General features: G+C 71.5%; 54 protein-coding genes and 1 tRNA gene (2 of these 55 only partly in view). 24 read left to right on the top strand and 31 right to left on the bottom strand.

Annotated features, from left to right (window positions below):
• The 8 genes from NOSIN_RS25360 to NOSIN_RS25325 all read right to left on the bottom strand — a co-directional run.
• A protein-coding gene (locus NOSIN_RS25360) for a TIGR02678 family protein (protein ID WP_077693773.1) crosses the window boundary here: on the bottom strand, positions 1 to 104 show its 5' portion. The gene continues 1,288 nt to the left of window position 1, outside the view; the window shows 104 of its 1,392 coding nt (coding positions 1-104); the start codon lies at positions 102 to 104; the stop codon falls past the left edge of the window.
• Positions 104 to 1,090 carry a DUF2397 family protein gene (locus tag NOSIN_RS25355; RefSeq protein WP_077693137.1) on the bottom strand — a complete coding sequence of 329 codons (987 nt, stop codon included), beginning with the start codon at positions 1,088 to 1,090 and terminating at the stop codon, positions 104 to 106. The genes NOSIN_RS25360 and NOSIN_RS25355 overlap by 1 nt, the downstream gene beginning before the upstream one ends.
• A 201-nt stretch (positions 1,091 to 1,291) precedes the next feature.
• Positions 1,292 to 1,876, bottom strand: coding sequence for a hypothetical protein (locus NOSIN_RS25350; protein ID WP_077693136.1), 585 nt, complete (start codon positions 1,874 to 1,876; stop codon positions 1,292 to 1,294).
• Between the two features lie 274 nt (positions 1,877 to 2,150).
• A complete protein-coding gene (locus NOSIN_RS25345) occupies positions 2,151 to 2,399 on the bottom strand; it encodes a hypothetical protein (protein ID WP_077693135.1) in 249 nt (82 codons plus the stop codon).
• An 8-nt stretch (positions 2,400 to 2,407) separates the two neighbouring features.
• Complete coding sequence (locus NOSIN_RS25340) at positions 2,408 to 2,659, bottom strand: hypothetical protein (protein ID WP_077693134.1); 252 nt, start codon at positions 2,657 to 2,659, stop codon at positions 2,408 to 2,410.
• Positions 2,660 to 2,670: 11 nt separating this feature from the next.
• Positions 2,671 to 2,934, bottom strand: a complete 264-nt coding sequence (locus NOSIN_RS25335) for a hypothetical protein (protein ID WP_077693133.1) — start codon at positions 2,932 to 2,934, stop codon at positions 2,671 to 2,673.
• A gap of 56 nt (positions 2,935 to 2,990) precedes the next feature.
• Positions 2,991 to 3,242 (bottom strand): hypothetical protein, encoded by a 252-nt coding sequence (locus tag NOSIN_RS25330; protein ID WP_077693132.1) that lies wholly within the window; start codon positions 3,240 to 3,242, stop codon positions 2,991 to 2,993.
• A gap of 609 nt (positions 3,243 to 3,851) precedes the next feature.
• Positions 3,852 to 3,933, bottom strand: a tRNA-Tyr gene (locus NOSIN_RS25325).
• A 233-nt stretch (positions 3,934 to 4,166) separates the two neighbouring features.
• On the opposite strand from NOSIN_RS25325, the gene NOSIN_RS25320 reads away from it, so the two are divergent.
• Positions 4,167 to 4,664, top strand: coding sequence for a YajQ family cyclic di-GMP-binding protein (locus tag NOSIN_RS25320; protein WP_077693131.1), 498 nt, complete (start codon positions 4,167 to 4,169; stop codon positions 4,662 to 4,664).
• A gap of 68 nt (positions 4,665 to 4,732) precedes the next feature.
• Here NOSIN_RS25320 and NOSIN_RS25315 read toward each other — a convergent pair whose 3' ends face one another.
• The gene (locus tag NOSIN_RS25315) at positions 4,733 to 5,596 is read right to left on the bottom strand and encodes a M48 family metalloprotease (protein WP_077693130.1); all 864 of its coding nucleotides are present in this window, start codon (positions 5,594 to 5,596) and stop codon (positions 4,733 to 4,735) included.
• A gap of 549 nt (positions 5,597 to 6,145) precedes the next feature.
• Here NOSIN_RS25315 and NOSIN_RS25310 point away from each other — a divergent pair.
• The 6 genes from NOSIN_RS25310 (at position 6,146) to NOSIN_RS25285 (ending at position 11,531) form a co-directional block, all read left to right on the top strand.
• Positions 6,146 to 7,996 carry a 2-oxoacid:acceptor oxidoreductase subunit alpha gene (locus NOSIN_RS25310; protein ID WP_077693129.1) on the top strand — a complete coding sequence of 617 codons (1,851 nt, stop codon included), beginning with the start codon at positions 6,146 to 6,148 and terminating at the stop codon, positions 7,994 to 7,996.
• Positions 7,989 to 9,098 (top strand): 2-oxoacid:ferredoxin oxidoreductase subunit beta, encoded by a 1,110-nt coding sequence (locus tag NOSIN_RS25305; RefSeq protein WP_171986637.1) that lies wholly within the window; start codon positions 7,989 to 7,991, stop codon positions 9,096 to 9,098. The genes NOSIN_RS25310 and NOSIN_RS25305 overlap by 8 nt, the downstream gene beginning before the upstream one ends.
• Before the next feature lie 114 nt (positions 9,099 to 9,212).
• Positions 9,213 to 9,881: an SDR family oxidoreductase gene (locus tag NOSIN_RS25300; protein ID WP_077693128.1), complete on the top strand. Its 669-nt coding sequence runs from the start codon at positions 9,213 to 9,215 to the stop codon at positions 9,879 to 9,881.
• 179 nt (positions 9,882 to 10,060) lie between these two features.
• Positions 10,061 to 10,609, top strand: a complete 549-nt coding sequence (locus NOSIN_RS25295; RefSeq protein WP_077693127.1) for a hypothetical protein — start codon at positions 10,061 to 10,063, stop codon at positions 10,607 to 10,609.
• Positions 10,610 to 11,009: 400 nt separating this feature from the next.
• Complete coding sequence (locus NOSIN_RS25290; protein WP_077693126.1) at positions 11,010 to 11,222, top strand: hypothetical protein; 213 nt, start codon at positions 11,010 to 11,012, stop codon at positions 11,220 to 11,222.
• Between the two features lie 96 nt (positions 11,223 to 11,318).
• Complete coding sequence (locus NOSIN_RS25285; RefSeq protein ID WP_077693125.1) at positions 11,319 to 11,531, top strand: hypothetical protein; 213 nt, start codon at positions 11,319 to 11,321, stop codon at positions 11,529 to 11,531.
• Between the two features lie 179 nt (positions 11,532 to 11,710).
• Here NOSIN_RS25285 and NOSIN_RS25280 read toward each other — a convergent pair whose 3' ends face one another.
• A complete protein-coding gene (locus NOSIN_RS25280; protein ID WP_077693124.1) occupies positions 11,711 to 12,247 on the bottom strand; it encodes a GNAT family N-acetyltransferase in 537 nt (178 codons plus the stop codon).
• Between the two features lie 207 nt (positions 12,248 to 12,454).
• Between NOSIN_RS25280 and sigJ the strand changes: the two genes are divergently transcribed.
• Positions 12,455 to 13,366 (top strand): RNA polymerase sigma factor SigJ, encoded by a 912-nt coding sequence (gene sigJ, locus NOSIN_RS25275; RefSeq protein WP_077693123.1) that lies wholly within the window; start codon positions 12,455 to 12,457, stop codon positions 13,364 to 13,366.
• Positions 13,367 to 13,370: 4 nt separating this feature from the next.
• Positions 13,371 to 14,516 carry an FAD-dependent oxidoreductase gene (locus NOSIN_RS25270; RefSeq protein WP_077693122.1) on the top strand — a complete coding sequence of 382 codons (1,146 nt, stop codon included), beginning with the start codon at positions 13,371 to 13,373 and terminating at the stop codon, positions 14,514 to 14,516.
• Positions 14,517 to 14,584: 68 nt separating this feature from the next.
• On the opposite strand, the gene NOSIN_RS25265 is transcribed toward NOSIN_RS25270, so the two are convergent.
• The 3 genes from NOSIN_RS25265 to NOSIN_RS25250 form a co-directional block, all read right to left on the bottom strand.
• Complete coding sequence (locus tag NOSIN_RS25265) at positions 14,585 to 14,953, bottom strand: VOC family protein (protein ID WP_077693771.1); 369 nt, start codon at positions 14,951 to 14,953, stop codon at positions 14,585 to 14,587.
• Positions 14,954 to 15,387: 434 nt separating this feature from the next.
• Entirely contained in the window at positions 15,388 to 16,074 is a 687-nt protein-coding gene (locus tag NOSIN_RS25255) for a response regulator (protein ID WP_077693120.1), read from the bottom strand.
• Positions 16,071 to 17,747: an ATP-binding protein gene (locus tag NOSIN_RS25250; protein ID WP_077693119.1), complete on the bottom strand. Its 1,677-nt coding sequence runs from the start codon at positions 17,745 to 17,747 to the stop codon at positions 16,071 to 16,073. Before NOSIN_RS25250 ends, NOSIN_RS25255 begins: the two co-directional genes overlap by 4 nt.
• Positions 17,748 to 17,965: 218 nt before the next feature.
• On the opposite strand from NOSIN_RS25250, the gene NOSIN_RS25245 reads away from it, so the two are divergent.
• The 10 genes from NOSIN_RS25245 (at position 17,966) to NOSIN_RS25200 (ending at position 30,607) form a co-directional block, all read left to right on the top strand.
• Positions 17,966 to 18,958, top strand: coding sequence for a Bug family tripartite tricarboxylate transporter substrate binding protein (locus NOSIN_RS25245; protein WP_077693118.1), 993 nt, complete (start codon positions 17,966 to 17,968; stop codon positions 18,956 to 18,958).
• Complete coding sequence (locus NOSIN_RS25240) at positions 18,958 to 19,548, top strand: tripartite tricarboxylate transporter TctB family protein (protein ID WP_077693117.1); 591 nt, start codon at positions 18,958 to 18,960, stop codon at positions 19,546 to 19,548. The genes NOSIN_RS25245 and NOSIN_RS25240 overlap by 1 nt, the downstream gene beginning before the upstream one ends.
• On the top strand, positions 19,548 to 21,101 hold the full coding sequence (locus tag NOSIN_RS25235; protein ID WP_077693116.1) for a tripartite tricarboxylate transporter permease: 1,554 nt from the start codon (positions 19,548 to 19,550) through the stop codon (positions 21,099 to 21,101). The genes NOSIN_RS25240 and NOSIN_RS25235 overlap by 1 nt, the downstream gene beginning before the upstream one ends.
• Positions 21,102 to 21,305: 204 nt before the next feature.
• Positions 21,306 to 23,177: an ATP-binding cassette domain-containing protein gene (locus NOSIN_RS25230; protein ID WP_077693115.1), complete on the top strand. Its 1,872-nt coding sequence runs from the start codon at positions 21,306 to 21,308 to the stop codon at positions 23,175 to 23,177.
• Positions 23,174 to 24,976, top strand: coding sequence for an ABC transporter ATP-binding protein (locus NOSIN_RS25225; protein WP_077693114.1), 1,803 nt, complete (start codon positions 23,174 to 23,176; stop codon positions 24,974 to 24,976). The genes NOSIN_RS25230 and NOSIN_RS25225 overlap by 4 nt, the downstream gene beginning before the upstream one ends.
• A 676-nt stretch (positions 24,977 to 25,652) precedes the next feature.
• Positions 25,653 to 25,997 carry a MerR family transcriptional regulator gene (locus tag NOSIN_RS25220; RefSeq protein ID WP_077693113.1) on the top strand — a complete coding sequence of 115 codons (345 nt, stop codon included), beginning with the start codon at positions 25,653 to 25,655 and terminating at the stop codon, positions 25,995 to 25,997.
• Between the two features lie 141 nt (positions 25,998 to 26,138).
• The gene (locus NOSIN_RS25215; protein ID WP_077693112.1) at positions 26,139 to 27,191 is read left to right on the top strand and encodes a LacI family DNA-binding transcriptional regulator; all 1,053 of its coding nucleotides are present in this window, start codon (positions 26,139 to 26,141) and stop codon (positions 27,189 to 27,191) included.
• A 212-nt stretch (positions 27,192 to 27,403) separates the two neighbouring features.
• The gene (locus NOSIN_RS25210; RefSeq protein ID WP_077693770.1) at positions 27,404 to 28,720 is read left to right on the top strand and encodes an extracellular solute-binding protein; all 1,317 of its coding nucleotides are present in this window, start codon (positions 27,404 to 27,406) and stop codon (positions 28,718 to 28,720) included.
• 62 nt (positions 28,721 to 28,782) lie between these two features.
• Positions 28,783 to 29,775: a carbohydrate ABC transporter permease gene (locus NOSIN_RS25205; protein WP_077693111.1), complete on the top strand. Its 993-nt coding sequence runs from the start codon at positions 28,783 to 28,785 to the stop codon at positions 29,773 to 29,775.
• Complete coding sequence (locus tag NOSIN_RS25200; protein WP_077693110.1) at positions 29,768 to 30,607, top strand: carbohydrate ABC transporter permease; 840 nt, start codon at positions 29,768 to 29,770, stop codon at positions 30,605 to 30,607. The genes NOSIN_RS25205 and NOSIN_RS25200 overlap by 8 nt, the downstream gene beginning before the upstream one ends.
• A 139-nt stretch (positions 30,608 to 30,746) precedes the next feature.
• Here the strand turns inward: NOSIN_RS25200 and msrA are convergent, their stop codons facing one another.
• Positions 30,747 to 31,409: a peptide-methionine (S)-S-oxide reductase MsrA gene (gene msrA / locus NOSIN_RS25195; RefSeq protein ID WP_077693109.1), complete on the bottom strand. Its 663-nt coding sequence runs from the start codon at positions 31,407 to 31,409 to the stop codon at positions 30,747 to 30,749.
• 153 nt (positions 31,410 to 31,562) lie between these two features.
• On the opposite strand from msrA, the gene rarD reads away from it, so the two are divergent.
• The 3 genes from rarD (at position 31,563) to NOSIN_RS25180 (ending at position 35,033) form a co-directional block, all read left to right on the top strand.
• Entirely contained in the window at positions 31,563 to 32,606 is a 1,044-nt protein-coding gene (gene rarD / locus NOSIN_RS25190) for an EamA family transporter RarD (RefSeq protein ID WP_077693108.1), read from the top strand.
• A gap of 119 nt (positions 32,607 to 32,725) precedes the next feature.
• Positions 32,726 to 33,739, top strand: a complete 1,014-nt coding sequence (locus NOSIN_RS25185) for a hypothetical protein (protein WP_077693107.1) — start codon at positions 32,726 to 32,728, stop codon at positions 33,737 to 33,739.
• A gap of 223 nt (positions 33,740 to 33,962) precedes the next feature.
• A complete protein-coding gene (locus NOSIN_RS25180) occupies positions 33,963 to 35,033 on the top strand; it encodes a hypothetical protein (RefSeq protein ID WP_077693106.1) in 1,071 nt (356 codons plus the stop codon).
• A gap of 164 nt (positions 35,034 to 35,197) precedes the next feature.
• Here NOSIN_RS25180 and NOSIN_RS25175 read toward each other — a convergent pair whose 3' ends face one another.
• The 17 genes from NOSIN_RS25175 to NOSIN_RS25095 all read right to left on the bottom strand — a co-directional run bounded on the left by NOSIN_RS25175 (position 35,198) and on the right by NOSIN_RS25095 (position 55,227).
• Positions 35,198 to 36,202 (bottom strand): polyprenyl synthetase family protein, encoded by a 1,005-nt coding sequence (locus NOSIN_RS25175; RefSeq protein ID WP_077693105.1) that lies wholly within the window; start codon positions 36,200 to 36,202, stop codon positions 35,198 to 35,200.
• Positions 36,203 to 36,380: 178 nt separating this feature from the next.
• Positions 36,381 to 38,018 (bottom strand): NADH-quinone oxidoreductase subunit NuoN, encoded by a 1,638-nt coding sequence (gene nuoN, locus NOSIN_RS25170; RefSeq protein WP_077693769.1) that lies wholly within the window; start codon positions 38,016 to 38,018, stop codon positions 36,381 to 36,383.
• An 8-nt stretch (positions 38,019 to 38,026) separates the two neighbouring features.
• Positions 38,027 to 39,712 carry an NADH-quinone oxidoreductase subunit M gene (locus NOSIN_RS25165; RefSeq protein WP_077693104.1) on the bottom strand — a complete coding sequence of 562 codons (1,686 nt, stop codon included), beginning with the start codon at positions 39,710 to 39,712 and terminating at the stop codon, positions 38,027 to 38,029.
• Between the two features lie 2 nt (positions 39,713 to 39,714).
• Positions 39,715 to 41,658, bottom strand: a complete 1,944-nt coding sequence (gene nuoL / locus NOSIN_RS25160) for an NADH-quinone oxidoreductase subunit L (protein WP_077693103.1) — start codon at positions 41,656 to 41,658, stop codon at positions 39,715 to 39,717.
• A gap of 14 nt (positions 41,659 to 41,672) precedes the next feature.
• Positions 41,673 to 41,972, bottom strand: coding sequence for an NADH-quinone oxidoreductase subunit NuoK (gene nuoK, locus NOSIN_RS25155; RefSeq protein WP_077693102.1), 300 nt, complete (start codon positions 41,970 to 41,972; stop codon positions 41,673 to 41,675).
• Positions 41,960 to 43,051, bottom strand: a complete 1,092-nt coding sequence (locus tag NOSIN_RS25150; protein WP_077693101.1) for an NADH-quinone oxidoreductase subunit J — start codon at positions 43,049 to 43,051, stop codon at positions 41,960 to 41,962. Before NOSIN_RS25150 ends, nuoK begins: the two co-directional genes overlap by 13 nt.
• Entirely contained in the window at positions 43,048 to 43,605 is a 558-nt protein-coding gene (nuoI, locus tag NOSIN_RS25145; protein ID WP_077693100.1) for an NADH-quinone oxidoreductase subunit NuoI, read from the bottom strand. Before nuoI ends, NOSIN_RS25150 begins: the two co-directional genes overlap by 4 nt.
• Positions 43,598 to 44,971: an NADH-quinone oxidoreductase subunit NuoH gene (gene nuoH, locus NOSIN_RS25140; RefSeq protein WP_077693099.1), complete on the bottom strand. Its 1,374-nt coding sequence runs from the start codon at positions 44,969 to 44,971 to the stop codon at positions 43,598 to 43,600. The genes nuoI and nuoH overlap by 8 nt, the downstream gene beginning before the upstream one ends.
• Positions 44,968 to 47,430, bottom strand: coding sequence for an NADH-quinone oxidoreductase subunit G (locus tag NOSIN_RS25135; RefSeq protein ID WP_077693098.1), 2,463 nt, complete (start codon positions 47,428 to 47,430; stop codon positions 44,968 to 44,970). The genes nuoH and NOSIN_RS25135 overlap by 4 nt, the downstream gene beginning before the upstream one ends.
• Positions 47,427 to 48,746, bottom strand: a complete 1,320-nt coding sequence (gene nuoF / locus NOSIN_RS25130; protein ID WP_077693097.1) for an NADH-quinone oxidoreductase subunit NuoF — start codon at positions 48,744 to 48,746, stop codon at positions 47,427 to 47,429. The genes NOSIN_RS25135 and nuoF overlap by 4 nt, the downstream gene beginning before the upstream one ends.
• Complete coding sequence (nuoE, locus tag NOSIN_RS25125; RefSeq protein ID WP_077693096.1) at positions 48,743 to 49,495, bottom strand: NADH-quinone oxidoreductase subunit NuoE; 753 nt, start codon at positions 49,493 to 49,495, stop codon at positions 48,743 to 48,745. The genes nuoF and nuoE overlap by 4 nt, the downstream gene beginning before the upstream one ends.
• Positions 49,492 to 50,787, bottom strand: a complete 1,296-nt coding sequence (locus NOSIN_RS25120; protein WP_077693095.1) for an NADH-quinone oxidoreductase subunit D — start codon at positions 50,785 to 50,787, stop codon at positions 49,492 to 49,494. The genes nuoE and NOSIN_RS25120 overlap by 4 nt, the downstream gene beginning before the upstream one ends.
• A gap of 49 nt (positions 50,788 to 50,836) precedes the next feature.
• A complete protein-coding gene (locus NOSIN_RS25115) occupies positions 50,837 to 51,595 on the bottom strand; it encodes an NADH-quinone oxidoreductase subunit C (RefSeq protein WP_077693094.1) in 759 nt (252 codons plus the stop codon).
• Between the two features lies 1 nt (position 51,596).
• Positions 51,597 to 52,142, bottom strand: a complete 546-nt coding sequence (locus tag NOSIN_RS25110) for a NuoB/complex I 20 kDa subunit family protein (RefSeq protein ID WP_077693093.1) — start codon at positions 52,140 to 52,142, stop codon at positions 51,597 to 51,599.
• Between the two features lie 106 nt (positions 52,143 to 52,248).
• Entirely contained in the window at positions 52,249 to 52,608 is a 360-nt protein-coding gene (locus tag NOSIN_RS25105; RefSeq protein WP_077693768.1) for an NADH-quinone oxidoreductase subunit A, read from the bottom strand.
• Positions 52,609 to 52,777: 169 nt separating this feature from the next.
• The gene (locus NOSIN_RS25100; RefSeq protein ID WP_077693092.1) at positions 52,778 to 54,082 is read right to left on the bottom strand and encodes a geranylgeranyl reductase family protein; all 1,305 of its coding nucleotides are present in this window, start codon (positions 54,080 to 54,082) and stop codon (positions 52,778 to 52,780) included.
• A 434-nt stretch (positions 54,083 to 54,516) separates the two neighbouring features.
• Positions 54,517 to 55,227, bottom strand: coding sequence for a demethylmenaquinone methyltransferase (locus tag NOSIN_RS25095; protein WP_077693091.1), 711 nt, complete (start codon positions 55,225 to 55,227; stop codon positions 54,517 to 54,519).
• Between the two features lie 233 nt (positions 55,228 to 55,460).
• Here NOSIN_RS25095 and NOSIN_RS25090 point away from each other — a divergent pair, with 233 nt between their 5' ends.
• Positions 55,461 to 55,745 carry a hypothetical protein gene (locus tag NOSIN_RS25090; RefSeq protein ID WP_077693090.1) on the top strand — a complete coding sequence of 95 codons (285 nt, stop codon included), beginning with the start codon at positions 55,461 to 55,463 and terminating at the stop codon, positions 55,743 to 55,745.
• 61 nt (positions 55,746 to 55,806) lie between these two features.
• Positions 55,807 to 55,950, top strand: partial view of a DUF6507 family protein gene (locus NOSIN_RS25085; RefSeq protein ID WP_077693089.1) — the 5' portion only. Its footprint extends 219 nt past the window's final position; the window shows 144 of its 363 coding nt (coding positions 1-144); the start codon lies at positions 55,807 to 55,809; its stop codon lies off the right edge, out of view.

Below are 55,950 nucleotides of genomic sequence, written 5' to 3'. Positions count from 1 at the left end.
GGGTGGGTGCGCTCGGTGAGCAGGGGGTGCGCCAGCAGGGCGCGGGCCGCGGCCTGGCGCTCCCCGATGAGCGCGGCGTCCTCGCTGTAGGCGTTCGTCTCCATCACCCCCACGACCGGGACCGGTTCCCGGACAGGTCGAGTGGACCCGTGGTCTCGGCGTCCGGGTCCGGTCCAGGGAGGTTACCGGTGGGTTCGGGGTCTTCGGCAGGGGTCTCGGGGAAACCTTCGGCGCCTGGTTCCCCGGTGTCCGTTCCGGAGGGTTCCTCCTGGTCAGCCGGATACACCCGGGCGGGTGGAGCCTCCGGGTCCTCCAGGGCCTGCGGGGGGAGCGGATCCGTGAGGGGGTCGAAGGGGGCCGGGGCCCGAGGCGTGGAGCCCTCCCCTGGGTCCTCCTCCCCGGGGGCGTCGTCCGAGGGGCCGTCGCCGGTGCTCCCGGCGGCCTCCTCGACGGTGTGCTGGTCGTAGGCGGTGACGCACAGGCGCAGCCCCTCCAGGGTCAGTTCGCCGCCCTCGCCCTGGATGGTGACCCCGGCGCCCGGGGCGGTGATGACGTGCAGGCGCAGTGAGAACTCCAGGTCTCCCGCCGACGTGGAGTGCCTGCTGGCGTCGCCGGAGCCGAGCGCCGCGGTGAGGAGTTCCATGAGGACCTCCATCCCGGCGCCGGACAGGTCCAGGCGGGCGCGGTCGCCGGTGGGCTCGGTGAGCAGGGCGCGGATCTGCGCGGCGCCGGCGCGGCGCCAGTGCGCGGAGGACTCGGCCGCGTCGCGCAGGCGGGCCTGCTGGGCGCGGTGGTCGCGGACCGGCTCGGGCAGCCGGGTGCCGGGACGCTCGATGACGGTGCTGCGGTCGGGGTCTGCCTGCCACCAGCTGGTGGTGGCGGCGACGCCCTCGTCCACGCGTCCCTCCAGGTGGAGGGCGGGGTGCAGGGCGTAGGCGGCGGTGGCGAGGGCGTCGGCCCCGTCGGGATCCGCCTCCTCGAACCAGGTGGCCAGGCGCAGCAGGGCGGCGCGGCCGTGCCGCGGCGCCGGTCGGCCTCCGGTGCCCTGTGCGTCGTCCGCGCGGTTGTCCGTCCGCTGGTTGAGTCCCACAACTCAGCAGACTAGAGACCTCCCGGGCGCGCCACGCCCGTTTCGGCACCGTCTGGCCCTGCTGAGAGGGCCGTGTCACCCGTTCTGATCAGGCGTTATGTTCTTTTGAGGAACTTTGGCATGATTCTGCGAAGCCGTGACGGAGGCGAACCTCACCTTCACCGGGCACGCACGCCCCCGGATCCGTCGCCGCGCCGGAGTTCACTCGGAGGGCGGTAGCGACAGGCGCCCGTCGTCGGCCTCCTGCATCGCCTGGCGCGTCTTCGCCGACATGTCGCCGTAGTCGGTGATCGTGTAGGTGGAGAAGAAGGTGCCGCCGCCGACCTCCACCGGGTCCCCCAGCTCGACCTCGACGTCGTAGGGGTCCTCCTGGCAGCCCGTCTCCAGGCACCAGGTCCCCGACACCCCGCCCTCGCCGTGCGCGACCTCGTCCGACCACTCGCTCCACTCCATGTCGGAGAAGGTGGTGAACTCCGTGGCGACGTAGTCGGTGGGACGCAGGTCGGGGAACCCGTCCTCGTCGCCGTAGCGGTTGAAGACGTAGGTCCCCTCCTCTCCGGTGGCCTCGTCCCCCGGACTGTCCTGCTCCCCCTCCACGGGTTCCTGGTTCTCCTCGACCGTGGGCTCCTCACCCGGGGTGCCGGTCGCCGACGGGTCGCCGCCCTCCTCCTGCCGGCTCTGCTCGGCCTCCGGACTGGGGGCGGGCAGGTCGGGCGGAGCCACCTGCTCGCCGCAGGCCGTGACCGCCAGCAGTAGTGCCGCCCCGGTCAGGATCGTGCGCCTCATCTGGCCTCTCTCCTCCTCTTTCGGTCCCTCTCGGGCCACCGGCCCCCTGTGGTCGCGGGCCCCGCGCCCGGACCCCGGATCCGCCTACCCGCGACCCGTCACCCCATGTGTCCGGCTGGGCGACGGGCGGTGGGCCCGGAGCCGCGACAAGGCCCCCCGGCAGGATGCCGGGGGGCCTACGGACCATGTGCTCCGTCACTGCGGGACCGGAGGCCCCACCACCCGGAGGTGGCCAGTGACCGTGGCCGTTGTCGTCCTCACCCTCGTGGCCGTCCTAGCCCGCGTTGGTCCATTGGGGACCGTTGACGCAGTCGCCGGCGGTCTGCGGCGACAGGATCGGCACGTTGACCGCTCCCAGGCCGACGGACAGCTCGGTGTTGCAGAGCTGGATCGGGACCAACTGCAGGTTCTGGTTGAACTGCTGGTCCCCACCGTGCGTACCGGCGGAGGCGGGCGAGGCGGCGAGCATCATGCCCAGGGCGGCACCGGCGATCGCGGTGGCCGCTGTGAACCTGCGCAGCATGCTGTCCCCTAGTCGATGTTGGTGCTGATCGGGCCGTTGACGCAGTCGCCGGTGGTCTGCGGCGACAGGACCGGCACGTTGACCGCGGCCAGGATGCCCACGACGATCTCCGAGTTGCAGAGCTGCACGGGAACGGCCTGCAGGTTCTGGTTGTACTGCTGGTCCCCGCCGTGCGTACCGGCGGAGGCCGGCGTGGCGGCCAGAACGGTGCCCAGGGCGATCCCGGCCACAGCCGCGGCCGTGGTGAGCTTGCGCAGCATGTCGGGATCTCCTAGTCGATGTTGGTGCTGATCGGGCCGTTGACGCAGTCGCCGGTGGTCTGCGGCGACAGGACCGGCACGTTGACCGCGATCAGGCCGACGACGGCCTCCGTGTTGCAGAGCTGCACGGGAATGGCCTGCAGGTTCTGGTTGTACTGCTGGTCGCCGCCGTGCGAACCGTGGTGGCCTCCACCGGCGAAGGCCGGGGAACCGGAGAGAACGACACCGAAAGCAGCACCAGCGACGAGGCCGGCAACACCGAGCTTACGCAGCATTGAATTACCCTTCGAAAAAGTTTGAGATATTGTCTCGGTCGGACGGATTGCCGGAACTAGCTGATGTTGGTGCCGACAGGGCCGTTCACGCAGTCACCGGTGGTCTGCGGCGACAGGATCGGGATGTTGACCGCGACCAGGCCGACGCTGGCCTCCAGGTTGCAGGACTGGATCGGAACCAGCTGCAGGTTCTGGTTGAACTGCTGGTCACCACCGTGCGAACCACTGGCGTGAGCGGGAGCTCCCATGAGGAGAGCGCCCATCGCGGCACCGGCGACCAGGCCAGCAGCGGCCATCTTCTTGATCATGTTTCCCCCGAGAATCGGATACGAGGATTGACAGAAAAAGACGCAGGCGCTTCTTGCACCTGTGTCGCGGTGGACTGGGGCAATCATCATCCGCCCCCCGGTTTTTGTCAACGCCGAAACTCGGAAAGCAATTTGTCCAGATTGTCGCGAGGATTCTTTTCGCGTCGGCCACAAATGGATATATTGGATCTCTTTTTGCACGACCCACGCAAAGGACTGACTTCCATCCAGACCGGGCCCTGAACGGCGAAGCGGACACACCACACGCCATCCACACAGTCGCGACCGCCACCCAGTCCGCGGATCGCCTGAGGGAAGGGCGAAACCGCAGTTCAGAGCCCTCTGGAGCGCACACCCCGCCCGCGGGCCGTCCGCCCCCGGACGGCAAAAACGTCGTTACCGGCCCGTGTCCCGAACGCGACAGACACGCGATCGGCCGAATCCCGGAAGCGGCCCGGCCCTGATCCGGAACACACGCGCCCTCCGCCGACCGGTGCGGATGTGACACACGTCTCCCCGGTCGGGAGCACGGCCGTGGCCCGGCCGGCGGGCACCCCGGACACGACGAGGCCCCGGCACCTGATGGTGCCGGGGCCTCGTTCCCCAGTGTGGCAGGTCAAGGATTCGAACCTTGGAAGGCTAAGCCGACGGATTTACAGTCCGCTCCCATTGGCCACTCGGGCAACCTGCCTGGGCTGCGGCGACGTGTTCGTCGCGGCGCACCACCGAGAATAGCGGATGATCCGCCCGAACCTGAAATCGGTTCTTCGGGGCGCGCCCCGAACAGGCGCTTCGGCAGCCTGAGCAGGGCGCGGCTAAGCTCTGAGGTCCTGCCCGCACCGGGGTCCGGAGCGGGCCGACAAGACCCACGCGGGTGCCCCCGGGCGCCCGCGACCCATGATGACTAGCGGGGTGTGAGCGAACGTGGCCGCCGAATCCAGTTTCGACGTCGTGTCCAAACTCGACCGTCAGGAGGTCGACAACGCCCTGAACCAGACCGGCAAGGAGTTGGCCCAGCGGTTCGACTTCAAGGGCACCGGTACCACCATCGCCTGGCAGGGCGATGACGGGATCGAGATCAAGGGCAACTCCGAGGAGCGGGTCAACGCCGCGATGGAGGTCTTCAAGGAGAAGCTGGTCAAGCGCAAGCTCTCCCTGAAGATCCTGGACCCCGCCGACGAGCCCCGCCCCTCCGGCAAGGAGTACCGCCTTCCCGTCAGCCTCAAGGAGGGCATCACCTCCGAGGACGCCAAGAAGATCTCCAAGCTGATCCGCGACGAGGGGCCCAAGGGCGTCAAGGCCCAGATCCAGGGCGACGAGCTGCGCGTCAGCGCCAAGAAGAAGGACGACCTCCAGTCGGTCCAGAACCTCATCAAGGAGAAGGACTTCGACCTGGCGCTCCAGTTCGTCAACTACCGGTAGCGACGACCGAACGGCCGCCCGCCTCCCCGGTGGGCGGCCGTCGCCGTGTCCGGCGGCCCTCGCCGTGCCTATCCGCCCAGGTCCCACTCACGCCGCAGCCGACGCAGCCGGCGGACGCGCTCGGTGGTGGGCGGGTGGGCGGCGAAGAGGCGGCCCACACCGCACGGGAACGGGTTGGTGGTCATCAGGTGGGCCGAGGCCAGCAGGCTGCGCTCCCGGGGCAGCGGGTACCGGTACGTGCCCGCCTCCAGCTTGCTCAGCGCGTCGGCCAGCCCCTCGGGGTCCCCCGTCATCCTCGCGGCCTGCTCGTCGGCCCGGAACTCGCGCCGGCGCCCCACCCCGAAGTGGACGACCAGCGCCGCGAGGGGCGCCAGCAGCACCAGCATCAGACCGCCCAGCAGGTTGGGCATGTCGGTCTCCTCCGACTCCCCGAGCGGGAGGAGGAACGCGACCGCCGACATGGCCGCGATGACCGCGGTCAGGGTGGCCGCCACCGAACTGATCAGGGTGTCGTGGGAGCGGATGTGCGCCAGCTCGTGGGCGATCACCCCGCGCAGCTCGCGCTCGTCCAGAGCGCTCAGCAGTCCCGTGGTGCAGCACAGGGCGGCGCGGCGCGGGCTGCCGCCGGTGGCGAAGGCGTTGGGCGAGCGCACGGGCGACAGGTACAGCTTCGGCATCGGCTGCCTCGCCGCGGTGGCCAGCTCACGGACGATCCGGTACAGCTCGGGCTGCTCGATCTCGCTGACCGGACGGGCCCGCATCGCACGCAGTGCCAGGGACTCGCCGAAGAGGTAGACCAGCACCCCGGCGCACACCACCAGGGTCGCGGAGAACTGGGCGCCCTTCTCGGCGCCGCACAGCCAGCCGACCGCGACGACGAGTACCGCGACACCGACGAACAGACCGATCGCACGGACCACGTTGACGTGCACGCCGCCACCTCCTCGCTCAGCCGACCACGGATGCGTATACATGGTGACAAACGTGCGGGTCGGCATCCCGCGTTCCCCGTGCGGCCGGCCACCGGTCACATCCCCGGCCCCGGCCTCCCCCGCGCCCCGCCGGTTCCTCCTCCGTCCCGCGGCGCTTCCGCCCCGGATCCCAGCGCATCCGCCCCTGTCGGCCCCATCGCACGTGTGAGAATCGCCACCCGGCCGCCGCCCCGGCACCCCCGACGACCTATAGTGCGAGCGTGGCTCTCATCACTCCGCTCACCAGGCCGTCGGGACTCCGCCCCCTCGGCCGGATGTGCGGATGGCCGTGTCGTTGAAGGCCGACTCCTTCGCGACCCGGCCGTCGCGGCACGACCACACCGCGCGAGACCGGGTTGGCGCATCCGGCGATCGCGAGGGCCGCGAACGCTGTCCCCAGGTCCCCGAACCAGACATCCGTCCCACGGCGGTACGGTCCGGTCGGGGGCTGACACCCGAGCGCCGCCGCCCTTCACGACCGGCGGCTCACCAAGGAGGTCGTCGATCTCAGTGGCCAAACAGATCGAACAACTCGACCGCGTCGTCATCCGCTTCGCCGGTGACTCCGGCGACGGCATGCAGCTGACCGGTGACCGCTTCACACAGGAGACGGCGTCGTTCGGCAACGACCTGTCGACCCTGCCGAACTTCCCCGCGGAGATCCGCGCGCCCTCCGGAACGCTTCCCGGAGTGTCCAGCTTCCAACTGCACTTCGCCGACCACGACATCATGACCCCGGGTGACGCCCCGGACGTGCTGGTGGCGATGAACCCGGCGGCGCTCAAGGTCAACCTGGGCGACCTGCCCAGGGGTGCCACCGTGATCGTCAACACCGACGAGTTCACCAAGCGCAGCCTGACCAAGGTGGGGTACACGGTCGACCCGCTCACGGACGGGACCCTGGACTCGTTCAAGGTGAGCGCGGTGCCCCTGACCTCCATGACGGTGGAGGCGCTGGCCGGCGTGGACATCTCCAAGAAGGACGCGCAACGGGCGAAGAACATGTTCGCCCTGGGCCTGCTGTCCTGGATGTACAACCGGCCGACCGAGGGGACGACCTCGTTCCTGAAGTCGAAGTTCTCCGCCAAGCCCGACATCCTCGCCGCGAACCTGACCGCGTTCCAGGCCGGGTGGAACTTCGGTGAGACCACCGAGGACTTCGCGGTCTCCTACGAGATCAAGCCCGCCAGGCTCCCGGCGGGCACCTACCGCAACATCACCGGCAACCTGGCCACCGCCTACGGCCTGATCGCCGGATCCAGGCGGTCGGGTCTGCCGCTGTTCCTGGGCTCGTACCCGATCACCCCGGCCTCGGACATCCTGCACGAGCTGTCCAGGCACAAGCAGTTCGGTGTGCGCACGTTCCAGGCCGAGGACGAGATCTCCGGTGTGGGCGCCGCCCTGGGCGCGTCCTTCGGCGGGTCCCTGGGGGTGACCACCACCTCCGGTCCGGGCATGGTGCTCAAGCAGGAGACCGTGGGGCTGGCGGTGATGACCGAGCTTCCGCTGGTGGTCATCGACGTGCAGCGCGCCGGGCCGAGCACCGGCATGCCGACCAAGACCGAGCAGACCGACCTGCTCATGGCCCTGTACGGGCGCAACGGCGAGTCCCCGGTACCGGTGGTGGCGCCCGCCTCGCCCGCCGACTGCTTCGACGCCGCGCTGGAGGCGGTCCGGATCGCGGTGCGCTACCGCACGCCGGTGGTCGTGCTCTCCGACGGGTACCTGGCCAACGGGTCGGAGCCCTGGCGGTTGCCGGAGGTGTCCGACCTGCCGGAGATCGATCCCGGGTTCGCGACCGAGCCGAACGGGGAGGAGGGGGACTTCCTGCCCTACCTGCGCGACGAGGAGACGCTCGCCCGCCCGTGGGCGGTGCCGGGCACGGCCGGCCTGGAGCACCGGATCGGCGGCATCGAGAAGCACGCGCGCAGCGGTGACATCTCCTACACGCCGTCCAACCACGACCTGATGGTGCGCACGCGCCAGGCCAAGATCGACGCGATCGCCCGGGACATCCCCGAGGTGGAGGTGGACGACCCCGGCGGGGAGGCCGACGTCCTGGTACTGGGCTGGGGCGGCACGTACGGCTCGATCACCGCGGCGGTGCGCCGTGTGCGCCGCGCGGGCGGCCGGGTGGCGCAGGCACACCTGCGGCACCTGAACCCGTTCCCGGCCAACCTCGGCGAGGTTCTGCGCCGCTACGAGCGGGTGGTGGTCCCCGAGATCAACCTGGGCCAGCTGTCGCTGCTGCTGCGGGGCAGGTTCCTGGTCGACGTCATCGGTTACAACAAGGTCCGCGGCCTGCCTTTCAAGGCCGAGGAACTCGCGGACGTGCTGCAGGAGGTCATCGACCGTGACTGAGAACGCGACGGGGCACGGCCCCGGCCCGGGCGGCCACGACCACGGCGGCCCGGAGGACGGGGCCGGCACCCTGGGGGGCCTGCGCCTGGTGCCCAAGGGCGACACCGCGTACAAGATGAAGGACTTCAAGTCCGACCAGGAGGTGCGCTGGTGCCCGGGGTGCGGCGACTACGCGATCCTGGCCGCCTTCCAGTCCTTCCTGCCCGAGCTGGGCGTGCCGCGCGAGAACATCGTCATGGTGTCGGGGATCGGCTGCTCCTCCCGCTTCCCCTACTACCTGAGCACGTACGGCATGCACTCGATCCACGGGCGCGCCCCGGCGATCGCGACCGGCCTGGCCACCAGCCGCCCGGACCTGTCGGTGTGGGTGGTGACCGGTGACGGCGACGGGCTGTCCATCGGCGGCAACCACCTCATCCACGCGCTGCGCCGCAACGTCAACATCAACGTCCTGCTGTTCAACAACCGGATCTACGGGCTGACCAAGGGCCAGTACTCCCCCACCTCCGAGGCCGGGAAGATCACGAAGTCCTCGCCGGTGGGCTCGCTGGACCACCCGTTCAACCCCGTGTCGCTGGCGCTGGGCGCGGAGGCCTCGTTCGTGGCCCGCACGGTCGACTCCGACCGCAAGCACCTCACCTCGGTGCTGCGTGCGGCGGCCGACCACCCGGGCGCCTCGTTCGTGGAGATCTACCAGAACTGCCCGATCTTCAACGACGACGCGTTCGAACCGCTGAAGGACCCGGCGGCGCGCGACACCCGCCTGCTGCGCATGGAGCACGGCGAGCCGCTGCGGCTGGGCTCCGACCGGGGCGTGGTCGCCGGGGAGTTCGGCGGCCTGGAGGTCGTGGACGTGGACTCGGTGGGCGAGGACCGGCTGATCCGGCACGACGCGCACCGCGAGGACCCGGGATACGCGTTCGCGCTGTCGCGTCTGGACCTCCCGGCGTTCGAGCACGTGCCGATCGGGGTGTTCCGGGACGTGCGCCGCCCCACCTACGACGACCTGCTGAACGAGCAGGTCGCCGACGCCCGCGCCGAGCGCGGCGACGGCGAGCTGGCCGCCCTGCTGGGCAGCGGGGACACCTGGACCGTCGAGTAGGACCGGAGCCGGGCTCCGCGCGGGGCCGAGAGGCCGTGCGCGGAGCCCGGAGCGCTCCTCCCGCCGCCGGGGTCGCGCCCCGGTTCCCGGCCGCCGAGGGCATACGCTTCTCCCATGCGTATCGTCATCGCCGGGGGACACGGGAAGATCGCGCTGCGGCTGGCCAGGCAGCTGGCCGACCGCGGTGACGAGCCCGTCGCCCTCATCCGCAACCCCGACCACTCCCAGGACGTGGTCGCCGCCGGCGCCGAGCCGGTCGTGATCGACCTGGAGAAGGCCACCGTCACCGAACTGGCCGAGAAGGTCATGAACGCCGACGGCGTCGTGTTCGCCGCGGGCGCGGGCCCGGGCAGCGACGCGGCCCGCAAGGAGACCGTGGACCACAAGGCGGCCGTGCTGACCGCCGACGCCGCCTCGCTGGCGGGTACGCGCCGCCTCGTGCAGGTGTCGGCCATCAACGTGGACGAGCCGGTGCCCGAGGGCACCGACCCCCGCGGAGCTTGGGCGGCCTACGTGGAGGCCAAGCGCGCCGCCGACGCCGACCTGCGCGAGCGCGGGCTGGAGCTGGACTGGACGATCCTGCGTCCGGGGCGGCTGACCGACGACCCGGGCACCGGGAGGGTGGCGCTGGGCTCCGACGTCGAGCGCGACTCCGTGACACGTGAGGACGTGGCCTCGGTGATCGTCGCCCTTCTGGACGAACCGGGGACGGTCGGGAAGGTTCTCAACCTGGTGAACGGAGAGACGCCCGTCGTCGAGGCCGTCCGCGCCGCCGCCTCCTGACCGCCCGCCGGGCGCCTCACGGGGAGGGCGGCCGTTCGGGCTCTGTGGCCAGACGCGCCCGCAGGGGGCATCATGGTTGCGGAGCCCGGCGGAGTCCCCGCCACTGTGGACGCGGATGACCGGGTAACGGCTCGACGGGTACGGCAAGCTCCACGCAGAGCAGATGGGTACGGTTATTCATGAGCGTCACGCAGGTCGTGAGGGACAGCACGGTCGTCGAGCATGCCAAGGTCGCCGCGCAGCAGAAGCGCCGGATGTTCATCATCCAGTTGGAGGTGAACGCCTACGACGAGCCCTCCAGCAAGCTGCGTCCCGGGCTGACCCGCATCCTGGAGGGGATCGAGGAGGCCGGCTGGCGCCTGGACCTGATCACCCCGGGCGAGGAGGGCGACAAGCCCGCACGCCTGTTCATCTTCCGCCCTGACCCGGACGGCAAGAAGGACGGGCCCGAGGCGCCCCCACAGGAGCCCTCGGGCCAACAGCAGCCCTACCAGCACCAGCCGACGGGGGCGCAGCAGCAGGACCCGTACGGGGGGTACGGCCAGCAGCCCGGGTACGGGCAGCAGGGCTATGGCCAGCAGGGTTACGGGCAGCAGTACCCGGGATACGACCAGCAGCAGTACCCCGGGTACGGACAGCAGCCCGGCTACGGTCAGCAGCCGGGGTACGGTCAGCAGCCCGGCTACGGGCAGCAGTACCCGGGGTACGGCCAGCAGCAGGGCTGGTAGACCCGGCACCGGCCCCCGTGGGTTGAGCGTCCGCCCGCCCCGGGGACGCCGTCCGGACACGGACACGGACACGGGGCGGGGCCTCCTCCCCCGCGGAAGTACCGTCGAGACACAGGGCCCGCATGGTTCATCACCATGCGGGCCCTTTTGTATGTCCGATGTCGGATAATCACCGGTTCCGATGCATTCGCCAGATACGGGTTATCGCCGTGCTTTCGGTTAAGTAACGCGGTGACGCTTCGAAGTGATGACATGTCCGTCATGTCCCCTACGAAGCCGAGGAAAACCCAAGGAAACTCTGGATCCTTCCTCGAAAGTACTCCAAGCACGCCCATCATTACGCTAAGTTATTTACGGCGGCTACAGCCAGCCCGTTTTGAACTTCCGAAAGGCAAGAAGAATGTCCCGTATCGCCAAGGTTTCCGGCTTCGTCCTCGCCACCGGCCTCGCCTTCGGTGCCATGACCGGCACCGCCGCGGCGGACAACAACGCCGAGATCCAGAACATCACGATCCCGATCTGCCTGGACGTCCTCAAGGCCTCCGGCGTCAGCGGCGGCGACTGCAACGTCGTGAACTGGGACTCCACGAGCGGCATCGCCGTCGACGACTAGGACCGGCTCCGCTCACGTATCCAGTCTGTCACCACGGGACCCACAAGGTCCCTTCAGCATCAACGATCACACCACGAACCGAAAAGGACCAACACCATGAAGCGTTTCGCCTCCGTCTCCGGCCTCATCCTCGCCACCGGCCTCGCCTTCGGCGCCATGACCGGACCCGCCGCTGCGGACAACAACGCCGAGATCCAGAACGTCACCGTGCCGATCTGCGCCGAGGTGCTCGCCTTCTCCGGCCTGAGCGGCGGCGACTGCAACGTGGTCTCCAAGGACGTCACCTCCGGCATCGTCGCCATGGACTAGTAGTCCGTGCTCTCCTAGGGACTCCGCTCCATCCCGTGTTCGGGCACTCCGGAAGGCGGAACCGCCGGCGCCCGAACCGCACCGGGTCCCTCGGACGCGCGGACGCCGTGGGGACGCGGGGCACGGCACGGCCGCGCCCCGCGTCCTCGTACGTGCCGGGGCCCGTACGTCCATCGCGTTCAGTACGCGCAGGGCCGGAGCTCCACACCCTCCACCGGGTCGGTGGCCAGCCGGGCGTGCGTGCCCGTGTCGAACCGCTCGTCGCCGTAGCGGAGCTTCTGCCGCTCGACCCCCTCCGGCCGGAACCCGGACCGGCGCGCCACCAGGCACGAACCCGGGTTGTTCATGCGGTGGCCCAGCTCCAGCCGGAACAGGTCCAGCTCGGCGAAGGCGAAATCGCAGACCAGCAGTGCCCCGGCCGTGGCCACACCCCTTCCCCGCGCCTCCGTCAGGGTCCAGTACGACACCCATCCGAGGTCGAGGCGCCTACTGGTCACGTCCACCTGGACGTGCCCCAGAACCGGCCCGTCCGCCTCGACGACCGCGAACCCGAACGCCGAGCCCTCCCGCGCCAGGAGCCGCTGCCGGACGATCCACTCACGGGCCTGGTCCGGGGTGGTGGGCACCGTCGGCGCCTGCCAGGCCAGCTCCGGTTCGGCGAACGCCTCCAGCAGCCGGTCGGCGTCGCCCGGCTCCCACTCCCGCAGTCGGTACACACCGGCCCCTCTCCCTCGTCCGATCTCCGACCGCGCCACGCTACCCCTCCGGGCGGGCACCCCCCGGCAGGGCCCCGCCGGTGCCGGCGGACGCCTCCCGGCGACGGCCGGCGGCGGCCGAGGACGGCGGACCGCCACCGGACCGGTGCCGACGGAAGACGTGGACGGGCGTGTCACACACGGACCGGGCTGATACGTCTTCCTGTCATGACGACCGATGTCTTCGAAGAACACCGCTCCCTTCTGACCGGTATCGCCTACCGCATCCTGGGCACCGCGTCCGACGCCGAGGACGTCGTCCAGGAGGCGTGGCTGCGCTGGTCCGCCGTCGACCCCGACTCCGTCGACGAGCCCCGCGCCTACCTGGTCACCGTCGCCTCCCGGCTCGCCATCGACCGGCTGCGCAGCGCCCGTGTCCGGCGCGAGACCTACGTGGGCGCGTGGCTGCCCGAACCGGTCAGCGACATCCCCGACGGGGCCGAACGCGCCGAACTGGCGGACTCGGTCGAGTTCGCGCTCCTGGTGGTCCTGGAGACGCTCAGTCCGCTGGAGCGCGCGGTGTTCGTGCTGCGCGAGGCCTTCCAGATGCCCTACGCCGAGATCGGCGGGATCATCGGCCGGGAGGAGGCCGCCGTCCGGCAGCTCGCACGGCGGGCCCGTGAGCACGTCCGGGCCAGGCGCCCCCGGTTCGAGGCCGACCGGACCACCCGGCGGCGCATGACCGAACGCTTCCTCCGGGCCTGCCTGGAGGGCGACCTGGACGGGTTGACCGGCCTGCTCGCCGACGACGTCACCCTGGTCAGCGACAGCGACGGCAGGGCCAGGGCGCCCCGGCGTGTCATGGAGGGCGCCGCGAAGGTCGGCCGGTTCCTGTCCTCCCTGGTACTGCCGCGCAACGCCGAGCGCTTCCTGCGTTCCGTGGGTCTGGACGAGGCCGGGACGGAGGACCTGCGCACCACGGTCACCGAGGTCAACGGCGGCCCGGCGGCGGTCGTCTCCGCCGGGGGCAGGGCGGCCGTGCTGGTGTCCCTGGACATCGCCGGCGACCGGATCCAGCACGTGTACCTCCTGGTCAACCCCGAGAAGATGTCACGCCTGCGGGCGCCCGAACCGTCCTAGGGGTATGGACATCACCGTTGTGGGCGGTGGCCTCGCCGGACTGACCGCGGCCATCGCCAGCGCCGAGAGGGGCGCGAACGTCACCCTGTTGGAAGCACACCGGGCCCTGGGCGGGCGGGCCCGCGCCACCGATCCGCCGTACGTGGCCAACGAGGGACCGCACGTGCTGTACGGCGACGGGGCCCCGTTCACGTGGCTGGCGGAGCGCGACCTGGTCCCGCCGTCCCTGCCCTTCCCCGCCCGCGGCCTGGCCCGGATGCGGGTCCGCCACCGGGGCCGTGTGGGCATGCCGCCCGCCGCCCTGCTCAGGGCCGCCGCGCGGCGGCGGCTGCGGGCACCGCACGACCGGGACTTCGGATCATGGGCTGGGGAGGAGATCGGGGAGGAGCCCGCGCGCGTGGCCGCGAACCTGATGGGCGTGGTGCTGTTCGACTCCGATCCGTCGCGGTTGTCGGCCGCCTTCGTCTGGGAGAGGTTTCGCCGGGCGACCGCTCCGGTGTGGCCCTCCCCCAAGTACCTGGTCGGCGGCTGGACGTCGCTGGTGGAGCGGCTGGCCCGGCGGGCCCGCGAGATGGGCGTGCGCGTCGAGACCGGGGCCCGGGTGGACGCCGTGCCCGACACGCCGGCCATCGTCGCGACGTCGCTGGCGTCGGCCCGCGCGCTGCTCGGGGACGACTCGCTGGAGTGGGAGAGCGGGCACACCCTGATGGTGGACCTGGGGCTGTGGCGGGGCCGGGACCCGTTCGTCGTCTTCGACACCGACGAGTGCGGTTTCCTGGAGCGCTACTCGCTGGTGGACCGCACCCTCGCGCCGGAGGGCGAGGAGCTGGTGCAGGCGCAACTGCCGGTGCGCCCGGGAGAGTCCCGGGCCGATGTCACCGAACGCATGGAGCGGTTCCTGGACCTGTCCCTGCCGGGGTGGCGGGAACGGGTGACGTGGCGGCGCGACCAGGTGGCGCGCGGGCGTACCGGGGCGCTGGACCTGCCGGGCCGCACGTGGCGCGACCGCCCCGCGGTGGACCGGGGCGAGGGCCTCTACCTGGTCGGCGACTCGGTGGCGGCGCCGGGCCTGCTGGGCGAGGTGGCGTTCAACAGCGCGGTCGCCGCCGCGGAGGCGGCCACGGGCAGGCGCTCCGCCGGAGCCGCGTAGGCGCGGACGCGGGAGGCCGACCGCCCCGGGGAGGCCGACCGGCCTCCCCGGGGCGCGCGGGACGGTACTCAGGCGGGGACGTGCGAGACGGCCTCGACGTTGTTGCCGTCGGGGTCGCGCACGAACGCGCCGTAGTAGTGCTCGTGGTACTCGGGCCACACCTTCGGCTCGTGGAGCACCTCCGCGCCCGCCTCGACGGCCGCCGCGGAGAAGGCGTCCACCGCCGCCCGGTCGGGCGCGGTGAAGGCGATGTGGGACTCGCGGGCCTCACCCGGCGTGTTCGCGGGCCCGATCCAGAAATCGGGGGCGGACGTGCCGTAGCCGATGTTCTCGCCGAAGTCGAGGACGCGTCCGGCCCCCAACGGCGCGAGGACCTTGTCGTAGAAGGCGGCGCTCGCCGCGGGGTCGCTGACCTGGATACCGAGATGATCCAACATGGGGCCGAGTGTGACACGCGACACCGACATTTCCCGGATAACGGCCCAGGAAGGTCCGCCGGATCCGGACGTCCCCACGAGGCCTCTTCCGCGAAACCGGCCGGCAACCGAGCGTGCATCCGAATACCGGTCTTCATGAAGACGAGGAGGCATGGTGTCGGTCATGACTACCAGGCACCCGGAAGCACCCGAACGACGCCTGACCGTGGACGGCCTGGAGCGCACACCGGACGACGGTCGGCGGTACGAGCTGTGGTCGACGGGCGGTTTGACGTGTCACCGGCTCCCAAGCCCGTGCACACGCGCGCTTCCCACCGCCTGGGTTTCCACCTCGGTACCGATCTCCCCTTCCCCCTCAGGCTCATGCCCCACTGGCTCACCGCCAGCGACCCCTGGAGGAGGCACATCGGCGGCGAGCCTGAGTCGGAGGGCGCTCAGGCCACCCAGCGGTAGAGGTGCTCCGGGCGGCCCGCCGAGCCGTAGCGCATGCGCAGCTCGGCCCGCCCGTCCGCGCACAGGTGCTCCAGGTAGCGCCGCGCGGTCACCCGGGACACCCCGGCCCTCTCGGCGGCCTCCGAGGCCGACACCTCCCCCTCCGCCTCACGCAGCACCCCCGCCACCAGGTCCGCGGTCGCCGGGGTCAGCCCCTTGGGCAGTGACCGGGCGGCGGGCGGGCGCAGCAGCCCGAACAGCCGGTCCACCTCCTGCTGGGTGGCCTCCCCGTCGGCGTCCATCCGGCGGCGCGCCACCGCGTACCGCTCCAACTGGTCGCGCAGAACGCTGAGCGGAAACGGTTTGAGCAGGTAGTGGACGGCGCCGCCGTGCAGGGCCGACCGCACCTGGGCGATGTCGCGCACGGCGGTGATCATCAGGAAGTCCGTCCGCTGCGGCCCGGTGCTGGTCGCGGCGGCGCGCAGGGCGCGCATCACCGAGATCCCGGACGCGTCGGGCAGCACCAGGTCCAGCAGCACCAGGTCGGGCTGGTGGCCCCGGATCTGGGTGAGGGCCGACGCGGCCGTGTGCGCGGTCCCCGCCACGGTGAACCCGGGCAGCGACTCCACCAGTTCCTGGTGGTTGCGGGCCACCCGCACGTCGTCGTCGACGACCAGCACGCGGATCACGGGGCCGCCCCCTCCGCCGCCGCGGGCACCCGCAGGGGCAGGCAGGCGGTGAACACCGCGCCCTCGTCGGCGTCGGGCGCCTCCATCTCCACGCTTCCCCCTCTGCCCTCGCACACCTGCTTGACCAGCGCCAGGCCCAGTCCGCGCGTCCCGCCGTCCCGGGACGCCTTGGTGGTGAACCCGAGCCGGAAGATCTCCCGCGCCACGTCGTCGGCCACCCCGTGCCCGGAGTCGGTCACCCGGATCTCCAGCAGGTCGTGCGGCAGGCCGCCGGTGTCCGCCGTGTGCAGCCGCACCATCAGCTCCACCCACCCGTGCTGGGCGCCGACCACCGCGTCGAGCGCGTTGTCGACCAGGTTGCCGAGGACGAGCAGTGCGTCGGAGCGTACCTGCCTGTCCAGGGCGGGGACGCTCGTCATCGGGGACAGCCGCAGGTCCACGCCCATCTCGGAGGCCTGCGCGGACTTGGCGATGGCCAGGGCGGCCAGCGCGGAGTCCGCGACGTGCTCGGAGATGTCCGTGCTGGTGCGGGTGTGCGTCGCCGACAGGTCGGCCAGGTAGGCGCGGGCCTCGTCGTAGGCGCCGAGTTCGAGCATCCCGGCGAGGGTGTGCACCCGGTTGGCGAACTCGTGGGTCTGGGCGCGCAGTCCGCGGGTGACCGTGCGCGCGCCGTCGAGCTCGCCGGTGAGGCGGTCCAGTTCGGTGCGGTCCCGGAAGGTGACGACCGCGCCGGCGTCCTCGCCCCGCACCCGGACCGGCATCCGGTTGGCGACCAGGACGCGGTGGCCCGCCAGCAGGATGCGGTCGTCGCCGGGGTCGTCGCCGGAGACGATGTCGCGGACGCGTTCGGACAGGCCGAGTCCGTCCAGGCGGTGGCCCTCGGAGCCCTCGGGCAGGCCGAGCATGTCCCGGACGGGCTGGTTGGCCAGGACGAGACGGCCCTCTCCGTCGACCGCGAGGACGCCCTCGCGGACCGCGTACAGCAGGGCCTCGCGGCTCTCCAGCAGCGCGGTGATGTCGGCGGGTTCGAGTCCGTGGGTCTTGGCGCGCACCTGGCGGGAGAGCACCCAGGCCCCTCCCACGCCCAGGAGCAGGACCACGGCCACCATGCCCAGTATCGCGGGGACGGCGGCGCGGGCCTCGGTGGTGGCGCTGGAGGTGAGGACGCCCAGGGAGACGTAGCCGATCACCTCGCCCCGGTCGTCGCCGCCGTTGACCGACCCCCCTCCGGAGAACACGGGGACCTTGGCGCGCACGCTGCGTCCCTGCGTCCCCTCCTGCACGCCGGTCCACTCCCGGCCCCGCGCGGCCGGGCCGGGCGGGGTGGACACGGTGCGGCCGATGAGGTCGTCGTCGGGGTGGGAGTGGCGGATGCCCTCGGGGGAGGCGATGACCACGAACTCGGCGCCGGTGGCGGCGGCGACGCCGTCGGCCAGCGGGTCGAGGACGGCCGCGGGGTCGGAGGACCGGAGGCCCTCGACGACGTCGGGCATCACCGCGACGGACCGGGCCGTGCTCAGGACCCGGTCGGCGTGGTGGCGGTCGACGACCCGGTCCAGGTGGACCACCCACAGGGTGCCCACGGCGGCCAGGGCCAGGGCCAGCAGGAGCACGTAACCGATGAACAGGGAACCGGTGAGCGAGAGGCGGCCGCGCACGGGGGGCGTGTTCATGGTGTCCTCCAGTCGCCGGGGTCGGGGAGCGGCGGGGAGATGCGGGGATCCGGCCGGGAGAACGCCCGGTCGGGCGACTTCACGAACAATACGACCAATATGACTCCAGTGTTAACAAAGCTCTGACGTGGACGTGCCCGGGGTCACACTGTGGCCTGGATCTCCCCGGTGCCGAGGCTTCGGGGGGACGCACACGTTCACGGAGGAGGAGAGGACCGATGCGCGATCGCGGCGTCCTGATCCGCCTGGCGGGAGGGCTCTGTGCCCTGCTGCTGGTGGGGACGGCACTGTTCGACGTGCGGCAGAGCGCTGCGTCCGGAACCGGCCAGCAGGAGAAGCTCCTGCTGATCGCGCCCGCGGCACCCGGCGGCGGCTGGGACGCGCTGGCCCGGGAGATGCAGAACGGACTGCGCGAGGAGGACCTGAGGTTCAACGTCGAGGTGCGCAACGCCGAGGGAGCGGGCGGCACCATCGGTCTGGCGCAGACCGTGAACCGCGCGGGCCAGGCGAACGTGCTGACGATGACCGGCATGGGCATGGTCGGCGCGGTGGAGACCACCGGTTCCCCGTACACGATGGCCGACGCCACCCCCGTCGCCCAGGTCGCGTCGGAGTACCTGGCCGTGGTCGTACCCGCCGACTCGCCCTACCGGACGCTGGACGACCTGGCCGGGGACTGGCGCGAGAAGGTCGGGACGCTCCCGGTCTCGGGCGGCTCCATGGGCGGCGTGGACCAGATCTTCGCGGCGCGGGTGGCGCGGTCCATGGACATCGCTCCCGGCGAGATCAACTACCTGCCCTACTCGGGCGGCGGCGAGGTGCTGACCTCGCTGCTGTCGGGCACCTCCGACGTCGGCTTCGGGTCGTTGAGCGACTTCGGCGACCAGATCGGCGAGGACGCGCCGCTGCGCGCGCTGGCGGTCTCCTCCCCCGAGCGGCTGGAGGGCGTGGACATCCCCACCATCGTCGAGCAGGGCTACGGCGTGGAGATGTCGAACTGGCGCGGGGTCATCGCCCCTCCCGGGCTGACCGGGAAGGAGGTCGAGCGGCTGGAGGAGCTCGTGGCCACCCTGGTCGCCACCGACTCCTGGGCCGGCACCCTGGAGCGCTACCGGTGGACCGACACCCACCAGGGACGTGAGGAGTTCGTGGGGTTCCTCGACGAGGAGATCACCATGACCCGGGAGACCATCGAGGAGTTGGGACTGTGATGTCCAGGAGTGAGGGTCCGGTCTCCGTTCCCGAGGAGGCCCCGGAGGCGCGGGAGGACACGCGGGTACCGGACGGCCCCGGGACCACCGCTGCCGTCGATCCGGAGAGCGCGCCGTGGAGCGGTCCGGCCCGGTGGGTCGTACCCGCGCTGCTCGCGGTGGTCGGGGCGGTCGCCCTGTGGGGCGCGTTCACCGTCGAGGCGCCGCCCAACGCCACCAGGCCGGGGCCGGGAGCCTTCCCCGGTGCGGTCGGGGCCCTGCTGCTGGTGGTCGCCGCGTGCCTGGCGGTGGCCGGCCTGCGCGGTTCCCGGACCGGGGACGGCACCGCCGGGAACACCCTGTCCTGGTTCGGGGCCCGGCCGGTCCTGGTCGTCATGGCGGGCCTGGTGGTGCACGTCGCGCTGCTGGAGGTCCTGGGCTGGCTGCTCGCGGGGGCGCTGCTGTTCTGGGTGGTGGCCTACGCGTTCGGCGCGCGGGCCCACCTGCGTGACGCCGTGGTGGCGCTGTCGATGTCCGCCGCCGTACAGGTCGGTTTCTCGCTCGGTCTCGGGCTGAGCCTGCCCGGCGGCCTCCTGGAGTTGGTGCTCTGATGGAAGCTCTGTCCCTGCTCATGGACGGGTTGGCCGCGGCGCTGACCCCGCAGAACCTCGTGTGGGCCTTCCTCGGGGTGCTGCTCGGCACCGCCGTGGGCGTGCTGCCCGGCATGGGCTCGGCGATGGCCGTGGCCCTGCTGCTCCCGGTGACGTTCCGCCTGGATCCGACGGCCGCGCTGATCCTGTTCGCGGGCGTGTACTACGGCGGGATGTTCGGCGGGGCGACCACGTCGATCCTGCTGAACACGCCGGGGCAGGCGTCGTCGATCGCCACCACCTACGAGGGCCACAAGATGGCTCTGGCGGGCCGTGCCGCGCAGGCGCTGGGCACAGCGGTCATCGGTTCGTTCGTGGCGAGCCTGATCGGCACGCTGGTCGTGGCGCTGTTCGCGCCGTTCATGGTGTCGGTCGCGCTGAACTTCGGCCCGGGCGAGTACTTCGCGCTCACGGTGTTCTCGTTCGTGGCGGTGGCCGCGGTCGTGTCCGGATCGGTGCTGCGCGGCCTGGCCTCGCTGCTCATCGGCCTGGCGGTCGGCCTGATCGGCATCGACTCGCAGAGCGGCACCCCCCGGTTCGACTTCGGGTCGGCGACCATGCTGGACGGGATCGACATCGTCATCGTGACCGTCGGTCTGCTCGCCCTGGGCGAGGTGCTCTACGTCGCGGCGCGCGGCAGGTCCGCGCCCGACCTCGCGACGACCAGCGCCGGACGCCCGTGGCTGAGCCGGGGGGACTGGGCCCGGTCCTGGAGGCCGTGGCTGCGCGGCACCGCGCTGGGCAGCGTCTTCGGTCCGATCCCGGGCAGCGGCGCGGAGGTCCCGACCTTCCTGTCGCTGGGCCTGGAGCGCAGGCTGTCCGCGCGCCGGGAGAGGCGCCGGGGCGTGCGCGACGAGTTCGGCGAGGGCGCGATCGAGGGTGTGGCCGGCCCGGAGGCGGCGAACAACTCCAGCGCGGCGGGCACGATGGTGCCGCTGCTGGGGCTGGGCCTGCCGACCTCGGCGACGGCCGCGATCATGCTGGCCGCGTTCCAGCAGTACGGGCTCCAGCCGGGCCCGGTGCTGTTCGAGCGCGACGCCGAACTGGTGTGGACGCTGCTGGCGAGCCTGCTGATCGGCAGCGTCATGCTGCTGGTCATCAACCTGCCGTTCGCGCCCCTGTGGGCGAAGCTGCTGCGGCTGCCCAAGCCGTACCTGTACGCGGGGATCACGCTGTTCTCGGTGCTGGCGGTGTACGCGATCAACACGTCGGTGGTGCATCTGGTGATGCTGCTGGCCGTGACGCTGCTGGGACTCATGATGCGCGCGTTCGGCGTCCCGGTGGCTCCGGCCCTGATCGGCGTGGTGCTAGGCCCGATCGCCGAGACCGAGTTCCGCCGCGCGCTGGCCGCCTCCTCGGGTGATCCGTCGATCCTGGTCGGCAGCGGTATCTCGATCGGCCTGTACGTACTGGTGCTGGTCGCCGCCGCGGTGCCGGTGGTCACCGCCCTGCGGCGCCGGCGGAAGGCGCGGGCCTCCGCTCCCGCCGAGCGGGAGACCTCCGACCTGGGCTGACCCTCGTGGTCCGCCCCTTCCCCGCGGCCCCCGGCTCCGTCCGCCGGGGGCCGCACCCGTGTCCGGGGGCGGCTCCGGAGCGAACCAGCCGGGCCCCGGAGGGATCTTTCACCCGTACGGGGCCTCCGACCGGACGCCCCTTCGAGCCCGGGCCCTGGCCCAGCCGCGGGCGGAACCTGGCGAACGACACTGAACGGCGGTCGTATGGGATTCCTGCGGAACTGGCCTCTCCTCCTGCGGGCACTGGGTCCCGCGGGTCCCGTCCTGGTCGCCTCCCTGGCCGCGGTCCGGTTCCTGGAGCGGCTCGTGCCCGCCGTGACCGCGCTGGCCCTGGCCGCGCTGGTCGGGGTGCTCGCCCCGCCCGCGACCCCGGGCACGTTCACGGCCGCGCTGCCACCGATCCTGGTCCTGGGGCTGGTCGTACTCGGCGGCCACGCCGGTGAGGCGGCGGCCGCGCCGCTGGAGTACCTGGCGCGGTCGCGGATCGACGGGGCGCACCGGGAGCGGATCGGCCGCGCGGTGTCCGGGAGCCGGGGGATCGCCGCGCTGGAGGACACCGCCAACCAGGTGCTGCTGCGGCAGGTGCGCGCCGACCCCGAGCACGGTGTGGAGTCCACGCCCGGCAGCGGGGCGGTCGCCGCGCTGCGGTGGACGTGCGGACTGGCCGGGGCGGTGGTCACCTGCGCGATCCTGGCCCGGTTCGCGTGGTGGCTGGTCCCGGTGGTGCTGGTGCCCGCCGCGGCGCACCGGTACCTGCGCCACCGGTGGTCGCTCACCGGGGCGGACCGGTGGCGGACGGCGATCCGTGGAGAGCTGCACGCGGACGTGTGGCGCGGGGCGTCGGTCTCGCCGAGCGAGGGCAAGGACGTCCGGGTCTTCGGGATCGGGGACTGGATGGTGGACCGGATGCAGGGCCACCTGGTGGAGGCCAACAAGCCGCTGTGGTCGCACATCGACCGCACCCTGCGGCTCCAGTGGTCGCCGCTGCTACTGGTGTTGGCGGGCCTGGTGCCCGCCTACCTGCTGGTGACCCACGGGGCGGTGTCGGGGACGACCACGGTGACGGTGCAGACCGCCGTGCTCGCCGCCGGGTGGTCGCTGTACCAGGCGCTGGGCGGTTCGGCCGACCTGTTCCACATGGCGGGTGCGGCGAGGGTCCTGTCGTCCACCGCCGAGCTGCGCGGACGGTTGGCCGAGGGCGGCCGAACGGCCACAGGCGGCGGGGGCGCCGCGGACGGTTCGGCGCCGCCGCGCGGGAGGGGCCCCTCCAGGGTGTCGGTGATCCGCTTCGAGGACGTCTCCTTCACCTACCCCGGCACGGACTCCCCCGTACTGGACGGGGTCGACCTGGAGATCCGCACCGACGAGCTCCTGGCCGTGGTCGGCCTGAACGGCGCGGGCAAGTCCACGCTCATCAAGCTGCTGTGCGGGCTCTACCGGCCCACGAGCGGCCGTGTCACCGCGGACGGGGTGGATGTCGCCACCATGGCCGCCGGCCAGTGGCGGTCCCGTCTGGCGGTGGTCTTCCAGGACTTCAACCGGTACGAGCTCTCGGCCCGGGAGAACGTCCTGCTCGGGCGGGCCGGCCCGCCCGACCGGGAGGCGCTGGATGCGGCGGCCGAGGAGTCCGGGTTCGCCGGGGTGCTGGAGCGGCTGCCCCGGGGATGGGACACGCCGCTGTCCCGGGGCCGGGCCGGGGGCGTGGACCTGTCGGGCGGCCAGTGGCAGCAGCTCGTCCTGGCGAGGGCGCTCTACGCGGTGCTCGGCGGGGACGTTCCGGCGAGCCTGCTGGTCGCCGACGAGCCCACCGCCCATCTGGACGTGCGCACCGAGTTCGCCCTCTTCCGTCGACTGGAGGAGCGGCGACGGGAGACGGGGATCGTGCTCGTCTCGCACCGGCTGTCCACGGTCCGGCGGGCCGACCGGATCGTCCTGCTGGACGGCGGTCGCGTCACCGAGTCCGGTACGCACGAGGAACTGGTCGCGCTGGGCGGGCGGTACGCGCGGATGTTCGCCGTGCAGGCGGAGCGCTTCCGGACCGACCGGACCGCGCCCCGGGAAGGGGGTCCGGCATGAGCCGCTACCCGTCGCTGTGGTGGGAGGTGCTCCGCCTGTCCTGGCGGACCGCCCCGGGCCTGACCGCGGGGGCCTACGCCGCCGTGGCGGTGTCGGTGGGCGCGGTGGCGGCCGTGGGCCTGTCCCTCCGGGCCACCGTGGACGCGACCGCCCAGGGGGCGGCCGGGGCGGCGCTGCTCGGAGCGGCCGGGGTCGCGGGGGCCTACGCGCTGACCCTGGTCCTACAGGACCTGACCACGGAGCTGGTCGGCACGGTCTCGGACCGCACCGGGCGCATGGCGGTCCATCCGAGGGTGCACCGGGACATCAACGCGGTACAGGGTCTGGAGCACCTGGAGCGCGGCGACTTCCTGGACCGGGTGAGCCTCGTGCGCCGCTCCACCGGGTCGATCGCCCGCAGCGGGTGGAACGCGGTCCTGGCGGTGGCCAGCGTCCTGAAGCTGCTGGTGACGGTGGTGCTGCTGGGCGGTGTGGACCCGGTACTGCTGGTGCTGATCCCGCTCGCGGCGGCCCCCGTCTGGTGCGACCACCGGGGACAGCTCCTGGTGCAGCGCGCCGAGGTGGAGGGGGCCGAGGCCCACCGGGTGCAGCAGCACCTGTTCGACACCCTGGTGGGCGCCGCCGGGGGCAAGGAGGTCCGGGTGGCCGGTGCGGCCGAGCGGCTTCTCGGGATCCAGGCCCGGGCGTGGCGGGAGGCCGAGCGGGTCCGTTTCCGTGCCAGGGCGTTCGCGGCGCTGTGGACCCTGGCCGGATGGACGGTGTTCGTCGCCGGGTTCACCGGTGGCATCGCGCTGGTGGTCCGCCTGGCCGCCGGCGGCACGGGCGGTGTCGGGGATCTGGTGTTGACGGTGATGCTTGCGGTGAGCCTGCGGCAGACGATGCAGGGCACGGTGGCCACGGCCGCCGAGGCCACCGGGATGAGGCGGGTCATCGAGCCCTACCTGTGGCTGCGCGACCTCGTGCGGGCGGAACGGGAGCGCGGTGCGGCGGACGAACCGCCGCCCGAGGCCCTGTCCCGGGGGATCGCCCTGGCCGGCGTCTCCTTCACCTACCCGGGTACCGGACGCCGCGCCCTGGACGACGTGTCCGTGCTGCTGCCCGCCGGCTCCGTGGTGGCGGTGGTCGGTGAGTACGGGTCGGGCAAGACGACCCTGGTCAAGCTGCTGCTGTCCTTCTACGAGCCGGACTCCGGGTGTGTCCTGTTGGACGGCCGTGACCTCGGACGCGTCCGCACGGCGGGATGGCGGGCCCGGACCAGCGCGGTCTTCCAGGACTTCGGCCGGTTCCACACGGTGTTCCGGGAGACCGTGGGGATCGGCGACCTGCCCCGGATGGGCGACGGTGAGGCGCTGCGGGAGGCCGTGCGCGCGGCCGACGCCGAGGCCTTGGCCGAGCGGCTGCCCGAGGGGTGGGAGACCCAGTTGGGCCGGGAGCTGGGCGGTACCGAGCTGTCCGAGGGGCAGTGGCAGCGGACCGCCCTGGCCCGGGCCTCGATGCGCGGGGACCCCCTGCTGTTCGTGCTGGACGAGCCGACGGCGTCGCTGGACGCGCCCAGCGAGGAGGCGATCTTCCGGAGGTACATGGAGCGGGCCCGGGCGCACGCGGCCGTGACCGGGGCCGTGACGGTGATCGTGTCGCACCGCTTCTCCACCGTCGCCGGGGCCGACCTGGTCCTGGTGATGGACCGGGGCCGGATCGTGGAGTCCGGCACCCACGGGGAGCTGCTGGCCCTGGACGGCCGTTACTCCGAGCTGTACGGGATGCAGGCCCGCGCGTACGCCCCCGAGCCCGGAGGGTGAGGCGCCGGCCGGGAGTACCTGATCTCGGGACACGCCAAAATCTGTGTTGGCCGTAGTAGACATGCGTTTCCAGGGCTGCTAGATTTCTTCTCGTAGCCACAGAGATCCAAGAGGGACCACCGGATACGCCGGTGGAGAGCAGTACGGCAGTACCGGTGTCCCGCCCGCACGGGGGACGCCGTGGCAGCAAGAAGGACGCGGTAGGGCTCGACCGGCACGGAGATGTCGAACAGCGCCGGGAGCCGGTAGGACCGCAGTACGGCAGTACCGCAGTAACGGCTTTCCGCCCGCACGGGGAAGGCCGCGCGACAACACGGCAGGTCGGCTCGACCGGCGTACACGTGCTTCAAGACGCCGGGAGCCGGTGGTATCGCAGTACCGGTGTTCCGCCCGTACGGGGACGCCGTAGCAGTGAGAAGAGCACGCAATGAGATCGAGAGGAGCAGATGCCATCAGGATCGCCCGGGTGTGAGGACATTCCGCTCGGGTACCGCAGGCCCCGGTTCGGAAGAAGGTGGTCCACGGTCACACAACCGCGATCCCCGCGATCCCGTCCCAGCTTGACCTCGGGAAGCGGAAGACCGGCAGCGTCCGGTAGATGGTATTGAACTCTCGGGCCCCAGCGCCGTTCGGCGCTGGGGCCCTCGACGTGCGTTCAGGAGAGAAAGAGAAACGCTTGTCCCGTCCCGAAGCCGAAGACCGGTTCGACGATGACGACTACCCCGCCTACACCATGGGCCGCGCCGCGGAGATGATCGGCACCACGCCGACGTTCCTGCGCGCCCTCGGCGAAGCCCGGCTGATCGAGCCCCTGCGCTCGGCGGGCGGCCACCGCCGCTTCTCCCGCTACCAGTTGAGGATCGCCGCCCGCGCCCGCGAGCTCGTGGACGAGGGCACTCCGATCGAGGCCGCATGCAGGATCATCATCCTGGAGGACCAACTGGAGGAGGCGCAGCGCATCAACGAGGAGCTGCGCGCCTCCGAGGCCGGCTCGCGAAGCGACGAACAGCCTTCGCGTTAGCGGGTCCCGGCCGGGAGCGGACCCGGCCGGGACGGCCGCACCGCCCCGCGGAAGGCGTCCGGGCACCGCAGCGCCCGAAGGCCGCGGTACCAGGCGCCGCCGACGCGTGCCCCCGGGGCCCGACGGACTAACATCTTCCCCATGGCAACCGGGAGCACGGGTCGAAAACGCCCCACGATCAGCGACGTCGCCCGTCGGGCGGGCGTGAGCAAGGGCGCTGTGTCACGGGCGTTGAACACCGGTACCGGTACCAGCGCCAGCACCCGTGAACGCATCCGCCAGGCCGCGGTCGAACTGGGATGGAGCCCGAGTTACGTAGCACGCGCGCTCAACGGCAAGTCGCTGGGCACCATCGGCCTGGTCGTACGCCGCTCCCCCGAGATCCTCGACTTCGACGCGTTCTTCCCGTCGTTCCTGTCCGGTATCGAGTCGGTGCTCTCCGGCGAGGAGCACGCCACCGTCATCCGCTTCGTACCCGACGAGCGGACCGAGGCCGCCACCTACGAGCGGCTGTTCAACGAGCACTTCGTCGACGGTTTCCTGGTCACCGACCTGCGGACGGACGACGGCCGTCCCGCGATGCTGCGCCGTCTGGGCGCGCCCGCCGTCGTGGGCGGTGCGCCCGAGGGCTCCTCCGACCTCCCCACCATCACCAATGACTCCGAGGAGGCGATCCGCGGCCTGGTCCGCCGCTTCGCCGAGGCGGGCCACCGGCGCATCGCCCACGTCCAGGGCGACCCCCACATGCTGCACGCGATCCAGCGCCGCCGCCACTGGGAGAAGGCGGTGCGCGAGTTCGGACTGGAGCCGGGGCCGGTGGAGGAGCAGGGCGGCTACACCATCGAGGGCGGGGCCCGGGCCACGGAGCGCATCATCGCCGGGCGCGGCGGCGAACGCCCCACCGCCATCTTCTACGGCAGCGACCTCATGGCCATAGGCGGCTACTCCGTGCTGAGGGAGGCGGGTCTGACCATCCCCGACGACATGGCGGTGGCCGGGTTCGACGACATCCCCCTGGCCTCGTTCGTCACGCCGCCGCTGACGACCGTCCGCAACAGGCACCGTGCGCTGGGCAGTGTCGGCGCACGCATCCTGCTGGACATGCTCAAGGGGCAGGAGCCGCCCCTGTCGACCGTGCTCACCGGCGAACTCCGCCTGAGGGAGTCCTCCGGACAGCCGGACCATCGCTTGTAACGTTTCCACAACTGCCTCTCCTGCCTTCCTGTGATCTCACCTACACTGGCCAGGTAAACCGGTTTACTTAATCACTTGGCTACAAAGAGTGACATGTGACCTGGTTTCGGATGCTCTTGCCCACGGACCCACGGGCACGTCCGACCTGCCCGTTCCGTCACCGCCGACGCTGACGACGGGCGCGCATGGCCTACGGAGAAACGGAGACGGCCGTGAGAACACCCCCCGCAGCGCTACTGTCCGCTTCAACCGCACTCGGGCTCGTCGCCGCGCTGACCGCCTGCGGTCCCGGCGAGGATTCCGGGGACCAGACGCTGACCTACTGGGCCAGCAACCAGGGAGCGAGCGTGGAGGAGGACCAGGAGGTCCTCCGGCCCGCGCTCGACCGCTTCACCGAGGAGACCGGGGTCGAGGTCGAACTGGAGGTCGTCCCCTGGAGCGAGTTGTACAACCGCATCCTCACCGCGGTCAGCAGCGGCGACGCGCCCGACGTACTCAACATCGGCAACACCTGGGCGGCCAGCCTCCAGGAGACCGGCGCCTTCGTGCCCTTCGAGGGTGAGGACCTCCAGGCGGTGGGCGGCGAGGAGCGCTTCGTCGGCACCAGCTTCGCCACCGGCGGCGCCGAGGGCGAGGCGCCGACGTCGGTGCCGCTCTACGGACTGTCCTACGCGCTGTTCTACAACCCCACCATGTTCGCCGAGGCGGGTATCGAGGAACCGCCCGCGACCTGGGAGGAGTTCGTCGACACCGCGGACGAGCTGACCAGGGACACCGACGGCGACGGAGAGATCGACCAGTACGGCTTCGTGACGGAGGGCGGCAACGAGCGGCAGAACTCCCACATGGCCTTCATCCTCGGCCAGCAGCAGGGCGGAGCGCTGTGGGGGGAGGACGGGCCCACCTTCTCCTCCGACGAGCAGGTCGCCGCCGTCAAGCAGTGGGTGGACCTGATGGCCGTGGAGGAGGTCGTCGACCCCAGCAGCGCCGAGTTCAGCGACGGCACCCAGGGCATCAGCGACTTCGTCGACGGGCGCGCCGCCATGACCATCGTGCAGGGCAGTGCCCGCACCACCATGGCCGCCCGCGGATTCGACGACTACGAGGTCGCCCAGGTCCCGATGCCCGACCCGCTGCCGGGCGAGCCCGTCCAGAGCCACACGGCCGGGATCAACATCAGTGTCTTCAACGACACCGACGACAAGGAGGGCGCGCTGCGGCTGGTCGAGCACCTGACCAGTCCGGAGGAGCAGGTGTACCTGTCCCAGGAGTTCCAGACCCTGCCGGTAGCCACCGAGGCCTACGAGAGCGAGGAACTGCAGAGCGAGTCGATGGACACCTTCCGCACGATCCTCGCCGAGCACTCCGCACCGATGCCGCTGATCCCCGAGGAGGGCCAGATGGAGACGGTGCTCGGCGGAGCGATCAGCGACCTCTTCGCCCGCGTGGCGACCGGCGACGAGGTCACCGAGGCCGACGTCCGCCAGGCCATGGAGGAGGCCGAGACCCAGATGGACGCCGCGAACTAGGCGGTACGGCTCTTCGGCCGCCCCGTCCCCGCGGCGGGGCGGCCGTTCGATGGAGGCGCTAGATGTCGACTACCGAAGAACAGGGGTCCGACGCCGCGGAGGACCTGTCCGCGGCCGGCCCCGCGAGAGAACCCGGCGGGCGGCGTCCGCGCCGCCCGGGGTGGTTCCTGCCGTACGGCATGGTGCTGCCGGCGGCGGTACTGGAGCTGCTGGTCCACGTCATCCCCATGGCCCTGGGGATCTACATCGCGTTCACCTCGTTGACGCAGCTGACCATCCGGCGCTGGACGACGGCGCCGCTCGTCGGCTTCGAGAACTTCGTCCGCGGTCTGGACCCCGGAAACGCCCTGGGCAGTGCCCTGTTCGAGAGCCTGTTCCGCACCACGGTCTACACCGTGCTGGTGGTGGGGCTGTCGTGGGTACTGGGGATGGCCGCGGCCGTCGCCCTGAACACGAGGTTCCGGGGGCGCGGTGTACTGCGCACCCTGTTCCTCGTGCCCTATGCCCTGCCTGTCTACGTCGCCGCGATCCTCTGGGCGTTCATGTTCAACCAGCGCGACGGCATGGTCAACCAGCTTCTCGTACAGGACCTGGGAGTGCTGGACGAGCGTCCGTTCTGGCTCATCGGCGAGAACGCGTTCTGGGTGCTGGTGATCGTGTCGGTGTGGCGGCTGTGGCCGTTCGCGTTCCTGATGCTGCTGGCGGCACTACAGAGCATCCCCGAGGACATGTACGAGGCCGCCGCCATCGACGGCGCCTCGACCTGGAGGCGGTTCACCGGCATCACGCTGCCCATGGTGCGCTCGGCGAACGCGGTCGTGCTGCTCGTCATGGGGCTGTGGACGTTCAACGAGTTCAACATCCCCTTCCTGCTCTTCGGCGACGTCTCGCCCGAGAGCGCACGGCTGATCTCACCGCTGATCTACGAGCACTCCTTCGTCAACTGGAACTTCGGACTGGGCGCCGCGATGAGTGTGCTGCTGCTCATCGCGCTGATCATCGCGTCGGCGGTCTACGTCCGCATGGTGCTGCCCAAGGGGAGTGGCAATGAATGAGACACGGGGATTCCGCTGGTTCCGCCGGATCGTCCTGACCTTTCTCACCGTGTTCACGGTGCTGCCCCTGTACGTGCTGGTGGTGACCTCGGTGAAGCCGCTGGAGAACGTCCGGGGAGCGTTCACCTGGCTTCCGGAACGCGTCACCCTCCAGCCGTACGTGGACATGTGGACGACGATCCCGCTGGCCCGCTACCTCACCAACAGCCTGGTCGTCACGACCACGGCGACCGTCCTGGCGCTGGTGGTGGCGGTGCTGGCCGCCTATCCGCTGTCACGGCTGCGCTTTCGCGGCAAGCGGCTGTTCAGCATGACGGTGCTCTCGACGCAGATGTTTCCCGGCATCCTGTTCCTGCTGCCGCTCTTCCTGATCTTCGTACGGCTGGAGGACTTCACCGGCATCGAGTTCACCGGCTCCTACACCGGGCTCATCATCACCTACCTGACCTTCGCCCTGCCGTTCTCGATCTGGATGCTGGCCGGGTACTTCAGTGCCATCCCCGAGGGCCTGGAGGAGGCGGCGATGATCGACGGCACCGGCAGGATCGGTGCCCTGGTCCGGGTCATCCTCCCCGTGGCCCGCCCGGGCATCCTCGCCGTCGGGGTGTTCGCGTTCATCACCGCCTGGGGCGAGGTGCTGTTCGCCTCGGTGCTGACCGACACCGAGACCCGCACGCTCTCCATCGGGCTCAAGCTCTACACCAGCCAGACCGACACCCTGTGGAACGAGCTGCTGGCCGCGTCGCTGACCATCTCCCTGCCGGTGGTCGTCGCCTTCATGCTGGTCCAGCGCTACCTCGTGTCCGGGCTGTCGGCGGGCGCGGTGAAGTAGCGGGCGGGGCCTCGCCCCCTCCCGCGGCACCGCGGTCCCGGCCCGCGCCCGAACGGCCGGAGCGCCGCGTCGTGCCGGGGGCCGGGACGCCGGCGCGGACGCGCGGGCGTACCCGGCCCCCGGCCGCCGGTGTCCGCGGTCACTCCGTGGAGGCCACACCGATCGGGCAGCTGGCGCCGGTGCCGCTGATGCCGCAGTAGCCGCCCGGGTTCTTGGCGTCCGACAGGTACTGCTGGTGGAAGTCCTCGGCGAAGTAGAACTCCCCGAGCGGCGCGATCTCGGTGGTGATCGGCCCGTAGCCCGCCCCGGTCAGAGCCGGCTGGAACGCGTCGCGGCTGGCCTCGGCCGCGGCCCGCTGGGCGTCGTCGTGGTACAGGATCGCCGACCGGTACTGGGTACCGACGTCGTTGCCCTGGCGCATCCCCTGCGTGGGGTCGTGGCCCTCCCAGAAGACCTTGAGGATCTCCGTGTACGAGATGCGCTCGGGGTCGAACACCACGCGCACCGCCTCTGCGTGGCCGGTCATGCCAGAGCACACCTCCTCGTAGGTGGGGTTGGGCGTGTAGCCGCCCGCGTAGCCCACCGCGGTCGTGATGATGCCCCGCTCCGGGCCCAGGCGCCAGAACATGCGCTCGGCGCCCCAGAAGCAGCCCATCGCCACGTCGGCGATCCGGCTGCCCTCCGGGTAGGGCGGTGTGAGCTTGGTACCGAGGACGGTGTGCCTCCCCGGCTCCGGCATCGGGGTGTCGCGGCCGGGAAGGGCGCGGGCTGGGTCGACCATGGTCGTCTTTGTCCCGAACATGTGTCCAGGGTATCCACGGGAGGAGTGCGGCGCACGGGTTCCGCCAGGCCCGTGGACGACCGCTTCCGGACGAGACGGCCGGTTCCGGACGGAACGCCGGTTCCGTGCGGCGGGAGGGCGACATGCCGGAAAATTCGTCCTACCATTGCGGGCGTGCCCGAATCCAACCGTGGCGTCGCCCTCGGGGCCCTCGCCTTCTTCCTGTGGGGCGTCGCGGCCCTGTACTGGCCCCTTCTCTCCGCCGCCGAACCCAGCGAGATCCTCGCCCACCGCATGGTGTGGTCCCTGCTCGCGATGTGCGTCTTCCTCCTCCTCTCAGGCAGGGGCTGGTCCTGGCTCCCGGCGGTGGTGCGCAGTCCCAGGCGGCTGCTGCCGGTGGCCGGGGCGGCGGTCCTGATCTCCCTCAACTGGTGGGGGTTCATCTTCTCGGTCTCCATCGAGCAGACCCTCCAGGCCTCGCTCGCGTACTTCATCAACCCGCTGATGTCGGTGTGCATCGGGGTGGTGCTGTTCTCCGAGCGCCTGCGGATCACCCAGTGGGTGGCGGTCGGCCTGGGCGCCCTGGCCGTCCTCGTGATGGCCGTCGGCTACGGCGTGACCCCCTGGCTGTCCCTGCTCATGGCCTCCTCCTTCGCCGCCTACGGCGCGGTGAAGAAGTACGTGGACCTGGACGGCATGCAGAGCCTGACCGTCGAGACCCTGGTGATGTTCCTGCCCGCGCTGGGCTTCGTGGCCTACCTGGAGGCCACCGGGGCGAGCACCGCCCTCTCGGTCTCGCCCTCCCACACCGCCCTGCTGGTCGGCAGCGGCTTCGTGACCGCCGTTCCGCTGCTGCTGTTCGGCATGGCCGCCCGCAAGGTCCCCCTGAGCATCATCGGCATACTCCAGTACATCGCCCCGACCCTCATCTTCGTCGTCGGCTGGCTCATCCAGGGCGAGGAGATGCCGCTCGCCCGCTGGCTGGGCTTCTCACTGGTGTGGCTGGCCCTGTGCCTGTTCGCCTTCGACCAGGTACGCGACCTCCGGTCCCGCCACCAGGCCCGTGCCCGGATCCGGCACGACGAGGCGGCCGCGGCGGCCGAAGTGGCCGAGGCCGCCAGGACGCCCGGGACGGCCCCCGGAGGGGAGTCCGGGAAGCGCGCTCCCCTCCGGAAACCGCACTCGGAGGACCCGGCGGGTCCAGGCCCCGCGGACTGACACCGGTTCCCGGTCGTGGAAAACCCAAACTACCCTCTGTGACTCTGTGCTAACGTCAGGTCGCGGGCCGGGGACCTCTCCCGGCCCCGACCCGGCCGCACGTCCCGGAGGGCCCTTCCATGCCTCGCACCAGCCGAACGGCAGGCGCCATGCGCGCCGCCGCGGCCGTGTGCCCGCCGGCGCCCTCCCTGCTCCTCCTGCCGCTGGTGGTCGGCGCCGTCCTCACCGCCCTGTGGCTGCTCGGCGCCGCCCCCGCCTCCGCTGACGAGGGCCTCGTCGGCGACGGTCCGGGAGGCGTCGGCGCCCTCCGCGGCGATCCGGCCGGTACCGGATCGCCGCCGGCCGACGGCTCACCGGAAGACGGCGTCCTGAGCGGCGAGGCCCCGGGCGACGGCGTCCTGGACGACAGCGCCCCGGACGGCGGGGCCCCGCAGGGCCACGGTGCTCCGGACGGAGACACCCTCGGCCTGCGGGACTCCGCGGCCCTGAAGGGGGTGGTCCCCGGCGAGGTCGCCGAACCGGTCGTCTCCACCCTGGGAAGCGTCCACCACCGCCTGGAGGAGGGCGCCGAGCGCACCGCCGCCGGAACCGCCGCCGTCCTGCCCCGGACCGCCTGGGGAGTCGGCGAGGTCGGTGAGGGGGCCCGCCAGGTGATCCGGGAACTCGACCGGACGGACGGCACCGTCGAGAACGCCCTCGCCCCCGTGGCACGGGCGGCCACCGGCCCCTCCGGACCCGCGGACCGCGGCGACGCGTCCGGCGCTGACCGGCGCCCGGCCGGACACGAGCGCTCCGAGGGCGGCGCCACGGACCACGGCACCTCCCACGAGACCTTCCACGGCCACTCCCCCGGCGTCGTCTTCGGCGCCTTCCCCTCCGCGGACTCCGCCGCCCCCTCGGGCGGCCCCACGGACCACGACTCCGGCGCCCCGGCGCCCGCCGCCCCCGCCGGTCAGCTGAGCACCGGTTCGGCCGCACCCACCGGAGGCTCCGCCCCCGCGCCCGGCGTCGCGGGCTACCTCACCGCCGCGCCCTCCACCGCGCCCGCCGCCGGGGCCGTGCCGCTCGCCGCCCACGCCCTGCACCCCGTGCCGGGCGGCCCGAGCGACGACCCCACCGTCTCCCCCGACTAGGACGGGTCCTCCCCGCGCGGCTCCCGCCCGCGCACGGACCCGTTCCCAGCCACGGCCCCTTCCGCGCCGTTTCCTCTGGGAGTTGACGTGGGTCCCGTGCCGACGTTCACGGAACCCACGTCAGCCGGTGGTCCGCCCCGGCTCCGGCCGACCGCGCCCCACGCGCACGGCCGTCCCGTATCCACTGATCCAGATCCGGACCGCACCTTTCGGAAGGAAACCCATGACCCACTCCAAGCGCATCTCCGCCCGCACCGTCCTCCTCGCGGCGGGAGCGGCGGGCTTCGTCGCCCTCGGCTCCGGGGTGGCGGGCGCCGAGGCGCTCTCCTCCCCCGCCCACGAGATCGCGCCCCTCGTCGAGCGGGCGCTCGTGGAGGGCGTCGCCCCCACCGTGAACAGCCTGGCCCCCGAGGGCGTCGGCCCCGTCGCGGACAGCGCCCTGTCGGAGCTCCAGGAGACCGCGCACAACCCCGAGAAGCCCGCACCCGACCTGTCCGCGCCGCTGCCCGAGGGCGAGGCCCTGCGCACCCCGCTCGGCGACCTGCCCAACCCGACCTCCGCCCTCGCCGACACCGTCTCCAAGACCCAGGACGCCACCGGACTGGACGGCGACCCCCACGACACGGTCGGCCACGACCTCGGCAGGGCCCTCGAACAGGGCGGTCAGGAGGCGGGCGTCGCCGTGGAGGACGCGGCCACCCGCACCGGTTCGCGCGCCGAGGAGACCGCCAGGGAGGTGCTGCCCCACACCGTGGAGTCCGTCTACGGACTGCGCGAGGCGGTGGACCTGCCCAGGATCGGCCAGGTCGCCCAGCTGCCGGACACCGCCGGCCTGCCCTCGCCGACCGGCCTCCTCGGCCTGCCCGACTCCGCCACCGTCCCGCAGTCCTCGCCGAGCGCGCCCGGTCTCGGGGACCTGACCGGCGCCGTCCTGTCCGGCGACGTCCCGGCCGCCGAGCTGAAGACCGTCAACGTGGACGGCCCCCTGGCCGACTCCGGGCTGCCCCGCATCTCCGGCACCGGCCTGCCCCTCGTCGACGACACGGCCGACGCCACCCTGCCGCAGCTCGCCGGCGGCGGTCTGCCCGAGGTCACCGAGGGCGTCGACACCCAGACCGCCGAGGACCTGGTGAACGAGCTCGGCCGGGGCACGGACCTGCTGAACGACGTGGACACCAGCGACCTGGTGTCCGTCGAGGGGGGCACCGCCCCGAGCGAGACCCCCGAGGGCATGACCCAGCACCCGACCTTCATGGAGCTGCCCGGCTCCCAGGCCCTGCCCGTCGTGAGCTAGCCCCGACCACGACGACGGCGCCGTCCCTGTGGGGCGGCGCCGTCGTCGTGTACCGGCCGCGGCCCGTGACCGCGAAGAGGCCCCCGCCGCACCGAACACGGTGCGGCGGGGGCCTCACAGGGTTTCGCAGGCCGGAACGGGGCCAGGGGCCGGGACCGCCCGGGTCAGCCGGAGCGCTCGACCACGTAGTCGCACAGCGACTCGAAGGCCTCCCTCGCGGGAACCTCGGGCAGGGTCGCCAGCTCGGCACGCGCCTTGTCGGCCCAACCCCGCAGGGTGGCCTCGGCCTCGGCCATCGCCGGGTGCACCCGCAGCAGGGCCAGGGCCTCCTCGGCCTCGTCGTCGTCCAGCGGGCGGCCCAGCAGCGACTTGAGCCGCGCGTCGGCCTCGTCCCGCGAGCGCAGCGCGTAGAACATCGGCAGGGTGAGCACGCCCTCGCGCAGGTCGGTGCCCGGGGTCTTGCCCGAGTCCGTGCTCTCGCTCGCCACGTCCAGGATGTCGTCGGCCAGTTGGAAGGCCATGCCCAGGGCGTCGCACGCCCGCGTGACCGTCCCGACCGTCTCCGGGTCGACCTTGCCGAACATCCCGCCGAACTCAGCCGACGACGCGATCAGCGACGCCGTCTTGTCGCTGATCACCCTCAGGTAGTGGTCCAGCGGGTCGGCGCCCTCGGGCGGGCCCGAGGTCTCCAGGATCTGTCCCTGCACCAGTCGCGCGAACGTGACCGCCTGCAGCCGGACCGCCTCGGTGCCCAGGTCGGCGAGCATCTCCGAGGCGCGGGCGAAGACGTAGTCGCCGGTCAGGATGGCGATGCTGTTGCCCCAGCGCTGGTTGGCGCTCGGCTCGCCCCGCCGCAGGTCGGCCTCGTCCATGACGTCGTCGTGGTAGAGCGTGGCCACGTGCGTGAGCTCCACCACGGCCGCGGCCGGGATGAGGTCGGGCACGGTCGGGTCGCCGAAGTGGGCGGCCAGCAGCACCAGGGTCGCGCGGAAGCGCTTGCCCCCGGCCGCCAGCAGGTGGGAGGCGGCCTCGGTCAGCAGGGGGTCGCTCGACGCGACCGACTCCCTCAGCAGGTTCTCGACCTTCTCCAGGTTGTCCTCGACCTCACGGGCGAGGGCAGCATCGACTCTCGGCAGAGCGAGAAACCCGCTCGGGACAGCACCGCTCACCGTAAAGCTCCACCTGTTGAACGGGCACGGCGGTGACCCCCGGTAAGGGGGCCACCGTGTGCTCGGCACATGAACATGATCCGACTTGCCACGGTATCCGACCCGGAATGAACAGCCAAAGCCACACCCGGATACGGGACCGTCCAGTGCCCAAGCGCAGGTCAGACCGGATAACCGGTCATTTCGCGCCTGTTTCCGTGGACGCCTGGTCCACCATCACCGCGACCGGCTCGGAACCGGCCTCCGAGGACGGCAGCAGGTGGTCCAGCACCGGTCCCGGGTACAGGCCGAGCAGCAGCGTCGCCGCCACCCCGATCACGATGACCCCGCCCGTGGCCGCGCCCGCGCGCACCACCGTGGGGCCCTCGCCCTCCGGATCCCGGAAGAACATCACCACGATGATCCGCACGTAGAAGAACGCGGTCACCGCACTACTCAGGACACCCACCACCACCAGCGGGGTGGCACCGGCCGCCACGGCCGCCTCGAACACCGCGAACTTGCCGATGAACCCGCTGGTCAGCGGGATACCGGCGAAGGCCAGCAGGAACAGCGCCAGCGCGCCGGCCAGCGCCGGGGAGCGGCGGCCCAGCCCCGCCCACCGGTCCAGGTCGCCGAGCTCCTGCCCGCCGTCCCTGGTCCGCACCAGCGTCACCACGGCGAACGCGCCCAGCGTGGTGAACCCGTACGCCGCCAGGTAGAACATGGCGCCCGCGAGCCCGTCGGTGCTGCCCGCCACGACCGCGGTCAGGACGAACCCGGCGTGCACCACCGACGAGTAGGCCAGCAGCCGCTTGACGTCGCGCTGGGTGACCGCGATGACCGCGGCGACGACCATCGTCAGGACGGCCACCACCCACAGCATCGGCTGCCAGCTCTCCGCCGAGCCGCCGAAGGGCACGAAGAACACCCGCAGCAGCGCGCCGAACGCGGCGACCAGCGTGCAGGAGGCCATCAGCGCCGTGATCGGGGTCGGCGCGCCCTGGTACACGTCCGGCTTCCAGTTGTGGAAGGGCACGGCGCCCACCTTGAACAGCAGGCCGATCGCCACCAGCCCGATGCCCATCAGCAGCAGCGGCTCGCCGTCGCCGCCCCGGAAGATCTCCGCGCCGCCCGCCTCGACGGCCAGGCGGATCTCACCGAAGTTCACCGACCCGGCGTAGCCGTAGACCATGGCGGCGCCGAACAGGAAGAACGCCGAGGAGAACGCGCCCAGCAGGAAGTACTTGACCGCGGCCTCCTGCGAGAACAGGCGGCGGCGCCGGGCCAGCCCGCACAGCAGGTACAGCGGGAGGCTCATCACCTCCAGCGCGATGAACATCGTCAGGAAGTCGTTCGAGGCCGGGAACATCAGCATGCCCAGCACCGCGAACAGCACCAGCGGGTACACCTCGGTGTGCTGGGAGCCCGCCATGATGTGCGCGCGCTCCTCCTCGCTCCCGGGCACCGTCGCCGCCTGCGCGGCGAAGGCGTCGCGCCCGTCCCTGCGCTCGGAGATCAGCAGCAGGCTCACCAGCGCCAGCACGGTGATGGTGCCCTGGAAGAAGATCACCGTCCGGTCCACCGCCAGCACACCGGCGGCGACCGTCACACCCGACTCGTCGGCGGGCAGCGAGCCCACCTGAAGCACCAGCAGCACGAACGCCGCCAGCAGCGCGAGCACCGCGAGCCCGATCTGGATCCCGCGGCGCCGCCCCTTCGGAACGAACGCCTCGAACAGCACGCCGAGAACACCGGCGGCGAACACCGTGGCCAGCGGCGCGAGCAGCCACCAGTCGATGTTCGGCGGCGTCTCGGTGATGACGGGAAGGTCCATGTGGGGGATCACTCCGCGTCTCCTTCCTCTTCCTGGGTGCCCGAGGCGCCCTCACTGCCGCCGTCCGCGGCCGCGTCCGCCGTCCCGGAGCCGATACCGACGGTGCGTTCGACCGCGGGGTTGATCACGTCCAGCACCGGCTGCGGGTACAGGCCGAGTACGAGGATGAGCGCGAGCAGCGGGGCGACGGCCCACGTCTCCCGCGCGGACAGGTCGCGCAGACCGGTCAGCCCCTCCTTGGTGGGTCCGTTCATGGTGCGCTGGTACATCCACAGGATGTAGAGCGCGGCCAGCACCACGCCCACCGCGGCGACGACCGCCGGAGCCGGGTGGAAGGCGTAGACCCCGACGAACACCAGGAACTCGCTGACGAACGGCGCCAGGCCCGGCAGCGCCAGGCCGGCCAGACCCGTCACGAGGAACACCCCGGCGAGCTTGGGCGCGACCCTTTGCACACCGCCGTAGTCGCTGATGAGCGAGGAGCCGCGCCGGGCGACGAGGAAGCCCACGATCAGGAACAGCGCCCCGGTCGCGAACCCGTGGTTGACCATGTACAGGGCGGCTCCGGCCTGCCCCTGCGCGGTCAGGGCGAAGATGCCCAGGGTGATGAAGCCGAAGTGGGACACCGAGGTGTACGCCACCAGGCGCATCATGTCGTTCTGCCCGATGGCGAGGATCGCTCCGTAGATGATGCTCACCAGGCTCAGTCCCACCACAGGCCACACGAACCACGACACCGCCGCCGGGAACAGCTCCAGGCAGTAGCGCATCATGCCGTAGGTGCCGACCTTGTCGAGCACGCCCACGAGCAGCACGGCGGTGCCCGGGCGCGAGGCGCCCGCCGCCGAGGGCAGCCAGGTGTGCACGGGCCACATCGGCGCCTTGATCGCGAAGGCGATGAAGAAGCCGAGGAACAGCCAGCGCGCCGTGGCCGGGTCCACCGCGGCGAGGGCGCTGCCCTCACCGACCAGGTCGGTCCACAGGAAGCTGCCGCCGATGACGTACACGCCGATCACCGAGACCAGCATGACCAGGCCGCCGGCCAGGCTGTACAGCAGGAACTTGACCGCGGCCGCGGACCGCCCGTCGCCGCGCCCGTAGCGCCCGATCATGAAGTAGACCGGGATGAGCATGGCCTCGAAGAACACGTAGAACAGGAAGACGTCGGTGGCGGCGAAGACGCCGATCATCATCGCTTCCAGGACCAGGATGAGCGCGAAGTACCCGCGCCCGCCGTCGAAGCGGTCGTCGTGCTCGTTCCAGGCGGCCAGGACGACCAGCGGCACCAGGACGGCCGACATCAGGATCAGCACCAGGGCGATGCCGTCCACGCCCACGGCGTAGTGGACGCCGAAGCGCTGGATCCAGGGGTGGACCTCCTCGAACTGCAGGCTCGCGGCCCGGGAGGTGTCGAACCGCAGCGCCATGGCCGCGACCACGAGCAGGGTGGCGATCGAGAAGCCCAGCGTGATCCGCTTGGCGGTCTCGGCCGATCCTCCGCCCGCGGCCGTGGTGGCGGGGCGGACGGCGGTGGCCACGCCGCCACCGCCCGCCGGGGCCTCGGCGGCCCCTCCGGCCTCGGCCGTACGGGCGGCTCGGGCCGGGGAGGCCTTCGCCGCCGTGCGCGGTAGTGCCCAAACCAGGGCCGCGCCGACCGCGGGGAGCGCGATCGCGATAGTGAGCCAGGGGATCATTGTCACAACCTCACAGCCAGCGTCGCGGCGACGACGACGGCGCCGAAGAGCATGGTGAGCGCGTACGTGCGGGCGAACCCGGTCTGGGCCCGGCCCAACCCCTTCGAGGAGTCGAGCACGCCCGCGCCGAGTCCGTTGACCGCCCCGTCGATGACCTTGTCCTCGATGAGGAGCAGCGCACCGGTGAGCGCCTGGCCGGGCCGCATGAGCAGGCCCTCGTTGATCTCGTTGCCGTACAGCTCGCGGCTGGCGGCGACGGTGACCAGGTTGCCCTTGGGGGCGGTGGTGGCCACCGGCTTGCGCAGGTACACCGCCCAGGCCGCCGCCACTCCGACCACCATGACGCCCAGGGCGGCCAGGCCGTAGGGCGAGGTGAACGCGTGCGCCACGTCGAAGTGGTGCGGGTGGGCGCCGGTGGCCGGGGCGAGGAAGCCCGCGAACCGGTCGCCGAGCGTCAGGAAGGCGCCGAGCGCGACCGAGCCGATCGCCAGCACCACCATGGGGGCGGTCATGCTGACCGGCGACTCGTGCGGGTGCACGCCCTCGTCCCACCGCTTCCCTCCGAGGAAGGTCATGAAGACCATCCGCGACATGTAGAAGGCGGTGAGCCCCGCGCCGGCGATGACGGCCGTCCCGAGCACCATGCCCTCGGTGCCGCCCACGCCGAAGGCCGCGGAGATGATGCTCTCCTTGGTCCACCAGCCCGACAGCAGCGGGAAGCCGATGATGGCCAGGTAGCCGAGGCCGAAGGTGGCGAAGGTGACCGGCATGACCCGGGCCAGCCCGCCGTACCTGCGCATGTTCACGCCGTCGTTCATGGCGTGCATGACCGATCCGGCGCCGAGGAACAGCCCGGCCTTGAAGAAGCCGTGGGTGACCAGGTGGGCGATGGCGGCCACGTAGCCGACCGGGCCCAGCCCTGCGGCCAGCACCATCATGCCGATCTGGCTCATCGTGGACCCGGCCAGGGACTTCTTGATGTCGTCCTTGGCCGAGGCGATGATCCCGCCCGCCAGCATGGTGGCGGCGCCCACGACGGTGACCGCGGTCTGGGCCACCGGGGCGCCCTCGAAGACGGGTCCGGCGCGCACGATGAGGTACACGCCGGCGGTGACCATGGTGGCCGCGTGGATGAGCGCGGACACCGGGGTCGGGCCCTCCATGGCGTCGAGCAGCCACGCCTGCAGCGGCAGCTGCGCGGACTTGCCGCAGGCGCCCAGGAGCAGCAGCAGCCCGATCGCCAGCAGCACGCCGTCACTCGCGCCGGGGACGGCGGCGAACACGTCGCTGAAGCTGACCGCGCCCAGTGCCGAGAACATGATCATGATCGCGATGAGCAGGCCCATGTCGCCGACACGGTTGATGAGGAACGCCTTCTTGGCCGCCACGGCCGCGGAGGGCTTGTACTGCCAGAACCCGATGAGCAGGTAGGACGCCAGGCCCACACCCTCCCAGCCGAGGAAGAGCAGCACGAAGTTGTCCGCGAGCACCAGCACGAGCATGGCCGCCACGAACAGGTTCAGGTAGGCGAAGAAGCGCCGCCTGCCGGGGTCCTCGGCCATGTAGCCGACCGAGTAGACGTGGATCAGCGAGCCCACGAAGGTGATCAGCAGGACGAAGCTGATCGAGAGCGGGTCCACCAGCAGGTCCACCCCGGCCTCGAAGCCGCCGACGGAGAACCACTGGTAGACGGGGACGGAGACGCCGCGCGCGTCGGGGGCCCTGCCGAGCAGGTCGAACAGGACGAGGAGGGCCCAGGCGAAGGAGGCGACCGGCAGGGCCGTGGCCAGCCAGTGCCCCCACTTGTCGGTGTGCCTGCCGCCGAGCAGCAGGATCGCCGCGCCCGCGAGTGGCAGGGCGATGAGCAGCCACGCGCCCGACAGCACCGCGCTGTCGGCCGCGGTCGCCACCGCGGGGTCGGCGGCGAGGTACGCGTGAGATGTCACAGCCACGTCGCCTTCTAGTACTTGAGCAGGTTCGCGTCATCGAGCGACGCGGACCTGCGGGTTCGGAAGATCTGCATGATGATCGCGAGGCCCACGACCACCTCGGCGGCGGCGACGACCATCACGAAGAAGGCGATGACCTGCCCCTCGATGTCCCCGTGCATCCGGGCGAACGCGACGAACGCCAGGTTGCAGGCGTTGAGCATGAGCTCCACGCACATGAAGACGATGATCGCGTTGCGCCGGAGAAGCACGCCGACGGCGCCGATGGTGAACAGCAGCGCCGCGAGGACGATGTAGTTCATCGGGTCCACGAGGACTCGACCTCCTGCCCGTTGCCGTTGCTGTCGGAGCCGTCCGTCTCGTCCGTCTCCGCCGTCCCGTCCCGGCCTCCGGAGGCGCCGGGGGTGTCCGGGCCGCCCTTGCCACCGGGGCCGCCCGTGCCACCGCCGTTCGCGCCCGGTGTGCCGTCCGCACCACCCGGCTTCCCGGAGTCCCCGGGGTCCTCCGCGCTGGGCCGGGCACGGTCGCCCGCCGCCGGCCCGACGACCTTGGCCTCGGCGGAGTCGGACGCCCCGCCGAACAGCGGCGCCTGCTCGGCCCGCACGTCGGAGGGCACCCGCGACTGGTACTCGGGGTCGCGCGCGGTGAGCACCGGGTTGAGGGACAGCTTGGCGACCGTGCCGTCCGGCAGCAGCGCGGGCATGTCGATCGCGTTGTGCCGGGCGTAGGTGCCGGGTCCGGGCAGCGGGGTCGGGTGGTCGCCGCGGATACGCTCCTCGGCGATCTCCCGCTGCGTGCGGCGCTTCTTGGTGCGGGCGGTGTGCGCCAGCACCATGGCGCCCAGGACGGCGGTGATGAGCAGCGCGCCGGTGGCCTCGAAGGCGACCACGTAGCGCAGGAGCAGCTCGCCCGCGATCCACGGGATGGTGCCGCCCGCCGCCGCGGCGCCCTCGGTCAGGCCCACCGGATCGCCCACGGCGATGCGGGTGATGCCGGTGGCCAGGGCGCCGACGAAGCACAGGGCCACGACGGCCGTCATGATCCGCTGCCCGCTGATCGTCTCCACCAGGGAGTCGGCCGTGCTGACGCCGACGAGCATCAGCACGAACAGGAACAGCATGAGGACGGCGCCGGTGTAGACCACGATCTGCACGACCATCAGGAACGGCGCGGCGTTGATGCCGTAGAAGACGGCCAGGCCGACCATGGTCAGCGCCATGGACATGGCCGAGTGCACGGGCTTGCGCGAGAAGACCACGCCCAGGGCGCCGAGGAGGACCACCGATCCCAGGATCCAGAACGTGGCCGCCTCACCGCCGCCGATCGGGGCGGCCAGGTGCAGGGACCCGTCGAGCGGCGCGCCCGGGGAAACACTGGTGAGCGGGTTCAACGGACCGCCTCCGTGCTCTCCGGCGGCTGCTGCCCGTCCTGCGAGCCGTGCTGGCCGCGCCCGGTGGCGTAGTAGTCCTGGTCGCTGTCGCCCAGGCGCATCGGGTGCGGCGGCGGCTCCATCCCCTCCTTGAGCGGGGCGAGCAGCTGCTCCTTGGTCCAGATCAGGCTCTGCCTGCTGTCGTCGGCCAGCTCGTACTCGTTGGTCATCGTGAGGGCGCGCGTGGGGCAGGCCTCCACGCACAGCCCGCACAGGATGCAGCGCAGGTAGTTGATCTGGTACACCCGGCCGTAGCGTTCACCGGGCGAGTACCTGTCGTCGTCGGTGTTGTCACCGGCCTCCACGTAGATGGCGTCGGCCGGACAGGCCCAGGCGCACAACTCGCACCCGATGCACTTCTCCAGGCCGTCGGCCCACCTGTTCAGCTGGTGCCGTCCGTGGAAGCGCGGCGCCGTGGGGCGCTTGACCTCCGGGTACTCGACGGTCGGCACCTTCGTGAACATCGCGTGGAAGGTGACACCGAAACCCTTGACGGGGTTGAGCCACTCAAGCACCGGTAACCTCCTCACCCTTCTTGTTGCGGTCGGCAGCGGCGGCCGGAGCCGTCCGCGGCGGTTCGGCGAGCACGCTGCTGCCGTAGTGCGGGGCGGTGCTCGGTGGCACCGGGAACCCGCCGAAGGCGGGATCCTCGCGCGCGCGGCGGGCGCTCTCGGCCCGCTGGATCGCCTCCTCCGCGCGCTCGCGGCGCGCGTGGCGCAGCCAGGCGGCGAAGGCGGCCACCGTGGCGGCGGTGAACGCGGCGACCACGAGGCCGACGACCACCGGCGAAGCGTCCTCCAGGACGAGCATCCGCACGACGGCGACGGCGGTGATCCACACCAGCTGGATCGGGATGAGCACCTTCCAGCCGAGCTTCATCAGCTGGTCGTAGCGCACCCGGGGCAGGCTGCCGCGCGCCCAGATGAACAGGAACATCACGCCGACGAACTTGAGCAGCCACCACAGGGCGGGCCACCATCCCTCGTTGGCCCCGGGGAGGAACGCGGTGATCCCGGGCGGGGCGAGCCAGCCGCCGAGGAAGAGCGTGACGGACACGGCCGCGACCGTGCACATGTTCACGTACTCGGCGAGGAAGAACATCGTGAACTTCATGGACCCGTACTCGGTCATGAAGCCGCCGACGATCTCGCCCTCGCCCTCGGCCAGGTCGAAGGGCAGCCGGTTGGTCTCGCCGACCATCGTCACCAGGTAGACGAGGAAGGACGGCAGGAGCAGCACGGCGAACCACAGTCCGCGCTGGGCCTCGACGATCCCCGACGTGGTGAGGGTGCCCGACATGATGAAGACCGCGACGAAGGACAGGCCCATCGCGATCTCGTAGCTGATCACCTGCGCGGAGGCGCGCAGGCCGCCGAGCAGGGCGTAGGGCGACTGGGAGGCCCAGCCGCCGAGCACGAACCCGTAGACCCCCAGCGCGGCGGTGGCCAGGACCACCAGGGCCGCGACGGGCAGGTCGGTGAGCTGGAGCGGGGTGATGACCCCGAACATGCTCACCTCGGGCCCGATCGGGATGACCGAGAACGCGATGAAAGCGGGCACGGCCGCGATCATCGGTGCGGCGATGTAGACGAACCGGTCCACCCCGCGCGGGATCAGGTCCTCCTTGAGGGAGAGCTTGATGCCGTCGAACAGGGACTGGAGCAGGCCGAAGGGGCCCATCCGGTTCGGCCCGTGGCGCTGCTGCATCCGGCCCATGACCTTGCGGTCGGCCATGATCATCATCAGCACGCAGACCATGAGGAAGACGAAGATCCCCAGCGCCTTGATGGTGGTGATCCACCAGGGATCGCCGCCGAAGGCGCTCAGTGTCTCCTCGGAGGCCAGGTGGGCCACGCGCGGATCGAGAGCGGCGGGGGTCACTGCTGCCTCCCGGATGTGGTGGTGGACGCGGCCAGCAGGACGGTCTGGCCCGCGCCGCCGCCCAGGTCGCGGGGTACGTCGCAGCCGTCGGCGTTGGCCGGGAGCCAGACGACCCTGTCGGCGATGTCGGTGACGACCACGGGCACGGACACCGACCCGCGTGCGCCGGTGACGTGGAGCGTGCCGCCGTCGGTGACGCCGACCTCGTCGGCCGTGGCCTTGGACAGGTAGGCGCGGGCCTTGCGGGCGGTTCCGGCGAGGTAGGGCTCGCCGTCCTCCATGCGGCCGGTGCCGAGCAGCTGGCGCCAGGTGGAGAGGACCGCCTGGCCGGGTTCGGGCCCGGAGGCCTCCACGGGGCGTGTCCGGGGCGCGGCGGTGCGCTGGCCGGCCCACAGGCCCAGTTCCATCAGCTCGCCGTAGGCGGACGCGGCGTCCGGCAGTCCCAGGTGCACGTCCATCTGGTCGGCGATCGCGGAGAGCACCCGCAGGTCGGACAGTGCGCCGGGCACCCTGAGCGCGTCGCCGAAGGGCCGGTGGCGGCCCTCCCAGTTGACGAAGGTGCCGGACTTCTCCGCCACGGAGGCCACCGGCAGCACCACGTCGGCGCGGTCGGTGACGTCGCTGGCGCGCAGTTCGAGGCTGACGACGAACGGCACCCGGGCCAGGGCCTCACGCGCGGCGTCGGGGTCGGGCAGGTCGTCCAGTTCGACCCCGGCGACGAGCAGGGCGTCGAGCTGTCCGGACGCGGCGGCCTCGATGATGGCGGCGGTGTCGCGTCCGGGGGCCTCGGGCAGGGAGCCCACGTTCCAGGCACGGGCGACCTCCGCGCGGGCGGAGGGGTCGGTGACCGGACGGCCCCCGGGCAGCAGGCCCGGCAGCGCCCCGGCGTCGACGGCCCCGCGCTCGCCCGCGCGGCGCGGCACCCACACCAGGCGGGCGCCGGTCCGCGCGGCCAGGGCCGCGGCGGCGGTCAGGGCGCCGGGCACGGCGGCCAGGCGCTCGCCCACCATGATGACCGAGCCCTCCTCGTTCAGGGCCGACACGACCTCCGGGTCGTCCGTGTCCAGGGCGTTGAGGACGCGGCCCTCGTCACCGGGGACCGTCCTGACCAGCGTGCCCTTGGTCTTGGTCAGGCCCAGGCTGGCGTGCGAGGCGACCGAGTAGACCTTGAGCCCGCGCTTGCGCACGCCCTTGCGCAGCCGCAGGAAGACCAGGGGCGACTCGTCCTCGGGCTCGAATCCGGCCAGGAGCACCGAGGGCGCCTTCTCCAGCGCGGTGAAGTCCACGCCGACCGGTGTCCCGGCGACGTGGGCGGCCAGGAAGGCGGCCTCCTCCTCGGAGTGCGCGCGGGCACGGGCGTCCACGTCGTTGGTGCGCAGGGCCACGCGGGCGAACTTGGCGTAGGCGTAGGCGTCCTCGTAGGTCAGGCGCCCGCCGACCAGGACGCCGACCCGGCCGCGCGCGGCGGACAGGCCCTGGGCGGCCATGCTGACGGCCTCGGGCCAGGAGGCGAACTCCAGGGCCCGGGACTCCTCGTCGCGCACCAGCGGACGGGACAGGCGGTCGGACTGGGTGGCGTAGCTGAACGCCCACCGCCCCTTGTCGCAGTTCCACTCCTCGTTGACCTGGGGGTCGTCCCCGGCCAGGCGGCGCATGACCTTGCCGCGCCGGTGGTCGGTGCGCTGGGCGCACCCGTCGGCGCAGTGCTCGCACACGCTGGGCGTGGACACCAGGTCGAAGGGGCGCGACCGGAACCGGTAGGCGGAGCCGGTGAGCGCGCCGACCGGGCAGATCTGCACGGTGTTGCCGGAGAAGTAGGACTGGAAGGGCTCGCCCTCGGCGATGCCGACCTGCTCCTGGGCGCCTCGGTCCATCAGTTCGATGAGCGGGTCGCCCGCGATCTGGGCCGCGAAGCGGGTGCAGCGGGCGCACTGGACGCAGCGCTCCCGGTCCAGCAGCACCTGCGAGGACAGCGCGATCGGTTTGGGGAAGGTCCGCTTGACGTCGACGAAGCGGGTCTCGCCCTGCCCGGTGGACATGGCCTGGTTCTGCAGGGGGCACTCGCCGCCCTTGTCGCAGACCGGGCAGTCCAGCGGGTGGTTGATGAGCAGGAACTCCATGATCCCGCGCTGGGCCTTCTCCGCCACCGGGGAGGTCAGGTGGGTCTTGACCACCATCCCCTCCATCACGGTGATGGTGCAGGAGGCCTGCGGCTTGGGCATGCCGCGCCCGTTGCCCATGTCGGGGATCTCGACCAGGCACTGGCGGCAGGCCCCGACCGGGTCCAGGAGCGGGTGGTCGCAGAACCTGGGGATCTGGATGCCGAGGAGTTCGGCGGCCCGGATCAGCAGGGTCCCCTTCGGCACCTGGATCTGGAAACCGTCGATGGTGACGGTGACGAGGTCCTCCGGGGGCGGCGCCGGCGCCGATCCACCGGAGGAGTTGGAGGTGACTGTCACTGGTGTCCTCCCGTCGAGGTCGGCTGGTCGCCCCACAGGGTGGCCTTGGTGTGGTCGAAGGGGCACGCGCCCCTCTCGACGTGGTCGATGTACTCCTGGCGGAAGTACTTGATCGAGGACATGACCGGGCTGGTCGCGCCGTCGCCGAGGGCGCAGAAGGCACGGCCGAGCAGGTTGTCGCAGATGTCCAGGAGCTTGTCGAGGTCGGCCTCGGTGCCCTCGCCCCTCTCCAGCCGGTCCAGGACCTGGACCATCCAGAAGTTGCCCTCGCGGCAGGGCGTGCACTTGCCGCAGGACTCATGGGCGTAGAAGGCGATCCAGCGGCCGACGGCGCGTACCACGCAGGTGGTCTCGTCGAAGATCTGGAGCGCGCGGGTGCCGAGCATGGACCCGGCGGCGCCCACCGACTCGAAGTCGAGCGGGGTGTCCAGGTGCTCCTCGGTGAAGATCGGCGTGGAGGAGCCGCCGGGGGTCCAGAACTTGAGCTGGTGCCCGGGGCGGATTCCGCCCGCCATGTCGAGCAGTTCGCGCAGGGTGATGCCGAGCGGCGCCTCGTACTGTCCCGGGTTGGCGACGTGCCCGGACAGGGAGAAGAAGCCGAACCCGGCGGACTTCTCGGTGCCCATGGACGTGAACCACTCGGTGCCGTTGGCGACGATGCTCGGCACGCTGGCGATGGACTCGACGTTGTTCACCACGGTGGGCGAGGCGTAGAGCCCGGCCACGGCGGGGAAGGGCGGCTTGAGCCGGGGCTGGCCCCGGTAGCCCTCCAGGGAGTCCAGCAGGGCGGTCTCCTCACCGCAGATGTAGGCGCCCGCCCCGGCGTGGACGACGACGTCGAGGTCGAAGCCGCTGCCGAGGACGTCCTTGCCCAGCAGCCCCGCCTCGTAGGCGTCGGCGACGGCCTGGCGCAGGCGGCGGATGACGTGGAGGACCTCGCCGCGCACGTAGATGAAGGCCTGGCTGGACCTGATCGCGTACGCCGCGATCGCCACGCCCTCCACCAGCACGTGCGGGTTGGCGAGCATGAGCGGGATGTCCTTGCAGGTGCCCGGCTCGGACTCGTCGGCGTTGACGACGAGGTAGCGCGGGTTGGGGTTGTCCGCGGGCAGGAAGCCCCACTTCATCCCCGTGGGGAACCCGGCGCCGCCCCGGCCGCGCAGGCCGGACTTCTTGACCAGGTCCACGATGGCGTCGGGCTCCATGCCCAGGGCCGTGCGCAGGGCGCCGTAGCCGCCGGTGGCCTGGTAGCCCTCCAGGGTGAAGGAGTCCGGGCGGTCCCAGTTCTCCGAGAGGATCGGGGTCAGGGTGGTCATGTGGCGTCCTCCTCACCCTGGTCGGAAGGCTTGGGAGGGAGGTTGTTCGGGTCGGGAGCCGACCATCCGCGCTCCCTGGCCAGCCTGAGCCCGGCCAGGGAGGGCGCGGCGGCCTGGACGCCCTCGCCCGCGCGGCCGTCGTCGAACCCGGCCAGCACCCGCGAGGCCTGCTTCCAGGTGCACAGGCCGGCGGGGCCGCGCGTGGGCGCGACGTCGTTGCCCAGGCTCAGGTCGTCCACCAGCTTCCTGGCGGTCTCGGGGGTCTGGTTGTCGAAGAACTCCCAGTTGACCATCACGACGGGCGCGAAGTCGCAGGCCGCGTTGCACTCGACGTGCTCCAGCGTGACCTTCCCGTCCCCGGTGGTCTCGCTGTTGCCCACCTCCAGGTGGTCCTTGAGGCTCTGGAAGATCTCGTCGCCGCCCATCACCGCGCACAGGGTGTTGGTGCACACGCCCACCTGGTAGTCGCCGCCCGGACGGCGGCGGTACATGGTGTAGAACGTGGCGACCGCGTTGACCTCGGCGAGGGTGAGGTCGAGCTGGTCGGCGCAAAAGCGCATGCCGGCCTTGCTGACGTGCCCCTCCTCGGCCTGCACCAGGTGCAGCAGCGGCAGCAGCGCGGACCGCGGCCGGGGATAGCGGCCGATGATCTCCTTGGCGTCCGGTTCCAGCCGGGCCGTGACCTCGGCCGCAAACGCCTCGCGCGGCTCGGCCGCCTCGGTGGCCTCGGTGTTCTCGTGCTCGTTCACCGGTCCACGCCTCCCATCACCGGGTCGATACTGGCCACGGCCGCGATGACGTCCGCCACCGTGCCGCCCTCGCACATGGCCGCGACGGCCTGCAGGTGGGTGAACGAGGGGTCGCGGAAGTGCACGCGGTGCGGACGGGTGCCCCCGTCGCTGACCGCGTAGCAGCCGAGCTCGCCCTTGGCGCTCTCCACGGCCGCGTAGGCCTGGCCCGCGGGGACCCGGAAGCCCTCGGTGACCAGCTTGAAGTGGTGGATGAGCGCCTCCATGGAGCCGCTCATGATGTGCGCGATGTGGTCGGGCGAGTTGCCCAGGCCGTCGGGACCCAGTGCCAGCTTGGCGGGCCAGCCGATCTTGGCGTCCTTGATCATCACCGGGCCGGGCCGGAGCTTGTCCAGGCACTGCTCGACGATCTTGAGGCTCTCCTCCATCTCGGCCATGCGCACCCGGTAGCGGGCGTAGACGTCGCCGCCGTCGGAGACGGGGACGTCGAACTCGTAGTCCTCGTATCCGCAGTAGGGCTTGGCCTTGCGCAGGTCCCAGGACAGGCCGGAGGCGCGCAGCAGCGGCCCGGTGATGCCGAGCGCCATGCAGCCGGGCAGGCCGAGGTGGGCAACGTCCCTGGTGCGGGCGAGGTAGACGGGGTTCTCGTCCAGGAGCTTGCGCATGACGCGGATGCGCTTGGGCATCTCCTTGAGCAGCTCTCGGATCTTTCCGACCGTGCCGGGCGGCAGGTCCTGCGACACTCCGCCGGGGCGGATGTAGGCGTGGTTCATCCTCAGGCCGGTGACCAGCTCGAAGATGTCCAGGATCATCTCGCGCTCACGGAAGCCGTTGGTCATGACCGTGGTCGCGCCCAGCTCCATGCCGAAGGTGGCCATCGCCACGAAGTGCGAGGCCATCCGGTTGAGCTCCATCATCATCACGCGGATGACGCTGGCCCGTTCGGGGACGCGGTCGGTGATGCCGAGCAGCTTCTCGACCGCCAGGCAGTACGCCGTCTCGTTGAACAGCGGCGTCAGGTAGTCCATGCGGGTGACGAACGTGGTGCCCTGGGTCCAGGTGCGGTACTCCAGGTTCTTCTCGATACCGGTGTGCAGGTAGCCGATACCGACGCGCGCCTCGGTGCAGGTCTCGCCGTCCAGGGTGAGGATCAGCCGGAGCACGCCGTGCGTGGACGGGTGCTGGGGCCCCATGTTGACGACGAGGCGCTCGGCGCTGGTGGCCTGCGCCTTCTCGATGACGTCGTCCCAGTCCCCGCCGGAGGCGTCGATGTAGTCCTCGGTGACGGTCATGCCTTGCCTCCCTTCGTGACGGAGTGCGTTGGGGTGGGGATCTGGCGCCTCACTTGTAGGACCTCCGCTCGTCCGGCGGGGGCACGGTGGCGCCCCGGTACTCGACCGGGATGCCGCCCAGCGGGTAGTCCTTGCGCTGGGGGTGGCCGTGCCAGTCGTCGGGCATCTGGATGCGGGTCAGCGCGGGGTGCCCGTCGAAGACGATCCCGAAGAAGTCCCAGGCCTCGCGCTCGTGCCAGTCGTTGGTCGGGTAGACCGACACGATCGAGGGCACGTGCGGGTCGGCGTCGGGGCAGGTGGTGGCGACGCGGATCTCGCTGTTGTGGGTGAGGGAGCGGAAGTGGTAGACCGCGTGCAGCTCCCGGCCGGTGTCGTCGGGGAAGTGCACGCCCGCCACCCCGGTGCACAGCTCGTAGCGCAGCGACGGGTCGTCGCGCAGCACGCGCGCCACCTCCAGGAGCGCCTCGCGGCGCACGTGGAAGGTGAGCTCGCCGAGGGCGACCTCGACCCTCTCGACGGACGCCTTCGGCGCGGAACCCTCCTCGCCCTCGCCCAGGGCGGCCTCCAGGGCGTCGGCGACCCGGTCGAAGTCCGCGGTGCGCGGGTCGTCGGGGTCGGTGAAGGGGCGCCGGCTCCGCGCGGGAGCGCTCCCCCGGACCCGCAGCCCGCCGTACCCGGAGGTGTCCCCGGTGGTGGTGGCGCCGAACATCCCGGTGCGCCGGACCGGAGCGTTCAGCCGCTCGCGTCCCTGCTTCTCGGGGAGGTTGGCGGCTTCCTCGTCGCGTTCGCGTTCGTTGTCGGTGCTCATGTCAGTCCTTGCTCACCAGCGGCAGCGAACGGCGGAGCATGCGCTCCTCGTTCTCGGTGATCTCCTGCTCCCGGTGGGCGCCGAGCTTGGTGTTCTGCACCTTGTCGTGCAGCTTGAGCACGGCGTCCAGGAGCATCTCCGGCCGCGGCGGGCAGCCGGGCAGGTACATGTCGACCGGAACGATGTGGTCCACGCCCTGGATGATCGCGTAGTTGTTGAACATGCCGCCGCTGGAGGCGCACACGCCCATGGCGATGACCCACTTGGGTTCGGGCATCTGGTCGTAGATCTGGCGCAGGACGGGGGCCATCTTCTGGCTGACGCGTCCGGCGACGATCATCAGGTCGGCCTGGCGCGGGGTGGCGCCGAACTTCTCCATGCCGAACCGGGCCAGGTCGTAGTGCGGGCCGCCGACGGACATCATCTCGATGGCGCAGCAGGCCAGACCGAACGTGGCGGGCCACATGGAGCTCTTGCGGGCCAGTCCCACGACCTGCTCGACGGTCGTGAGCACGATGCCGTTGGGCAGTTTCTCTTCGAGTCCCATCAGCTGAGGACCTCCTCCGGGCTGGGCTGCGGGGTCGGTGCCCTGTTCGGGCGTCGGCGGGCGACGGGTGGGCCAAAGCGAAGCGAGGGCCCGGAGAAAACACCGGTCAGTCCCATTCGAGGCCTCCGCGACGCCACTCGTAGGCGTAGGCGATGGAGACGTTCACCAGGAAGAGGACGATCGCGACCAGGCCGAACCAGCCCAGGGCCTCGAAGTGCACGGCCCAGGGGATGAGGAAGATGATCTCGATGTCGAAGATGATGAACATCATCGCCGTCATGTAGTACTTGACGGTGAAGCGCCCGCCGCCCGCGGGCTGGGGCGTGGGTTCGATGCCGCACTCGTAGGCCTGCATCTTGGCGCGGTTGTAGCGCTTGGGTCCCAGGAGCGCCCCGGCGACCATCGACACCACGACGAACGCGGCGCCGATCCCGCCGAGCACGAATATCGGTGCGTACAGCTCCACGGTCACCCTCCTCCTGGCTGGTCGGCACGCCCGCGCGGCGTGCCCGGAGCGCTTGTGATTGCTTTCACTTGTGCGGGCTCTTCTCTGGCTCGTCCCGTATGTCTTGTCCGTTGCTCCGGGCGCGGGCCGCCCGGCTGTGTCCTCGTGGGGCTCCGCCCCGGCCGGCCGCCTAGGCCGCGGGGGCGATGCGGGACAGGCCGTTGATGACCCGGTCCATGGCGTCGCCCTGCGTGGGCTCGGTGAGGTTGGCCAGCATCTTCAGCGCGAACTTCATGAGGGTGCGCTGGCGCAGGCCGTACCTGGTCGCGTACTTCATGAACTCGGGCTGGCCGAGGACCTTCACGAAGTAGCGGCCGAGCGTGTAGTAGCCGCCGTAGGTGTCGGCGAGCACGTCGGGGTAGCGCAGCAGGGCCCGCTCGCGGGTCTGCTGGGTGGGCCTGCCGTGCGCCTGCACGATCACGTCGGCGGCGATGTTGCCGGCCTCCATGGCGTAGGCGATGCCCTCGCCGTTGAAGGGGTTGACCATGCCGCCCGCGTCGCCGACGAGCATGAGGCCGCGGGAGTAGTGCGGCACCCGGTTGAAGCCCATGGGCAGGGCCGCGCCGCGGATGGAGCCCCGCTGGTTGTCCTCGGTGAAGCCCCACTCCTCCGGCATGGAGTCGGTCCAGCGGCGCAGGAGCTTGCGGTAGTCCACGTCCTTGAAGGAGGCGGTGGAGTTGAGGATGCCGAGCCCGACGTTGCTGGTGCCGTCGCCGACGCCGAAGACCCAGCCGTAGCCGGGCAGGAGGACGTCCTTGTCACCGCTGCGGTCCCACAGCTCCAGCCAGGACTCCAGGTAGTCGTCCTGGTGGCGGGGGCTCTCGAAGTAGGTGCGCACGGCCACGCCCATGGGGCGGTCGTCGCGCTTGCGGACGCCCATGGCCACGGACAGCCGGGAGGAGTTGCCGTCGGCGGCCACGACCAGGGGCGCACGGAAGGCGACGGGCTCGCGGTCGGAGTTCCTCGCCTGGACCCCGGCGATGCGGTTGCTGCGCTCGTCCATGAGGGGGCCGGTCACGGTGGTGCGCTCCAGGAGCTTGGCCCCCGCGGAGACCGCCCGGTCGACCAGGATCTGGTCGAAGTCGTAGCGGGTGCGCACGAGGCCGAAGCCGGGATAGGAGGCCAGGTCGGGCCAGGGGAGTTCGAGGCGGGCACCGGCACCGACGATGCGCAGGCCGTGGTTCCTGATCCACCCCTCGTCCTCGAAGGTGATCCCCATGGCTGTGAGCTGTTTCACCGCCCGCGGCGTCAATCCGTCCCCGCAGACCTTCTCCCGTGGGAAGGAGGTCTTCTCCAGGAGCAGGACGTCCAGTCCGGCCTGGGCGAGGTAGTAGGCGGTGGTGGAGCCGGACGGACCGGCGCCGACGACGATGACGTCGGCGTCGTATTCGATCCGTTTCCGGTCTCTGGGAGAGGAGGTGGCTGTCTCGCTCACGGATGGGTCCTCGACTGCTCGCGCGGGTGCACCGTGGCGGGCCTGCTTGCGGGTCGGGCCCGCGCACGGGGGGAGTTATGGGCGCTCCGGGGCGCCCGTTATGTCCGACATAGAGTGCTGTGTCCAAAACCTCGTGGACTTGTGAAGCACTTCACAAGCCTCTTTTCCGAAGTCTAGACCCTCCCGGACCCCGAGGCGAGTCCCAGGGGGGTATACAGACGGCCTCCCCCCAAACAGGACATAGCTCTACAGACGGCTTCACAAGCCCCCTAAAGACGCCACTCCCGCCAAAGACCCAGCTCAGCTCGGTTTTCGGCACCCCGGGCGCCTCACAGGCAACACAAAAGAACCCGGGGAGGCTGAGTGCTCCCCGGGTTACAGGTTCCTTATGGGCCGCGTGGTACGCGCGGACGGTGTGGGCGGTGCGGCGGCCGCTACTTCTCCCGGAAGCCGCGGTGCAGGGCGACGATCCCCGCCGACAGGTTGCGCCAGGCCACCCGCGACCAGCCCGCGTCCTGCAGGTGCCGCGCCAGGACGGGCTGGGTGGGCCAGGCCATGATCGACTCCGACAGGTAGTCGTAGGACTCGGCCCGGCCGGAGACGGCGCCCGCGATCCTGGGCAGGGCGCCCATCAGGTACGTGGCGTAGAGCTTGTCCACGGACTCGACGGGGATGTGGCTGAACTCGCAGATGACCAGCCGGCCGCCGACCCTGGTGACCCGCCGCAGCTCGCGCAGCGCCTGGTCGACGTCGCTGACGTTGCGCAGGCCGAAGGAGATCGTGACCGCGTCGAAGGTCTCGTCGGCGAAGGGCAGGTGCAGGGCGTCGCCCGCCACGAAGGTCACGCCGCCCCTGGAGGCGCCGCCGCGCCGCCGCACGCCGGTGCGCAGCATGCCGAGGGAGAAGTCGCAGGCCACCACGCGGGCGCCCTTCCTCACGAAGGACTCCGAGGAGGTGCCGGTCCCCGCCGCCAGGTCCAGGACCAGTTCGCCGCTGTAGGCGTCGACCGCGTTGACGGCGGCCTTCCTCCACAGGCGGTCCTGGCCCAGTGAGATGACGTCGTTGACGAGGTCGTAGTTCTCTGCGATGCCGTCGAACATCGCCGCGACGTCCTGGGGCTTCTTGTCGAGCTTGGCGCGGGTCATGGCACAAGACTAAGGGTGCGCCCCGCTCCTTCCGTACCCGGTATGCCGGGTGTGCGCGTGCCCGGTGCGCCGGTGTGCCCGCGCGCGGCGGCCGTCTCCGGACATCCCTCTGGGCAAGCGCGGCCGAGCGCGCGAAGATGGGGATCGGCGAAGCGATTCCCGAACCGGGGCGGGGAATCGGACGTCCCATGTCCATGAAGCACGGTCCCGGCCGATGACGACGAGGGGGGTACATGAAGTTCGACGTGGTGGAGCCGAGCGACGAGCAGGCCGTCCTCGGCGAGGAGGAGGCAGCCGAGGCGGAGGAGCTTCCCCGCGGCGTGCACCCGAAACTCGCCCAGGCCTCCCGGCGGATGCGCGCCAGGGTCCGGGACGACCTGGCCACCCTGCACGCGTCCCTGGGAAGGCTGAACGAGCACGTCCAGATCGCGCAGCGCCGCGAGCTCGACGACGCCCCGGCCGGTCCGCCCCCCACCAACTTCCGCGCCGCGGCCTTCTCCCGGCCCGGCGCCCGCTGACCCGGCCCCGCGGGCCCCGGCTCCGACCCCTACCCCGAACCCCCGAGAGGAGAGTGTCCCCATGTCCAAGTGGAACATCCAGCCCAGCGATGTCGGCGGCGTGCTGACCGCCGTCGCCGCGCACATCGGCGAGGAGGGCGGTTCCGAGGGGCTCGTCGGCGCCATGACGGCGGTCGAGGAGCTGGTCACGGAGATCAGCACGGAG

This window comes from Nocardiopsis sinuspersici (assembly GCF_001998325.1).
GTDB classification, from domain to species: domain Bacteria; phylum Actinomycetota; class Actinomycetes; order Streptosporangiales; family Streptosporangiaceae; genus Nocardiopsis; species Nocardiopsis sinuspersici.
The sequence above is the reverse complement of the archived record's forward strand: the minus strand, read 5'-3'. Positions and strand labels throughout refer to the sequence as shown.

Excerpts from the sequence above, each read along its gene's own strand:
- NOSIN_RS25350 (WP_077693136.1), bottom strand. The coding sequence starts at position 1,876 with ATGAGGCGCACGATCCTGACCGGGGCGGCACTACTGCTGGCGGTCACG.
- NOSIN_RS25345 (WP_077693135.1), bottom strand. The coding sequence starts at position 2,399 with ATGCTGCGCAGGTTCACAGCGGCCACCGCGATCGCCGGTGCCGCCCTG.
- NOSIN_RS25340 (WP_077693134.1), bottom strand. The coding sequence starts at position 2,659 with ATGCTGCGCAAGCTCACCACGGCCGCGGCTGTGGCCGGGATCGCCCTG.
- NOSIN_RS25335 (WP_077693133.1), bottom strand. The coding sequence starts at position 2,934 with ATGCTGCGTAAGCTCGGTGTTGCCGGCCTCGTCGCTGGTGCTGCTTTC.
- NOSIN_RS25330 (WP_077693132.1), bottom strand. The coding sequence starts at position 3,242 with ATGATCAAGAAGATGGCCGCTGCTGGCCTGGTCGCCGGTGCCGCGATG.
- NOSIN_RS25300 (WP_077693128.1), top strand. The coding sequence starts at position 9,213 with ATGCGTATCGTCATCGCCGGGGGACACGGGAAGATCGCGCTGCGGCTG.
- NOSIN_RS25295 (WP_077693127.1), top strand. The coding sequence starts at position 10,061 with ATGAGCGTCACGCAGGTCGTGAGGGACAGCACGGTCGTCGAGCATGCC.
- NOSIN_RS25290 (WP_077693126.1), top strand. The coding sequence starts at position 11,010 with ATGTCCCGTATCGCCAAGGTTTCCGGCTTCGTCCTCGCCACCGGCCTC.
- NOSIN_RS25285 (WP_077693125.1), top strand. The coding sequence starts at position 11,319 with ATGAAGCGTTTCGCCTCCGTCTCCGGCCTCATCCTCGCCACCGGCCTC.
- sigJ (WP_077693123.1), top strand. The coding sequence starts at position 12,455 with ATGACGACCGATGTCTTCGAAGAACACCGCTCCCTTCTGACCGGTATC.
- NOSIN_RS25270 (WP_077693122.1), top strand. The coding sequence starts at position 13,371 with ATGGACATCACCGTTGTGGGCGGTGGCCTCGCCGGACTGACCGCGGCC.
- NOSIN_RS25265 (WP_077693771.1), bottom strand. The coding sequence starts at position 14,953 with ATGTTGGATCATCTCGGTATCCAGGTCAGCGACCCCGCGGCGAGCGCC.
- NOSIN_RS25250 (WP_077693119.1), bottom strand. The coding sequence starts at position 17,747 with ATGAACACGCCCCCCGTGCGCGGCCGCCTCTCGCTCACCGGTTCCCTG.
- NOSIN_RS25245 (WP_077693118.1), top strand. The coding sequence starts at position 17,966 with ATGCGCGATCGCGGCGTCCTGATCCGCCTGGCGGGAGGGCTCTGTGCC.
- NOSIN_RS25240 (WP_077693117.1), top strand. The coding sequence starts at position 18,958 with ATGTCCAGGAGTGAGGGTCCGGTCTCCGTTCCCGAGGAGGCCCCGGAG.
- NOSIN_RS25235 (WP_077693116.1), top strand. The coding sequence starts at position 19,548 with ATGGAAGCTCTGTCCCTGCTCATGGACGGGTTGGCCGCGGCGCTGACC.
- NOSIN_RS25230 (WP_077693115.1), top strand. The coding sequence starts at position 21,306 with ATGGGATTCCTGCGGAACTGGCCTCTCCTCCTGCGGGCACTGGGTCCC.
- NOSIN_RS25225 (WP_077693114.1), top strand. The coding sequence starts at position 23,174 with ATGAGCCGCTACCCGTCGCTGTGGTGGGAGGTGCTCCGCCTGTCCTGG.
- NOSIN_RS25215 (WP_077693112.1), top strand. The coding sequence starts at position 26,139 with ATGGCAACCGGGAGCACGGGTCGAAAACGCCCCACGATCAGCGACGTC.
- NOSIN_RS25205 (WP_077693111.1), top strand. The coding sequence starts at position 28,783 with ATGTCGACTACCGAAGAACAGGGGTCCGACGCCGCGGAGGACCTGTCC.
- NOSIN_RS25200 (WP_077693110.1), top strand. The coding sequence starts at position 29,768 with ATGAATGAGACACGGGGATTCCGCTGGTTCCGCCGGATCGTCCTGACC.
- msrA (WP_077693109.1), bottom strand. The coding sequence starts at position 31,409 with ATGTTCGGGACAAAGACGACCATGGTCGACCCAGCCCGCGCCCTTCCC.
- NOSIN_RS25185 (WP_077693107.1), top strand. The coding sequence starts at position 32,726 with ATGCCTCGCACCAGCCGAACGGCAGGCGCCATGCGCGCCGCCGCGGCC.
- NOSIN_RS25180 (WP_077693106.1), top strand. The coding sequence starts at position 33,963 with ATGACCCACTCCAAGCGCATCTCCGCCCGCACCGTCCTCCTCGCGGCG.
- nuoN (WP_077693769.1), bottom strand. The coding sequence starts at position 38,018 with ATGGACCTTCCCGTCATCACCGAGACGCCGCCGAACATCGACTGGTGG.
- NOSIN_RS25165 (WP_077693104.1), bottom strand. The coding sequence starts at position 39,712 with ATGATCCCCTGGCTCACTATCGCGATCGCGCTCCCCGCGGTCGGCGCG.
- nuoF (WP_077693097.1), bottom strand. The coding sequence starts at position 48,746 with ATGACCACCCTGACCCCGATCCTCTCGGAGAACTGGGACCGCCCGGAC.
- NOSIN_RS25120 (WP_077693095.1), bottom strand. The coding sequence starts at position 50,787 with ATGACCGTCACCGAGGACTACATCGACGCCTCCGGCGGGGACTGGGAC.
- NOSIN_RS25115 (WP_077693094.1), bottom strand. The coding sequence starts at position 51,595 with ATGAGCACCGACAACGAACGCGAACGCGACGAGGAAGCCGCCAACCTC.
- NOSIN_RS25110 (WP_077693093.1), bottom strand. The coding sequence starts at position 52,142 with ATGGGACTCGAAGAGAAACTGCCCAACGGCATCGTGCTCACGACCGTC.
- NOSIN_RS25095 (WP_077693091.1), bottom strand. The coding sequence starts at position 55,227 with ATGACCCGCGCCAAGCTCGACAAGAAGCCCCAGGACGTCGCGGCGATG.
- NOSIN_RS25090 (WP_077693090.1), top strand. The coding sequence starts at position 55,461 with ATGAAGTTCGACGTGGTGGAGCCGAGCGACGAGCAGGCCGTCCTCGGC.